Source organism: Acinetobacter sp. GRABPA_MV_2 (assembly GCF_056725885.1).
The window spans coordinates 1-57,671 of record NZ_JBWZNA010000004.1; the positions used below are offsets into that span (position 1 = coordinate 1).

Consider the following 57,671-nt stretch of genomic DNA (forward strand, 5'->3'; position numbering starts at 1 on the left):
TGGAAGTTGAATAATTCCTAAACCTGCAATAGCCGCTGCAATATAGGCTTCCGTATTATTTACGCTTAAAGCACTATCCATCATCACAGCTCCATCTTGATATAAGAATACGCCCTGTTTTTCTCCTACTGCTCCCGCATAGTTAATGAGTTTGTGTTGAGATAGATCTTCTAATTGTTCAGGAATACCATACTGTTCTAAATAATCAGCACTTGCACAGTTCACCATAATCAAGTTACCAACGAACTTCGCAATTAAACTACTATTATCTAGCTGCCCCACCCGAACAACACAATCGATTCCTTTCTCGATTAAGTCAGTAATGTCATCAGAGCTATGAAGTTGTAAATGGATATCTGGATAGCGACTATAAAAATCGGGAAGTTCAGGGATAATCACTTGATGTACGATTCGGCTGGGCATTGAAATTTTTAGCGTGCCACGATAATGCTGTTTTTGTGCCTGTATAAGCTGTTCGAGCTGTTCATAATCAAATAATAGATTTTGACACTCGGGTAATATTCGTTGGCCATCTTGGGTAAGACTGACTTTACGCGTAGTTCGATGAAATAAGCGTACCCCATAGTGAGTTTCTAGCTGTTGAATTGCGCTCGTTACTGTCGAGCGAGGTAAATCAAGCTGATTTGCCACTTCACTAAAGCTTTGTCGCTTAGCGACTTTTGTAAAAATAAAAAATTGCTGCAACCGATCCATTTAATTGTTCGTATTTTTTGAATAGTTAAACCAAACTAGCATAATTGATCAAAAATTACCGCCAATCTAGACTAAAAACACATTAAAACAAGTCAGCATAGGAACAACCATCATGGCAACTCATACTCTTAAAGATAAAGTTGTATTGATTACAGGCGGCGCAAAAAACTTAGGTGGACTGATTAGCCGTAAATTTGCAGAACAAGGCGCAAAACTCGCAATTCACTACAATAGCGCTGAAACTCAAGCAGATGCTGAACAGACGCTCGCAGATGTAAGAGCATTCGGTGTAGATGCCGTTTTAATTCAGGCAGACCTAACGGATATTGATAATATCGAAAAGCTCTTCTTAGACACTAAGCAGCATTTTGGCGGAATTGATATTGCGATCAATACAGTTGGAAAGGTTTTAAAGAAATCTTTTTTAGATACCACAGAACAAGAGTTTGATAGCATGAGCGATATCAACTCAAAAATTGCCTATTTCTTTATTCAATCGGCGGGTCGTCATTTAAATGATGGTGGAAAGATTTGTTCAATCGTGACTTCTCTTCTTGCAGCCTACACTGGACTCTATTCAACCTATGAAGGTTTAAAAGCACCTGTTGAGCATTACACACGTGCTGCATCAAAAGAATTTGGTGATCGCCAGATTTCCGTGACTGCGGTTGCACCTGGCCCAATGGATACACCTTTCTTTTATGGTCAGGAATCTGCCGAAGCAGTCGCTTATCATAAATCGGCTTCAGCTTTAGGTGGACTCACCAAAATTGAAGATATCGAACCTTTAGTTCGCTTTCTGGTAACCGAAGGTTGGTGGATTACAGGTCAAACAATTTTTGCAAATGGCGGTTATACCACTCGCTAAAATAAAAAAAGCCGCATCTGATGACGCGGCTTTTAGTTTGTTTAATTATAAAAACTCTTCAAGCACTGAGTTTAAGAAAATATGGCCTTGCTCCGTACAGGCTAAACGGGAAACATCATCTACCAGTAGTTTTCTAGCTCGTAGAGAAGTGAGTACTTCATTTAAGTGATCTAGGCTTAAACCTGTACGCTGCTCATATAACTCAGCTTTTACACCATCATTTAGACGTAAAGTATTCATCATAAACTCAAAAGGTAACTCTTCTGCCTCAATCTTTTTCATTTGCAAATGTTCGGCTGGAACCTTAGCCAAATAGTCTTTCGGTAAGCGAGTTTTTTGGAAACGGTACACACCATCTGGTTGTGTAACTTTGCCATGTGCCCCTGCACCAATCGCAAGGTAATCACCAAATTCCCAATAATTTAAATTATGCGCTGAAGGCTGCTCTTTACGCCAAGCCGACACTTCATAATTTATAAAACTATTGGCTTTTAGATAAGCCTCTCCCTGCTCTTGAATATCTTCTAGCACTTCATCTTGAGGTAAAACGGGTTGAGTACGGAAGAATACGGTGTTTGGCTCAATAGTCAGTTGATACCAACTGATATGTGTCGCGCCATGCTCTACAGCAACCTTTAAATCATACAGCGCTTGTTCTAGCGTTTGCTCAGGTAGGCCATGCATTAAATCGACATTAACACGCTTAAAGCCTGCTTGTCGTGCCTGCTCAATTGCATCCATAGCATTGTTGGCTGAATGAATACGCCCAAGCTTTTGCAAGTGCTCTGTATTAAAAGTCTGCACACCAATCGATAAACGGTTAATACCTGCTTCTAAATAGCCTGCAAACGGATCATGTTCTAGTGTTCCGGGATTTGCCTCTAGGGTGATTTCACAGCCATCTTCAAATTTGAGTAATGACTTAAGCTGTTCAAACAGCCACGCATAGCCTTTGGCAGAAATAAGTGAAGGCGTTCCACCACCAATAAATACGCTGTGAATTGAACGTCCCTGAGCCATCTCAACTTGAGTTTCAAAGTCGGCCACCAATGCTTTTAAATAGGTTTGCTCGAGTTCTGCCGAAAGCGCTCCATCTGGTACGGCATGCGAGTTAAAGTCACAATATGGACATTTACGCACGCACCAAGGCATATGAATATATAAAGATAAAGGAACAGAAGCAGGGTTTAATACGGCCAAGGAGCAGGTCCAATTTACACAATATTTCTATTTTAACATGACTGCATCAATGGGCTTATGAAAACATACCTTAATTGCTTTAGACTGTTTTTAAACATACTTAAATATTGATAAAAATGATGAAATTCTCTAGTCAACTTTTCCTGATCTTACCTCTAGCTATGGGAATCGGTGTTGCCATGGCTTTTCAGACTGCAATCAATGCTCAACTGCGCGAGCAACTACACTCACCCTTGCAGGCAGCTTTATTATCATTTTTCATAGGTACTATTGTTTTAGCCGTTATGGTTTTCTTTCAAAGTGCCGAGAAGCCCACTTTAAGTGAAATAACAAATATTCCATGGCTTCTTTGGACAGGAGGATTCCTTGGGGTTTATGCAATTAGCATGAGCATTTATACTGCACCTAAACTTGGTTTTTTAACCTTTACAGGGCTAGTCGTTTTTGGGCAATTGCTCATTTCAATGTTGCTTGATCATTTTGGTTGGTTGGGTACAGAAAAGACACCTGTTACATGGCAACGGTTCCTTGGTGGCGTGATCATCTTTGTCGGTGTGTTACTCACTTTGCAACGTTAGCTTCATTTTTATATTTAAAAAGAGTACCTTTTGTGTCGAATGTCACATCTTTTCGGTCTGAATTAAAACAACTCTTCCACTTAATGCTACCGATTTTAATTACCCAGTTTGCTCAAGCGGGATTTGGGTTAATTGACACTATTATGGCTGGGCATTTATCTGCAACCGATTTAGCAGCAATTGCGGTAGGTGTGGGCTTATGGATCCCAGTCATGCTCCTGTTCAGTGGCATTATGATTGCAACTACACCTTTGGTCGCTGAAGCAAAGGGCGCAAGAAATACAGAACAAATTCCTGTCATTGTCCGTCAATCCTTATGGGTCGCCATCATTTTAGGCGTAATGGCTATGCTCATTTTGCAGCTTATGCCGTTTTTCTTGCATGTGTTTGGCGTACCAGAGAGCCTACAGCCTAAAGCAAGTTTGTTCTTACATGCGATTGGTTTAGGTATGCCAGCTGTGACCATGTACGCAGCCCTACGCGGTTATTCTGAGGCTTTAGGCCATCCACGTCCTGTAACGGTCATTAGCTTACTGGCATTAGTGGTTTTAATCCCTTTAAACATGATCTTTATGTATGGCTTAGGACCAATTCCTGCCTTGGGTAGCGCAGGCTGTGGCTTTGCAACCTCCATTTTACAGTGGCTCATGCTAATTACATTAGCTGGCTATATTTACAAAGCTTCGGCTTATCGAAACACGTCTATTTTTAGCAGATTCGATAAAATTAATCTGACTTGGGTAAAAAGAATTTTACAGCTTGGCCTACCCATCGGTTTAGCCGTGTTCTTTGAAGTCAGTATTTTTAGTACAGGTGCATTGGTGCTTAGTCCACTGGGTGAAGTGTTTATTGCAGCACATCAAGTCGCAATTTCAGTCACCTCAGTGCTGTTTATGATCCCGCTTTCACTCGCGATTGCCTTAACTATTCGTGTGGGAACCTATTATGGTGAAAAGAACTGGGCTTCGATGTACCAAGTCCAAAAAATTGGTCTGAGCACAGCAATATTTTTTGCCTTATTGACCATGTCTTTTATTGCTCTAGGTCGTGAACAAATTGTCTCGGTTTATACTCAAGATATAGATGTAGTTCCTGTTGCCATGTATTTACTCTGGTTTGCAATGGGTTATCAGCTGATGGATGCATTGCAAGTGAGTGCCGCAGGCTGTTTAAGAGGGATGCAAGATACGCAAGCACCGATGTGGATTACGCTTATGGCATATTGGGTGATCGCGTTCCCTATCGGGCTTTATTTAGCACGTTATACCCATTGGGGCGTGGCTGGTGTGTGGCTAGGTTTGATTATTGGTTTAAGCATTGCTTGTGTTTTATTACTCTCACGGCTTTATTTAAATACCAAACGTTTAAGCCAGACCTAATAAAAAAGCCGATGAAACATCGGCTTTTTTATTTTATGCAGACTTGGCTCGCGGGCTTGCCCCAATTTGCCAGACAAAAGGTAAATCGGTACGGTTTACCTCCCAATCTCCAATCACTTTTTCTTTGTAAATAAGCGGATTATGTGAAGAAACCGTTCGTGCATTACGCCAGAAACGGTCGAGTTGTTTGACCTGACTACTTGCTGACGCGCCCAAAGCATTAAATAATTGGCTGGTTAAATCGAGTACCAAATTAGAAATCACCACCTGCCCTTGCGCCGATTCGAGCTCAGCATCTACATTAAACTGATGTTCTTTCACCTCTAACTCACTAAAGTGACTTTCATAAGCCTTTTGTAATGCTTCGGCTGTTTTAATCGTAATTGCTAGACTTCCATAGGCTTGAGCAGAGGCTTTACCCACCACCTGTAAAACTTGTGGGTCGTGACGAACAAGGTCACCATTACCATGACTAAAAATACGCTTTCGCTCACGTATCTCCTGACTAAAAGTTTCTACTGCCGCATGTGCAATACCCGTTAAAGTTGCAAGGTGTACTACTTGATAGAAAGCAGTTTGATATTTAAAACGCTGGTCAAATGGAATAAGATGCGAAGCCGGCAAATGCACCTGATGTACTTTTAAAGTACCACTGCCCGTTGTCTTTTGACCAAAGCCATCCCAATCATCAATCACACTTACCCCAGCTTCATGGCGATAAATAGCAGCGATCACATGACGGTCATTCACTTCATCGTAAGCAAATAAATCGATCCAGTCTGCAAAGATACTTCCCGTTGAATAGTATTTTTCACCATTCACTACCAAGTTACCCGAAGCATCTTTGGTTACTCGTGTAACGACATCACCGATTTGCACATTTCCAACTTCGGTCCATGCATTACCAACTAAATCACCCTGTACAAAACGCTGAAACCAAACCTCCTGCGAATGCTCTTTATGCGCAACTAAACGGTCTTCAACAAAAGCAAAGTGCCCACGCAACGCTTGCACAATATTCGAGTCCGCTTGCGCCAGTTCTGCTAAAAGCTGGAAAAGTTGTGGCAATGACACCCCATCTCCACCATATTTAACAGGTACACGTACCGCACCTAATTTGAGTTCTTTTAACCACTGAATCGGTTCAAAAGGCAAAATTCGTTCTTTTTCTCGCCGAATTGCACCTTGGGCAATTTTTTCAAAAACTGGGCGAAATCTACTTGCTACCTTTTCATAATCGGCGCCTACCGATAGCTCTTCTAATTCAATTTGGGTAATTGTCATCTTTATTCTCCTAATCTTATTTTTTATTCACTTTAGCTCCATGCATGACGAGGTGGATGGATGCCATTGAGGTAGTAATTACCGACAATGTGATATTTCCAACGCACTGGATCATGCAAGGTGTGAGTGCGAGCATTACGCCAATGACGGTCCAGATTAAGCTCAGACAAGGTTGACCGTGTTCCAGACAACTCAAAAAGCTTATTCGCTGCTAAAATCGCAACTTCTGTAGTGAGTACTTTTGCTTCAGCAACCAGTAATGTGGCTTGGTTTACATGCTCTTCGGTCGTATCGGCAATTGCTTGATCGATCGCATCTCCTGCTAAATCTAATACCGCTTCTGCCGCACGCAGTTTTATTTTTAAATCACCAATGTTTGCAATCGTATAGGGATCATCACTCGCTTTTTCTAAACCTGAATCGACCCATGCACGGCTATGATTTTTGACATAGTGGATTGTTTCTTCAATTGCACCACGTGCAATACCAGCATCAACAGCAGCTTGAATAAATTGTGAAATTGCACCTGCTGGAGTAGGACGTTCAAAAGCCTGATAAATCGGAATTAGATATTCTTCACGTACTGGAACTTGATTAAGTTCAACGGTTCCACTGGCCGTGGTTCGTTGCCCAAAACCAGACCAGTCATTAATAATATTAACCCCTGAAGTTTCCCGAGGAACTAGCGCTGCGTAAGGCTGTCCCTGTTCATTTACAGCGACAATTGGAACCCAATGCGCAAGCAATGCACCAGTTGCAAAAAACTTCTTGCCATTAATTTCATAACCGTGCTCGGTCTTTCGTAATGTGGTAGTGAGGTCAGCCACCGTTTTGCTATGCTTTTCTGAAAAGGCATTGCCAAAACGAATCCCCCTTAACACTAAGTTAAAGAAAAACTGTTGTTGTTCTGGGCCTGCATCAAGGCGTAAATGTTCAATAAAAGCTAAATGGTTTTGAGGAAGCTGTGCAAGAGATGGATCAACACTCGCAATTGTTTTGATGACCTCAGCCAAGGTTCGATATTTAACTTGGGCACCACCAAATTGCTTGGGAACCGTAATAGCCCATAAGCCACTTTGTGAAAACTGTTGAATTTCATTTAGAGGTAAACGGCGCTCTCTGTCTCGCTCCGATGCTTCTTGTGCAAACTCTTGAGCAAGTTGTTTGGCAAGCTCAATTGCTTCTTCATCAGAACGAATAATATGTGCATCTTTTGACTGCTCAAACACAGATAAAGGAACCGCCTGAGACCGCCCATGGGCCGAACTTAAACTTGTCATAACTTTTGTTATCTCTATTTTTATTTAACCTGTCATTCACATTACCACCAAAAAAACAGGCACTTTATAGATATTAAAGCTTTGTTTATGAAATGGATTTTCACAAGCTTTTCATATTTTTTACTATAAAAATAACATTTTGTTTTTCGAAAATTTTCTTACATGAGATAAACAATTTCATATAGGCTTTTTAAGCTTTGTCACCTATGATCAAAACTAGGCAATATTATGTTGTAGTCAATGAGGTATCGAAGATATGGCAAAGAATGCAAGTTCACCCGGCAAACGATTTATGAAACTTGCAGGAATGACCGCGAGCATTGCAACGAAAACCGTTTCTAACTCGATTCGAAACTTGACCGCAGACGAAGAACAAAAGCTGGCTTCAAAAACCAAGCTATTTCAGGATATTGGTTTGCAAATTGCCGACACCTTAGGCGAAATGAAAGGTGCCGTCATGAAAGTCGGCCAAATTGCATCACAATATAAAGATATTTTTCCACCCGAGGTTGCTAAAGCAATTTCTAAGTTACAACGCCAAGCTCCACCTATGCCCTTTGCTGCTATTCAGCAACAAGTTGAACGTGAGCTTGGTAAACCGCTGAATGTTGCCTTTAAATCTTTTGATCAAGAACCTTTTGCAGCCGCTTCAATTGGCCAAGTTCACAAAGCTGTCCTGCCAAGTGGTGAACAAGTTGTTGTTAAGGTGCAATATCCAGGTGTTGATGAAGCCTGTGAAAGTGACTTAAAACAAGTACGTTTGGCACTTCGTTTAATGGGTGTACTTAAAATTGATAAAAAGCTACAAGATCAGCTTTTTACAGAAATTCAGGATAGTCTTTCAGCAGAACTTAACTATGAAATCGAGGCTCAAAACCTTGAAGTTTTTAAAATCTTTCATAGCCAGTTAGATGACAAAATTATCATCCCTACTGTTTATAAAGATTATTCTTCAAGACGTATTTTAACCTTGAGCCTTGAACAAGGTGACAGCATTGAAACAGCCAGCGCTTGGCCTATCGAAATTCGAAATACGATTGGACGTCGTTTGATTCGTGCTTTAGGTCAGGAAATGTTCTTTCTAAAACGTTTTCACTGCGACCCTCACCCAGGTAACTTTGCTTTACGCCAAGATGGTAGTGTCATTATTTATGACTATGGCAGTGTTAAAACGCTTTCTAATGAAATCGTGCAGCACTTTAAACGCTTAGTAAATGCAGCTCGCCATGAAAATATCGATTTGATCGAAACAGAATTATTTGAACTACATTCACTTGCTGAAAAAGGCAAATTCCCGAGTGATCTATATAAACTCTGGATTGAAGTATTATTACGCCCGCTTACCACCACTTATGATTTTGCAGAGAATTCATCACATCATGATGGCATGTTACTCGTGAAAAAATCTTTGAAGTATTGGGATGTCTTTAAACCATCACCAGATACTTTAATGGTCAACAGAACCATTTCAGGACATTACTGGAACCTAATTCACTTAAAAGTTCATGACAATCTAAACGATCTATTTGAAGAGCTTGTACCGCCTTCTAACTAACTTAATTTACTGATCAATCTAGCCTTTTAGAGGTTACATTGACTTTATAAACGTTATGTTATAACATTTCTTTAATCAAAAATAATTTAGGACAATCTCTCATGCGTAAAGATATTCATCCTGCTTATCAACAAGTGTTATTTCATGACACCAATGCAGACGTGTACTTCTTAATTGGTAGTACTCTTCAGTCTAAACAAACCAAAGAATATCAAGGGAAAGTTTATCCTTATGTGACTCTTGATATTTCAAGTGCCTCACACCCTTTCTACACAGGTGAAGTACGTCAAGCAAGTAACGAAGGCCGTGTAGCAAGCTTCAATAAACGCTTCGCTCGCTTTAATCGTAAGAGTTAATCTTACGTTAAGATTCGACCAATACACTTAAATCATTGGAAGCCTAAGACTATCTCCTCCACTTAGGCTTCTTTTTTTATGTATGTTTTTCGGTCTTTTCTAAACTGTGTATAAAAGAAAACTTATCCACAAGTTGTCTAAAAACTCTTCTGCTTTTTTTCAATAACTCCTCAATTTTTATAATTGCCAAGCTTTCAAAGCATGTATTCAATGCTATGCTTAAGCCCCATTTGATAGGAAGTTTAAGATTATGGCACAAGAGTTACTTGCCCAATTACAAGCAGGCACAGCAAAATTTTCAGACGTTTTAGCTCATATTGAAGCACGTTACCAACATACTCCAACGGCTTTTCAAAATGGTGCACAGCATAACGCTGCTACTGAAAATCAAAGCAGTGCAAAAGTTTTCTCTTTTGCCAAGTTACAAGGTTTAGACCAAGCACAAACTTTAAGTTTATTTGCAGAACACTACGCATCTGTATTGGCTACACCAGAAGGAACTGATCATCAAAATATTCGTCAGTTTATGCAAAATGGTTGGGATGGTGTGAAGTTTGAAGGTCAGGCTTTAACTGAAAAATAATAGATTTAAATAAGTAATAGAAACGTCTTAAATTAGAAGATTGTCACAACAGAGTTTTTTCAGTGACGTTCTATATCTAGATTAGCCTTCGGCTCGACCTACTTTTCTTTTGGGAAAAGTAGGCAAAACCATTTTCATCAACAGAACCTGTTATCTGTTTGCACTTATCCCATATCTTGCAAAAACAATATATAGCTGATTTCAGTCAGGCTGTTGATGACTTTAACGCGTATCAAATCCCAAAATAAATCAGAAGTTTTTAATTCATCATTTACTATCGTGACAAGCGGCATGGATGCCGCAGTTTTGCTGTGCTACATGGATGTAGCATCAGCGAAACAAAAGATTTTTGCTTACTTTTGATCTTTCAAAAGTAAGGTATGCCTACACAAATGGTATGAGAGAACATCGTAAAACGGAGGCCGTGCAATATATTTCGGTGCTTACACACCTGAATAATCAGTTACCCGCCAGCCAATGATAAGCCGCCAACCCCAAACACGTAAAAATTAACGATCCAATTAAATGGATGGAAATCCCCAACATCGCCATTCCCAACTTACCACTTTGTAATAAAGTGACGATCTCAATCGAGAACGTTGAAAAGGTAGTTAAAGCACCACAAAAACCAGTAATAACAAAAAGCTTATAGTTAGGGCTTAAATCACTTTGAGCAAAGTAGGCAATCGCAAAACCAATAATAAAACCACCGACCAAATTAACAGTGACAGTACCGAGTGGAATTTGCGGGTAAATCGGGTTAAGTTTTAAACCTAAAAACCAACGCAACCATGCCCCTAGAACTGAGCCGAAAGCAATTGAAAGTAGAGAGTAATACATAGGACCACCCCTTTAGATAGACGCTAAAAGAGCAAAAAATAATGAATGGAAATATGACACAGCGTACTCCAAAAATAAGCAAAGTACGCAATAACCTACGTACCCAGCGATATAAATACATGAGGGTAACGTAGGCATCATTAGCCAATACGGCGGTTTTTCAAGGGAGGAATGCCATCTCCCTATTTTAAGTATATTAGATCATCTTGAATTTGATTTAAACATACTTTTTAAAATCATGGGCGTTCAGCAAATTGTGGTAAATCATCCTGAATACATTCCCATTCCGCCTTAGACGCAGCAAAAATATGCATTGTTGGCTTTTGGTCTAGTGGTGTATCAAGTGTCCCAATTCTTAAGCGATATAATTCAGGCTGCGCATCCCGAGAACTAATCAAAGGTGAACCACATTCGCTACAAAACCAACGGTACACCCCGTTCACAGCAAATTTTTTGACAAGGTCTTCACCTTGGGTAATTTTAAAATCTGTACTTTTAACAGGAGCATTAGTGGCAAATGCTGTTCCATTGGATTTTCTGCAGCGTTGACAATGGCATTGAATAATATCTCCGATATCGCCTTTAATCTCATAGCGAATACCCTGACATAAACAACTTCCTTGATAAACTTGTGATGCTTGAGACATGTTCTCGTAAATCCTATTATTATTGATCGCTCAAAAATAACACTTTTCACATATCAAACATAGCACCAAATTATCCTGTTATTATTTCTCTAATAATGAATGCACGCCTTCACCAGCCGCGCGCCCTGTAGCAAAGCATGCTGTCAGCAAATACCCGCCTGTAGGAGCATCCCAATCCAGCATTTCGCCACAGCAAAACACACCTGAGGTTTGTTTAAGCTCTAAGCTTTCAGTTAATGCTTTTTGCTTAATACCGCCAGCACAGCTAATCGCTTCTTCGATGGGTCTAAAACCCTCTAACTTGATTTGAAGTGTTTTAATTTGCTGAGCCATAGCCTCTGGTTGGTTCCATAGTGCTTTATCAACCACTTCTCGAATTAAGTTAATTTTAGCTGTGTCTAAGCCTGCTTTACGCCAGATATTAGTGAGCGATTGTTTTTTGCTAACCTGTAATTTTTTAACTAACTGCGTAAGCTCTACATCAGGCAATAAATCTAAAAACAAATTTAAGCTTTGCCCTTGTTTTTGCTGTTCTCGTAAAGCACGTCCTAGTTTATAAATGACACCACTTTCTAAACCATAGTGAGTAATCACAATATCACCATGTGTAATCTGGCTAGGTTCAACCCACGCATTGATACGCTTTAAAGGTTCACCAAAACAGCCTTCCATAAAAGCTGACCAAGTGTGCAACACCCCTGCATTACTTGCTTGAAAAGGTTCAATACTGGATTGATCCATCCATTGCTGCCATGCACCATCACTACCTAATTGTGACCACGACACAGCTCCACAAGCCAATACAACCGCATCGTATTGCTGGGTAAAAGTTTCAGTGCTTTGATTATTTTGGTTTTCTAAAGTCACCGTTGTATCTTCTAAATTAATACAACGATGTCGATAAAAGAATTTAACTTGCTGTTCTGCCAAACGTTTTATCCAAGCACGTAATAGAGGTGCTGCTTTCATTTCGACAGGGAAAATACGCCCTGAAGTACCAACGTAAGACTCAATTCCCAGACTTTTCATCCAATTTTGAATCCAGCCCGCATCCCATTTTTCAACCCATGGTTTGAGCCATTCTGCATGATCATAGCGCTCAATAAACTGTGCTAAAGGTTCGGCATGCGAGATATTTAACCCAGTTTTACCAGCCATCAGAAACTTACGCGCCGCTGAAGGCTTTTGCTCGTATACATCAATCTGATAAGCATACTGGCTCAGTACCTCAGCTGCCATTAAACCAGCCGGCCCCGCACCAATAATGGCAACCCGCTTATTCGCCATGTACTTGACCTTGTAATGGGGCAAACTCATCAAAACGTGTGCTGTAACCTTCAGGTTTAGTAATCACAAGCTGTTGGCAAAGTTCTCCACGTTCTAAATACTTAATTTCAAAATGAGTACGTGCAGATGTTTGAGCAATTTTTTCTTTTTGGTAAGGCAGCTTCCAGACATTAATTAATTGTTGTTCAGCTTCTTCAATATATTCAGGAATATTACTTGCCAAAGTAATGGTTCCACCTGTTTGCAGGCGAGAAATTAAGAACTCAAAAAATGGCATATTCAACCAGCGCTGTGCTGGATTATGGGGTTCTGGGTTTGGATAGAGAATAAAGAAATGTTCAACTTGAGCAGGATATAATGCATGTACCACCCAAGGCAAAGCATCTGCATGTACAGGGATTAAATTATCTCTTGGTTCCAGACCATGCTGTTTTTGCATTGCCAAGAATTTTTCTCGGGTTCGTTCAATTGCATACAATGTGTGCTGCGGCTGTTGCCCGCTAAAAAGCAAAGCATGTTTACCCTTGCCCGCTCCAATTTCTACACAAATTGGGGTATTTTCAATTGGGGTAAAATCGCGAGGCGCTTGCATACGTTGTGCTTGAAATTGACGAATCTGCATAATCACATCAAACTAAATAAAAATCGGCATAAGTCTAACAAGTCACCTGACTTTTGCCTAATCTATTTCTCTTCACTTTGAGGATATCGCTTTATGCCACGTACATTCCCCTGCCCACGTTGTGGTGAACCAAGTGTTTGGGAAGGTAATGAATTTCGTCCGTTTTGTTCAGAGCGCTGTAAATTAATCGATTTAGGCGCTTGGGCGAATGATGAATATAAACTGCCTACCCAAGATGCGCCTCAGCATGACAAGGGTAGTCAAAATGAAGATGATTACGAGGATTAACCCGCTTTACCTGCAACAAAAGGGTTAAATTGTTTTTCATAGCCAATGGTACTCATCGGACCATGTCCAGAAATAAACTGAGTATCATCTGGCAGACTAAAACATTCACGTTTAATCGATTCAATCAACTGATCGTGATTACCACGCGGGAAATCTGTTCTGCCAATTGAGCCTTTAAACAAGACATCACCTGTCCACAGCAATCCATGATTTTTATTATAAAAAATGACATGTCCTGGCGTATGGCCGGGAGCAAAACGAACCTCAAACTCATCTTCGCCAAGTTTTAGCACTTCGCCACCTTCAAGCCATTGATCGACTTTTACAGGCTGTGGAATTGGAAAACCATAACGTGCTGAAACTTCCTGAATCATATCTAGCCAAAACTGATCTTCTTTATGTGGCCCAATAACTGGAACGTTCCATTCTTTGGCAAGCTCACCCACCGCTCCTGCATGATCTAAATGCCCATGAGTGAGCCAAAGAGCCTTCACCTTTAAACCCAACGCTTCAACTTCATTTTTTAAAACAGCAGCATCACCACCAGCATCAATCAAAACTGCTTCTTTTGTTTCACTGTCCCAAACAAGAGAGCAATTTTGGGCAAATGCAGTAACTGGAACAATTTTGACTTGCAACATAAGAACCTCTGGCTAAAACACAATTAACGGTGGGCTAAGGTATAGGTAAGGGCATCAAGATTAGCCTGAACTAATCCTGCAAGCAAATCAATATGAGCTTGATCGCTATTTAAAGCAGGAATGTAAGCATAGCTACCACCGCCCGCCTCTTGAAATAACTCAGCGTTTTGAATAGCTAACTCTTCAAGAGTTTCCAAGCAATCAGCAGAAAAAGCTGGGCTTAATACCTGTACTGACTTAACGCCTTGCTTCGCCCAATCTTGTAAAAGCTGGTCTGTATAAGGTTTAACCCATTCTTGTTTTCCAAAACGTGACTGGAAGCTAATTGCCCATTCATCATCTTTTAAATGTAAAGCTTCAGCGACTAACTTTGCTGTAATACGACAACGATCTGCATAAGGGTCGCCTTTATCTGCATACGGCTGTGGAATACCGTGAAAAGACATCAATAGTTTTTCAGGTTTACCATGCTGCTCTTGGTAGGCTAAAACACTTTCTGCCAATGCCTGAATAAACATTGGATGTTGATAATAATCTTTAATAATGGTTAGACCCGGCAAGTTTCGCTGAGCTGGAATCCACTTGGCAAATGCATCATATAACGGCGCTGTAGACGTTGCGGAATATTGAGGAAATAATGGCAATAAAATGACATGCTCTTGCGGGTTAGTCGCCAATTTTTCTAAAACTGTATCAATACCGGGATTACCATAGGTCATCGCTGGTATCACGGTTAAATCAAACTGATTATTTTCTCGCTGCAAATAAGCCTGAATACGTTGAGTTTGCTCAAACACAATTTCACGCATTGGTGAATCTGTTGACCATACCGAAGCATAGGCATGTGCTACCCTCTTCGGTCGAAAAGGTAACACAAACAGATTTAAAATAATCCACCAAATAAATTTCGGTATTTCAATCACGCGTGAATCAGATAAAAACTGCTTTAAAAAACGGCGTACCGCCGGAACAGTGGCTTCATCCGGTGTGCCTAAATTCGCTAAAATGACTGTGACTTTCGGTTTTTGTTCAAACGACATGTGTAAATGCCTTTCAATTCATCTTATGTCACTAATGTAACAGCTTTTATTGTCGTATATAAATTGAATCGCCCTAAGCTTTTAATCGAATACCCCGATGATTCCATTTATAACTAAGCAATATTTTTTGAGCTTTAGTCGTCAACTTCCATAAGCTATATGATTTTTCAGTTTGGGTTGGAACAATCCAGCCCTGTGACTGCATTTGTTTTTTAATCCGAAATAGCGCTTTATGGTTAATCTGAGCGCAGGCAACAGCATGAGCGCGAGGTAACTCCTGACGAGCATCTTCTAGACCAGCCTGATTTAAATATTCATTTAAGCATATCCCAAAATTCTCTTCTGGCATTGCTGTTTCAAAACGCTTTGCCAATATGCTTAACAACTGCGACCAAGTCATTTGTCTTTGTCGTTTAAGCTCTTTAAAGTTGCCATCTTGAAAAGCTTGAATCTGATATTCAAATGCAAAAATATCTTGTGGAGCAACCTCTTTTTCCTGCGGTGATGATTCTGCTAACTGCTGTTCTAACTGGGAAATTTTACTTCTTAATAGTCTAATTTCATCTTCTAACTGATGAGCTTGATGAGCAGGAATCCAGCCTTGGCCCATATGTTGCTCAATCATTAAAGGCATATTTAAACGGACAGCCAACTCTAGTTCACGTGGAGTTTTAAAGTAAAAAATATGATTCACATCAAGTAATAACTTTTTTCTAAATGCGAAAAATTTATCTTTCAACTGTGGATGTGTTTCTTGTAAATGTATTTCACGGTTTTCGGGCTGCTCATGCATGAACACAATAATGGGTTTAGCCTGACTTAATGCATATTCATATTCTAAAGATAAATAACTCACACCAGAAATTGACTGCTCTCCATACTGACTGCCTAGCAGCAAAACGACATAATCACATTCATCAATCTGTCGACGTGCAAGTGTAGTTGTTAGGGGGGTTCGATGTTCTAATCCCCAAGCAAAAAAACCCATACTGACTAAAGTTTGAGAGAGAACTATACGTTCAGGTTGCATATCTCGACCTGACGTTGAAATAAAGATCTGATAGCGTGTATCGAGCATAACAATACCCTTATCGCCCCATAATCTTAATATGGCCTAAATAAGCCAAGATTATGAACCGCCCCAAATAAAAAAATAAATATAAAAAACGCTTTCTTGTGAATGCCTACAATAGAACTCAACTCAGATTATGTAATGTCCAAGTTAACTCGTGTGGAATCATATGTTGTAAAACAGGTTGCAGTGCCTCGGCATTATTCCCACTAACGTAGCATTCAATGCGTGCAACATTCTGACCTATTTGGTCACATAATAACTCATTTTTTATTAAAATACGGGCTGTTTGTCGGGCAACTGCCAATCCAGAATCAACTAGTGTGAATTGGTTAGCAAAAAGATGATGAATTGCTTGATTTAAGAAAGGATAATGCGTGCAACCGAGCACTAAATAGTCGGCACCTTGCTCAGCAGCTGGCTGTAAAACTTCTTTTAATGCCTTTAAACATGCCTCACCCATTTGCTGACCTGCTTCTACACAAGGAACAAGTTCAAGGCTGGTTAAAGTCATCACTTTAACACCTGCTGGAACAGCAAACTTCTCGACCACATCCTTAATGAGTTGTCCTCGAAAAGTAGCAGGTGTTGCCAAGACAGCAACCACTTTAGAACGTGTCTGTAATACGGCAGGTTTTAATGCTGGAACCAATCCAACAATTGGAAAGTGTTCACCATAATGCTCACGTAAATGATCGAGACTAAATGCTGAGGCAGTATTACATGCGACGACTGCAATTTTACAACCTTGACGATATAGCCAATCAACAGCACGTGCAGTCAGTTCTCTAATTTCTTCATCAGAACGTGGACCATAAGGCACGTAGGCAGTATCGGCATAATACACAATACGTTCATTAGGCAAATATTTGGCAATTTCTGCTGCAACTGACATTCCTCCAATTCCTGAATCAAAAATACCAATTGGGGCATCTGCTGATGCTTTAGGCATAGGTTCTAGTTCAGAAAATAAAGGTTGTATGGCTGTCATAGCTGTACTGAAGTGTCAGAAAATTTCACTCCCTAAAGCTTAAACCTCAAGTGCCTAATTGCAAGAGCAAATTACCACTTTTTAGCTCTAAAATAGTTTCACCTTTGTCATTTTCAATCAGTGTTCCATAGTTCACCAAATGATAGAAAGCCTGACGTTGAATCAGCGCGTTAATTCCAAAACGGACATGCACATAAGGGCGTAATTCCCTCGCATATTCACGCATAAAAATTGGATGTTCTGCATCAACCAAAATCACATCTTGATTGGTCGTTGTCAGCTGTAAAAACTGCTCACCTGAAATTTCGACCTGATCTACCTGATTGACTAATAAAGGTTCATCTTCAACTTCGATTTCAATTTGTTCTACAGGGGTTTTCAGGTAGAATTTGCCTTCTTCTTTCCATAGGACTTTGGTAAACAGATCCAATAGAGCTTGGCGCTTAATTAATTGACCTTCGTGCCACCATTCTCCATTGGATTTCACCGTCAAATCCATTTTGCCGCAATGCTTTGGATGCCACTGCTCTAAAGGTGGAATTGACCTTTTGTGACTTTGCTGTACATCTTTTAAGTATTGTGCAATGTTCATTAAGTTTTTATCATCAGATAACGGTATTTTTCCCATATCCGATGGTGAATTATTTTGATTTACCATAGTTTATGCCTTGCTGACGAAAAAATGTTACGACTCAGCCAATTGGCTAGATCATGGTTTAAAACTATACTAGCCCAAACGATAAAAGGCACAATAGCATATTTGCGCCTATGGATTAAAACACTCACGGCAGCACCGAATTTTCTAAATATGACGGTTGCCACCTTTAAGTATTGAGGAGTCCTACATGGAACACATCGAACGTGAATCGATGGAGTTTGACGTTGTCATCGTAGGTGCAGGACCTGCAGGTCTATCTGCTGCGATTAAGATCCGTCAATTAGCGATTGAAAAAAACTTACCCGATCTTTCTGTTTGTGTAGTTGAAAAAGGCTCTGAAGTAGGTGCGCATATCTTGTCTGGTGCTGTGCTTGAGCCACGTGCCATCAATGAACTTTTCCCGAACTGGAAAGAAGAAGGCGCGCCTCTTAATGTCCCTGTAACTGAAGACAAAACTTTCTTCTTACTTTCAGACACCACTTCTAAAGAAGTACCTCACTGGATGGTTCCTAAAACCATGCATAACGATGGTAACTATGTGATCTCTTTAGGTAATGTGGTTCGTTGGTTAGGTCAAAAAGCTGAAGAGTTAGAAGTTTCTATCTTCCCTGGCTTTGCTGCATCTGAAGTGCTTTATCATGAAGATGGTACTGTAAAAGGTATTCAAACAGGCGACATGGGTATTGGTAAAGATGGCGAACCAACGCATAACTTTACTCCAGGCTATGAACTTCACGCTAAATACACCCTCTTTGCTGAAGGTTGCCGTGGTCACTTAGGTAAACGCCTAATTGCTAAATACAATCTTGATAAAGATGCTGATCCACAGCACTACGGTATCGGGATTAAAGAACTTTGGGAAATTGATCCAGCAAAACATAAACCGGGTCTAGTCATGCACGGTGCAGGTTGGCCTTTAGCAGAAACTGCTTCTTCAGGTGGCTGGTGGTTATATCACGCTGAAAACAACCAAGTTACGTTGGGCATGATCGTGGACTTGTCTTATGAAAATCCACACATGTATCCATTTATGGAAATGCAGCGCTGGAAAACTCACCCACTGATTAAACAGTATTTAGAAGGTGGTAAACGTATTTCTTACGGCGCACGTGCTGTAGTGAAAGGCGGTTTCAACTCATTGCCTAAATTGACTTTCCCGGGTGGTTGCTTGATTGGTGATGATGCAGGTTTCTTAAACTTTGCAAAAATCAAAGGCTCACACACTGCCATGAAATCTGGCATGTTATGTGGTGAAGCTGTATTTGAAGCGATTGCTGCGGGTGTAGAAAAAGGCGGTGATCTTGCCATTGCACGCGTTACTGAAGGCGAAGATTTATTTGTTAAAGAATTGACTTCATACACTGACAAATTTAACAACAGCTGGTTAAAAGAAGAGCTTTATAACTCTCGTAACTTTGGCCCAGCAATGCATAAATTTGGTCAATGGATGGGTGGTGCATTTAACTTTATCGACCAGAATGTCTTTAAAGTGCCATTCACTTTACATGACTTGAAGCAAGACTTTGCTGCATTGAAAACTGTTGATGCAACAAGCTTTAAACCAAACTATCCAAAACCAGATGGCAAGCTTACATTTGACCGTTTATCTTCAGTATTTATCTCAAACACTGTACATGAAGAAAACCAGCCAGCTCACTTGAAGCTTACTGACCCTTCAATTCCAGTGAATGTGAACTTACCAAAATGGGATGAGCCTGCACAGCGCTATTGCCCTGCTGGTGTTTATGAAATCATGGAAAATGATGATGGTTCTAAACGCTTCCAGATTAACGCAGCGAACTGTGTTCACTGTAAGACCTGTGATATTAAAGACCCATCTCAAAACATCACATGGGTAACGCCTGAAGGCGGCGGTGGTCCAAACTATCCTAACATGTAATAAAAAAGCCCCGATTATTCGGGGCTTTTTTATTAGTATCCACTTATTGAAAAGGCGGTATTTTTGCTACGTTTAAATTAAAATTCTTTTTATAGAAAATAAATGTACCTAATAAAAATAAGCCAAGAAAACCAAAGTTTCGTGCTAAATCGAAGTACCAAACTGACTTCCCAAACAATAAATCAACAACTAACATAAGCCCCATAAAACCTGTATGTAAAATCAGACTCATCTTTATCTTTGGTTCAGGAGCAAAATATGTATTTCTATAACCGAGTAGAATAGAACCTAAAATAATAAGAATAGATATAATAATGATAGCGACAGTTTCAGATAACCAAGAGATCTCTAAATGTAATAACCCAGCAATTGAGAAAAACCAAAGAAAAATAAATAAACTTCGTTTCACAAAATAATCATTCATTTTCATACGTCATTTATATACTTAATTATATACTTAATTTTATAAATTATATAACGATTCTTATTTGTAAAAAATTATCATTTCAAATTAAAATTGAATTATTCATGGCTTCTAATCGTCGTTATTAGAAGCCTTATTATTCTATTAACCTTTCTTCACTAAGTAATGAAATTCTTTATGACCATTTTCATCTAAGCGTTCTTCTTGTAACAACAACTCATGGCCTAAATGCATACAAAATTTAGGAATATCCCAAGAGGTCGAATTATCTGTTGCAAAGACTTCAACCACATCGCCTGACTTAGATTTTCGGATGGCTTGATGCAACATCATGACAGGTTCCGGACAACGTAAACCACGCGTATTGAGTTGTACAGTAGGTGAAATGGGTTGCTCTGACATAACAAACTCGAACAAATAGAATTTTCACATTTTAGCATAAACAAATTACTGAGCTGTTAACTGTAACTGGCTTTTACATAACAATATACGTTTTGTCTTTTAGCTTGTTTTATAGATGCATAAGCATCTTTTCTTCGGTATGATCTGTGTATTCATTTGATACATTGAGTCTTTAGGAAAGATCATGCAAGAGGAACCAAGTCCGTCGTGGGGAATGCGAGGCTTACGAAAATGGTTAGGTACAGCACCAGAAACCCGTGATGAATTATTAAAATTAGTCCAAAATTCACGCCGCTTTTTAGAACCAGATACTGTTGCTATGCTTGAAGGCGTTCTTGACCTTCCAGCTACAAAAATTCGTGAAGTCATGACGCCACGAACAGCAATGATCAGTTTACAAGAAGATGATCAATTACTTGATATTCTTGATGTACTGGTCGAGTCTGCTCACTCACGCTTTCCAGTCTTCTCTGCCGATCAACCTGACAATGTTGTCGGGATTTTGCTCGCAAAAGATTTGTTGCCGTTTCTAACTGAACCGAATACCAAAGTCGATATTCGAGTACTCATGCGCCAACCGTTATTTGTTCCTGAAAGTGCACGTTCCGATCAGGTACTGCGCATGTTAAAACATACTCAGACTCACATTGCGATTGTGATTGATGAATATGGTTCAACAGCAGGTCTTGTTACGCTTGAAGATATTCTTGAAGAGATCGTTGGCGAAATTGAAGATGAGCACGACACTGTCGATGAAGATGCTCAGTACATTGTTCCTGACAAGGACCATACGGTAGCAAATGCATGGATGGTGCAAGCACTTACACCAATCGAACATTTCAATACTGTTTTAGATGCTGATTTTTCTGACGATGAAGTAGAAACTGTCGGCGGTTTATTGCTTCAAGAGATTGGTCTAGTAAGTGATTTACAAGGTCAAACTGTTGAGCTTGGAAATTGGTTATTTACAATCGTTGAAGCAGATGCCCGCACTATTCATCTGATTCGAGCTGTACGTCAATGAGAGCATACTTTGAAAAGCTGTTAGATTCTTCGCAACAACAAAAACAGCTTCCTTTAATTTTTCCTTTACTCATTGCTTTATTTTCAGGTGCCGTATTCAGTTTTTCACTGGCACCTTATTATTGGTGGTGGTTGGCAATTTTATCTCCAGCCCTACTCTATGCAACATTACATAAGCGCTCAGCTAAACAAGCCTTTGCTATTGGTTGGAGCTATGGCTTTGGCTTATGGTTTGTAGGCGCTTTTTGGCTCTATACTTCCATCCATGTATATGGCGATACCAATGCTTTTCTAAGCGTATGTATGATTGCTGTTATGGCCCTTGTGATGGGTTTATTTACAGCATTTCAAACATGGGTTTACCGACGATTCTTCCCTGAAACACCACTTACTTTTGCCCCGCTCTGGATTGTTTTCGAATGGGCAAAAACTTGGGTATTTACAGGTTTCCCATGGTTGTTTGTAGGTTACGCTTTTACTGAACGTTTACTCGATGGTTATGCACCGCTATTTGGTATTTATGCAATTTCCTTCGTTGTCATTGTATTAGCATGTGCTTTAGTCGAAGTTCTTCGTAAACGTATTTTCTGGGTTATCCCTTCTGCCCTGTTAGTTCTGGGTGCATGGGGAGCATCATATATACAGTTTGTAAAACCGAAAGCTGCTAAACCACTTAGCGTTTCGCTCATTCAAGGTAACATTCCACAAGATTTAAAATGGCTGACTGAATACCAAGTTAGAACATTAGAAATTTATGCTGGTTTGACACAATCTGAATGGGGCCGTGACCTGATAGTATGGCCTGAATCTTCAATTCCGCTTTTCCAAACCGATATCGAACCGTTTTTGGATGCAATGGATGCACAAGCTAAAAAGAACCATACTGCATGGGTAACCGGCATTCCTTACTGGGATGTTGCAAAATCACATCAAGTCGGCAGTCCGCTTTATTACAACAGTATTATGGCTTCGGGGAGCGATTCAAGCGGTCTCTATAAAAAACAGCGTCTTGTTCCTTTTGGCGAATATATCCCGCTTGCTGGGTTACTTTCTTGGGTATTACCCGCTATGCAAAATGATGTGAGCATGAGCGGTTTTACACGTGGTGAGAGCGACCAGAAACCACTCTTAATTAAAGGGCATGCGCTTGCTGCTGCAATTTGTTATGAAGTGGCTTATCCAAACCTGACAAGACGTAATGCAGAAGACAGCGACTTTTTAGTCACTTTATCTAATGATGCTTGGTTTACGGGTACTGCTGGGCCTTGGCAACATTTACAAATGGTGCAGATGCGCGCGAAAGAAAATGGCCGCTGGTTTATTCGTGCAACCAACACAGGTGTAACAGCGTTTATTGATCAAAATGGTCATATCACTGAACAAGCACCAATCGATAAAGAGTTCGTCTTGAGAGGTGATTTACCTGCTATGCAAGGCCAAACTCTTTATAACCGTTTAGGCGATTATCCAATTTTAGGATTTGCGGTCTTATTGCTGATTTTAGGTTGGGTTTACCGTCCACGTAAAGTTGACGTTTCTTTTAAATCCCGCCGCTAATTTACAATAACTTTGTACCCAGAGGCACTTCAAACTCTGGGATACAAAGTGCTACATCACCATCTGCATTATGAAATCCTGTCACCAAACATTCTGACTGAATAGGACCAATTTGTTTTTTGGGAAAATTCACTACAGCAACAACTAACTTACCAATCAAATCTTGTGGCTGATAAAGCTTTGTAATCTGTGCACTTGATTTACGTACACCCAATTCCTCACCAAAATCCACATGCAAAATATAAGCAGGTTTACGCGCTTTTTCAAAAACATCGGCTTGAATAATTTTACCAACGCGAAGCTCTACTTTTAAAAAATCATTCCACTCGATTTGTTCCATTTCATATTTCCCATGTTCTTAAATTACTGATTTGAAGCATATAATATGTACAAATGAAGAAACACCCTGTTTTTAAGTCCAGTTAAAAAATAAAACGTAGATGTTTAGTCTACGTTTTATCTAAAAATTTGTTTTTAAAATATTATTAAAAAGCGATTGATAATTGCAAAGATAAATAAGCAACTAAACTCGATAAAAAGACCATAGGTACATAACGGTAAGCTTTAAAAAGAAATTGCTCATATTTAGTTGATATTTGTTTAGCTTGCCAGACGCTCGCTTTTAATGCTGTAAAGAAGCTCACCATTAACCATGCGCTCACAATACTTAATGCGAAGAAACCAATCATAATTTGGCTACTTCCCTCTGTACTCAGCCATAACTTTAATGAAACTTCAGCAATCGGCAACAAACCCAAAATCAATAGGACAGACTTGAGCATTACCCAATGAAACTGCGTCATTTCATCTAATATGAGAAATGCTTTCATTTAATCTCTCCTTTTAATTGAATAAAGTGCTTTTTAATTATTATGCAAAGGTTTTATTTAAATATATAGCTTATTTTTCTCTACATTTTAACTTTCTTGTAACTATTAAATATGGGAATAATTCTTATTATAAATCTCAAACATCCACATTAACTTTAGTTTATATTTTTCAGTTAGTTATTATATTTTACTGATTGAGAGAGATTATCAATTCGTATTTATCATTTTATCTTTTAACTGAATTGATAATCTCCATTACATTTTAATTAAGGTTGATAATAAATATCTGCATCATTACCTTCACCGCCTTCTTTGCCATCTGCTCCAAATGAGTACAAGTCAAAAGCTCGACCATCTGCCCCAGGAATGACGTATTGAATATCGTTTTTCCAACTATCTTTAGGATAACCACCTTTTACATAGCCACCCGGCATCCAGTTTTTCGCCGTAGCTGGCTGGTTAACCAAAGCATCTAGCCCACCTTCTTGCATGGTTGGGAAATGGCCATTATCAAGCTTGTACTGATCTAAAGCACCCGCCACACCCTTTAATGCAATTTGAGTCGTATCAATTTTGGCTTTTTCACTACGCCCCATGACATTTGGTACGATTAAAGCTGCTAACACACCTAAAATTACAATCACAACCATGACTTCAATGAGAGTAAAGCCTGAGGCACGTTTCATTCGAGCACCGCTCGAACGTGCCGCAAGTCCGAAAGCTAGGCTTGAGGTTTTTTGAGCATCCTTAACGTGCTCTTTTTGTTTCATGACCATCTTCATCATTATCTCTAATATCAAAGTTATTAAATCATATTGTTCATATTTACGATTGGCAGCATAACCGCGATTACAATAACCAGTACAATGCTTGCCATTAAAACCAGCATAAGCGGTTCAAGTAATGCCAGTAAGGTTGAAATAAATGTCGTCACCTCACGGTCTTGCATGGTCGATGCTCGTTCTAACATCCTGTCGAGCTCGCCTGATGCCTCTCCACTTCGAATCATTTGTACCATCATTGGTGGGAAATAACCACTGCGTTCCAGTTGCGTACCTAAGTTACCCCCCTCTGTCACTCGCTCAGCTGCTTGTGCAATTGAATCGCGGATGACCCAGTTGTTGGTCACAGCAGCACCAATTTTTAAGGCGTCGACCAAAGGGACACCTGAACGGGTCAAAATAGATAAGGTACTGGCAAATCGTGCAGCATTAATACCACGGGACAGTTTACCGAATAATGGCAATTTGAGTGTTAATCGATCAAAAGCATAATGTCCAGCAGTGGTTTTTAAAAACCGTACGAATGCAACAACACCCACCACTGCAAAAAAAATAATAAATACCCACGCGTGGCGAATAAAATCACTCGCTTTCATTAAAGCGACTGTAATCCACGGTAAAGCATCTTTATTTTGATCAAAAGTTTTTACAATCTCTGGCACAACATAAGTCATTAAACCCATCACAATACCAAAAGACATCAGCATTAAAATGATTGGATAAATCATGGCACCCTGAACTTTCTTTTGCATGGCAAAGCGGTTTTCGGTGTAATCCGAAAGCTGATCTAAAATGAGATCTAAATGTCCCGAGCGCTCGCCAGCAGCCACCGTTGCAATATAAAGGTCAGGGAAACGTCCAGACTGCTGCATACCTTGTGCAAGTGAATGCCCTTCTAAAACTCGAGAACGCACAGATAATAAAAGATTTTGCACATGTGTTTTTTCACTTTGCCTACTCACGGCACGCAAAGCTTCTTCAAGTGGAATAGCAGCAGCAACTAAAACCGAAAGTTGTCTGGTCATGAGCGCCAAATCATAAGCACTGAATTTTTTTTGGAATAATCCCTGACTCTGATGTTTATCTTTTTGTTCAACAGGGTCAACGCTAATTGGTGTCCATGCTTTATCACGTAATTGTTGGCGAATCTGGCGCGCTGAGTCTCCCTCAAGCACCCCTTTTTGCTGCTTCCCTGAAGCATCAATGGCAGTAAATTGATATGCAGGCATGGTAATGTTCTAATTTTCCAAAAATAATAGTCGCTGCTGTTGCATCTATGCTACGCAATCATTCATATTCGTTCTATAGCCTGTGTAGAATACCCAAGTCCTCTTCACGACGCTATGCCGTTTTTTTAAAATTGACGAAATGAGCCTCTATGACCATAACGCCAAAGCCTGATTCAGTTGTTTATCGTGTGCGTGTAGCCGTACCTGTACATCTGTACGACACTTTTGACTATACACTCACCCAAGCACAATATGAACGGGCTCACGTAGGCTCACGCGTTGCTATTTCATTTGGACGCCAAAATCTGATTGGTATCATTACTGAAAAAGTTGATCCAAGTGAATCATTTACAGGCACCTTTCAGCTTAAAGCCATTTCTGACCTTTTAGATGAAGAACCAATTTTAGATGAACAAGTTTTAAGTTTATTGACATGGTCAGCTCAGTATTACCAATTTCCAATTGGTGAGGTCATGCAAACTGCCCTACCTGCATTATTGCGTCAAGGCAAACCAATGGATGTTTTGTTCCATCTTTGGAAAATCACACCATGTGATAATGTTGAAGCACTTCTTAAACGCTCTGTTAAACAACAAGATGCGTATCAAATTTTAAAGTTACACCCTGCCGGAACTACAGAGAATATTCTTAATTTAAGTGGTGTAGAAACGGCTACGCTTAAAGCACTTCAAAAGAAGGGACTAGTTGACTGTACGCTTGAACCGCACGACTTTAGCCCATCACCTGTTCAATTGGCACAAATGCCACTTACACTCAATGAAGACCAAAAGAAAGCAACTCAGCACGTCGTAAACGCACAGCATCAATACCAAGCTTTTTTGTTAGATGGTTTAACAGGAAGTGGTAAAACTGAAGTTTATTTGCACATCATGCATGAAGTGCTAAAGCAAGGTAAGCAAGTATTAGTCTTAGTTCCTGAAATTGGTTTAACCCCTCAAACCATTTCGCGCTTTAAGTCTCGTTTTAACTGTGATATTGCTCTATTGCACTCAGGCTTAAATGACTCCAAACGCTTACAAGCATGGCAACAGGCTCAGACTGGCAAAGCATCTATTATTTTAGGAACCCGCTCAGCCATCTATACGCCACTGCCACGTTTGGGCTTAATCATTTTAGATGAAGAACATGACCTCTCTTATAAACAGCAAGAAGGTTTCCGTTACCATGCACGTGATGTCGCACTGTACCGAGGTCACTTACAAAACTGTCCTGTTCTTTTAGGTTCAGCAACACCGAGCATCGATAGTTATTATTTGGTCGAAACTGGTAAATTAACTTCACTGCAACTTAACCAACGTGCAGGCCATGCGCTTTTGCCTAAAATGCATTTGATTGACCTTAAAATTGTCAAAAAGCAACATGGAATTAGCCAACCTCTTATTGAGCAAATTAAGCATACGTTAGCGAGAAAAGAACAGGTTTTAATCTTTTTAAACCGTCGTGGCTATGCACCTGTATTGGTTTGTGAAAGCTGTGGGTGGCAAGCAAATTGTCCACATTGTGATGCGCATTTTACGTTGCACACTCAGCCTTATTCTTATTTACACTGCCACCACTGCGGTACTGTTCATCGCTTGCCCGATCACTGCCCTGAATGCCAGCAAAAAAGCCTAAAAACCCTAGGTGCTGGAACAGCTAAGGTTGAAGAGCACTTACAAGAACTATTTCCAGACTATGATGTGATTCGGGTTGACCGTGACAGCACCAGTCGTGTCGGTAGCTGGCAAAAAATCTATGATCGGATTCATCAAAACAAACCAACAATTTTGCTTGGTACTCAAATGTTGGCAAAAGGTCACCATTTCCCACACGTGACTTTGGTTGCTATTTTAGATATTGATGCTGGGTTACTTAGTGTCGACATTCGTGCGCCAGAACGTACTGCACAGTTAATTGTACAAGTCGCGGGTCGTGCAGGCCGTGGTGAACATAAAGGCCATGTTTATTTACAAACCCTAAGACCAGATCACCCTTTACTGACCACGCTCATCGAAAAAGATTATCGGGCGGTTGCCAAACAGACTCTTGCGGAACGTAAAGTTGCTTTGCTGCCACCTTACCGTTATGCAGTACTGATACGTGCGGAATCCAAAGATCGTGACTATACCTTGCAATTTTTAAATGAAGCGGCAGAACATTTACGCCAAATTGCGGGTGAAATTATTGATATTTGGGGGCCAATTCCAGCCCCTATGGAGCGTAAAGCTGGACGCTACCGCGCCCACATGGTGATTTTATCTGCTGACCGTGCTCGCCTCCATTTTTACTTAAGACAATGGTGGTCACAATTGGTTCATGCACCTCGGCAACATCAACTTCGACTCTCAATTGATGTTGATCCGCAAGAATTTAATTAGATGGCTTGAATATCATGGTGTGAAGAAGCCTTTTTGGCTTTACACTTAAAAGAGACTAATACATTCGAGGCAATGAATGTCATTCTTACTGCAAGCAACAATTTTTCTTGGAGCTTCTCTGATTTTAGTCCCTCTTGGCAAACGCCTAGGGATAGCAACAGTTTTAGGCTATTTATTTACAGGAATACTTCTAGGTCCTAGTGTTTTAAATATTGCACATGACCCTGAAGCGATTATGGAACTTGCCGAATTTGGCGTTATCTTATTAATGTTCCTGATTGGTTTAGAGTTGCGCCCCCAACGTTTGTGGGAAATGCGTGACTCTATTTTTGTAATGGGAAGTCTGCAAGTCCTCATTAGTGGGACCATTCTTATGCTGATCGTACTGTTACTCTTTCAACAGCAGCTTTCTGTGAGCTTTGTCATTGGTTTTGCCCTTGCGCTGTCTTCCACCGCTTTTGTATTACAACTTCTGACCGAAAAGCAGCAACTCAATACGACTTATGGTCAGCAGTCTTTTTCCATTTTACTTTTCCAAGATATAGCGGCTATTCCTTTACTTGCCATTATTCCATTATTGGCAGGAACAGAATCAACCCATCATGGGGTAGCTTATTTTGCGGCTATCATTGCAACCTTTACTGGTCTATTTCTGTTTAGTCGCTATGTGATGCGTCCATTCTTCCGCTTTGTTGCCAAAAGTGGAGCGACTGAACTTATTACAGCAGTAGGATTATTTATTATTCTTGCTGTTGTCTTGCTTATGGACACTTTAGGAATTAGCACCACATTAGGTGCATTCCTCACAGGTGTATTATTAGCAGATTCAGAATTTCGCCACGAAGTTGAAGCGAGTATTGCACCATTTAAAGGTTTATTGCTTGGCTTATTCTTTATGACCGTTGGCATGACCACACAGCTGTCATTGCTCATTGAAATGCCTTTGCTTATTATTGGTGGTGCAGTCAGTTTATTACTCATCAAAACGCTGATATTGACCGCTATTGCCCGCTATAAAAAATACAGTTGGAATAACAGCTTGCTTTTAGGTACTTGCTTGGCACAAGGCGGAGAATTTGCTTTTGTAATTTTGAGTCTTGCAAAAAGTGAGAAGGTTTTAACTCAAGCTATATTAGAACCCGTGACTCTAATCGTAACGTTGTCGATGGTACTTACTCCAGTAATTTACTGGATTATGGCAACTCAGATCATTCCTCTGTTTAATAAAGAACGTCCACCTGAGTATGACGAAATTCCTCAGCAGGATAATCCGATTATCATTGCCGGTTTTGGTCGATTTGGACAAATTATCGCGCGTATTGCCCGCCTACAACATTTAGGCTTTACTGCAATCGACAACAATCTTCATCAAGTGGACTTTGTTCGCCGATACGGCGGTAAGCTCTATTATGGCGATGTGACCCAGCCCGATTTACTGCGTTCTGCTGGTATTGAAAAAGCCAAAGTATTTATTTTAGCAATCGATGATGTTGAAGACTCTATGAATGTCGCACGTCATCTTAGATTAAATTATCCAAACTTAAAGCTGTTGGCTCGTGCTCGCGACCGTCACCATGTCCATCTTTTAAGAGATTTAGGTGTTGAATACATTTGGCGTGAAACGTATCTATCTTCATTAGGTATGGCTTACCGCGCTTTGCGAGAACTCGGTATCTCTGATGAACAAGCCTATAACAATATCGAAATCTTTCGGGATTATGATGAGAAATTGCTCATACAGCAGCAAAGTATTTATACAGACGAACAGAAGGTTTTTGAAACACATCGTAATGCCTTAGCCGAGCTTGAACATTTGTTTGAAAGTGATGCGCAGCAACAGGCTACATCAAAACATGATGTTAATTTAAAGCGTCATTTACAGCCAAATCGCATCGACATTACAAGAGATCATCTAGAATAACTTGAGATTTCAGAAAATGGCTATATTAAGGACTTATTCACATTGCCTAAATAATTGGACAATGGGCACAAAGCTGCCCCCTGTCCGGCTTGCGGCTTCGCTGCATTTCCTAAGCTTGATTAAAACGAAATAGTTATACTCTGCTTAGGGCCCTGGAGAATATTATGTCTGATTTACGCCAACGCTTTTATATAGAGAACTTTCCAGTACGTGGAGAAGTAGTTCATCTTGAAGAAGCCCTACAAACCATCTTAGCTCAACGTGACTATATGCCTGCTGTTAAAATTCTGCTAGGTGAAATGTTGAGTGCGACTGCATTACTTGCAAGTACACTAAAAATCAAAGGCCGTATCAGCTTGCAAATCCAGGCTAGCGGCACCTTCAAATGGGCGATGGCTGAATGTAATCATTTAGGAGAGGTTCGTGCTTTAGCGGACTATGAAACTGATCCCCGCTTTGTTGAAGCAACAGACAGCAGCACAGTTCTTGGTGCCCTAGTTAATCCTGTTTTATTTATTAATATTGAACCGGAATTTGGCGAACGTTATCAAGGGATCGTGCCGCTTGATCAAGTAAATTTAGCAGGCTGCTTGATGCAGTATTACGATTTATCTGCACAAATTCCAACTCGTATTGTGTTGGCAAGTACAGATAAGCGTTCTGGCGGTTTACTGATTCAACTCTTACCACGTCATGATGAAGAAGAGCAAAACTTGGTCGATGAAGATTTATGGCCACGTTTGACAATGTTGACCGAAACATTAAAAGCTGAAGAGCTTACCAATTTAGATGCAAATGAAATCTTGTATCGTTTATATAACGAAGAAGAAGTTCGGTTACCAGAAATTGAAGCATTAAAATTTGGCTGTACATGTTCAAAAGAACGCTGTGCAAATGCCCTGATTCAAATTGGTGTAGACGCTGTTCATGAAACCCTAGAACATCAGAACCCGATTCGTATGGACTGTCAGTTCTGTAATACGCAATATACCTTTACCGCTGAAGAGGCTTTAGCGTTATTTGGTGAACATTTAAGTTAATCTTTTAACTTTATAAAAAGGCGGTTATACCGCCTTTTTTATTTACCTGTATTTTTTGATGATAATTTTCAACATGTTAATTCAAATAGGATAATATAAGGCTACTTTATAGCCTAATAAATAAGATGCCTAAATACCATGAATTATTTTGATTATTTTCTCTTTATTTTTAGCGTAGTTATCATGATTGCGACCCCTGGCCCTGTCATGATTTTAGTTGCAAGCGCTGGACTTAAAGGGGGCTATAAAAAAGCACTGGAAACCATTTTTGGTACAAACCTAGCATCCCTTGTTTTAATTTTTATTTCAGTACTGGTTTTAAAAGGAGTACTGAGTGTTAATGATAGTTACCTCAATATCATTCGTATTTTAGGCTGCCTATATATTGGCTATCTGGGGTTGAGTATTCTTAAAGAAGTGATTCAGGCACCTCACCCAGAAGCGATACAAACAGTTTCAGCACAAAATGGTGGCTTTAAAAAAGGTTTTCTTGTCGGTATTTCAAACCCAAAAGATATTATCTTTTTCTCGGCTTTCTTTCCGCAATTTGTCTCTATTACCCCTCAGTTAAATTTAAGTTTAACCCTACTTACGCTGACATGGATTGTTTTAGACTTCCTCACCCTATCTTTGGTTTATATCTTTTTCCGCCGCCTTTCTAACAGTCATTTATATCCAAAAATATTAGGCCTCTGCGGTTTATTACTTTTACTGATTGCTCTTTACGGCTTGTATCAAAGTTTTATCTAACTTATTAGAGGTATAGTCTAATTTTGCTATACCTCCTTACGTTCCGCTGGATTTCGTAATAGAACAACTCTTATACAATCTAGCTTATTGAAAACTCTAAAAATCGTTTCATAATGAAATAAACAACACCATCGTGATAAAACATTATGGCAAAAAATTATTATGAAGAATTAGGGGTTACACGCAAAGCCTCTGCTGATGAAATTAAAAAAGCTTATCGAAAATTAGCCCGTAAATATCATCCCGACATCAGCAAAGAAAAAGATGCAGAAGAAAAAATGCAGGCCATTAATGTTGCCTACGACACATTAAGCAATGCAGAAAAAAAAGCCGAATATGACCAAATGTTAGATCATCCTCAAGGTTTTAATAACTTTGGTCAGGGTGCTGCACAAGGTGGTTTTGATGGAGCACAGTTTTATCGCCAAGGTTTTACAGGTGGTGAACAAGCAGACTTTAGTGGTTTTGAAGATTTATTTGGTCGCTTTGGTGCAGGCTTTGGCGGTGGGCAACAACAATATCAAAGACAACAACGTAGTTATCGCGGTGAAGATCAACATGCCAGCATAGAGGTTGATCTTGATATTGCCTATCATGGTTCAACACAGCAAATTACTTTGCAAATTCCAACCATAAACGCTTATGGCGAACCTGAAGTTCAACGCAAAACCTTGCAGGTGAAAATACCAAAAGGCATGAAAGAAGGTCAACAAATTCGCTTAAGTGGACAAGGCCAAAGCGGGATTAATGGCGGTGCCAACGGCGATCTTTATATTGAAATCCAGTATAAAGATACAGACCGTGTTCATGTTGAAGGCAGTGACGTATATCTGACCGTAGATGTAGCTCCTTGGGAAGCGGCACTAGGTCAAGGTATTGAAGTAAAAACTCCAGCAGGATCCTTACATGTCAATTTACCTAAAAATGCCAAACAAGGACAACAGCTACGCTTAAAAGACAAAGGGATACCAAATAAAACGCCAGGCCATCTTTATTTAATTTTAAATATTGTATTCCCCCCAGCAAATTCTGAAAAAGAAAAAGAAGCGTATCAGCAACTGGCAGAAGCCTTTGCTTCATTCGAACCTCGTTCATCTCATTAGGGAGCAAGATCATGACAACCATTCACTATCGAGAAATTGTATATGACGGCCATACCTTTAGTGCAGAGGTCGTTGATGAACAATCGACATTTGATTTACAACAATTTGCCCAAGCTTGCGGCCAAAGTCCTGACTGGATTCTTCAGCTCATTGAATATGATATTTTATCAGTCGAGAACACACCTGAGGCACACCAGTTTATGGGTGAAGATGTCGCACGTGCACGTAAAGCGTATCGTCTACAACGTGACTTTGACGCAAGTTTGGCAGCAGTTGCTGTAATGTTAGATTTGATTGATGAAGTGCAACAACTTAGAAAACAGTTGAAGCATTTTCATTAGATTAGATAGTGACGACGGAGTCCTACGGGCACTCACTATCTATTTCATCAGCCAATTACGTTACTTTTGTTTTGGCAAAAGTAACCAAAACCATTGTCATCCACAAAACCTGTTCACTTCTTTCATTTAAAATATTACTTTGCAAAAACAATAATTTCTAAATTATGGGCAGGTTGTGGATGACGCTTAGCTCAAGCAAATTTGGAAAAAATTCAATAAAAATTGAAGAATTATTTCAACCGAGTAATCTTTTCCACTTCCTTCAAAGTCTGCTTAATCGGTTCATATTCCAGAAACCAAAACAAATTCATTCGATCTTGGCGATGCTGTTGAGCCAGTAAATCAATCACACTTTTTTCACCGCGCCCCACCAAATGTTGTCGATAAAAATAGTACAGTAACAAAACAGTACTTAGCAGCATGACTCCGAGCATAATCCAGAAACCTACCGGTGATTTAAGCCCTGGAATAAACTCAAAGTTCATTCCATAAATACCGGTTAAAAGCGTAAGCGGTGCAAATACAGCAGTAATAATGGCAAGAATACGCATATTCTCATTGGTCTGGTTGGCAATTGCTGAGAAGTGCAAATCAATCGCCGACTGAATGGCGCTACGTAAACGTAAAGTATGTTTTTGAATACGTTCGACATGACTCATTAAATCATTCAAACGAACTAATAAAAGATCTTGAGAACTATGCGTCTTCTCACCAATAACATGATGATAGTTTTCTACAATTTCATCACGAAACTCTTGTAAGGTTTCGATTTGTTCTTCGCATAGATTTTCGACCTGCTGAAAGGCCATATTTTCATGAAACAGTTGATGCCACTGCTTAAAACGCCGATTCCCTTGTAATAGCTGTTGTTGCCAATGCTCAACCCTTCTAGTTAAAGGTGAACGAATATCAAGGTAGCCATCCACCATACTATTCAGCAGACGTAAACATAAATCTACAGGCGAATTAGGCAGCTTACGGGTTTTGTTTTGTTCTTCCAAAGTTTTACATAAAATATTTTCGAGACGTTGAATATAGTTTTCAATCGACTTATTGCCTTGCTCACGAACACTAATCAGAACTTTAGGGGTAAAAATAAAGCTAATCGGCGTGGTTGCTAGACCAAATACACTCTCATGGGATTCCCCATTTTTAATTTCATCATCAGGTGTAACGAGCTTTCTAAAAATAAGCAGGTCGTATTCTTCAAGCGTATCAAATGCACAAGGATGCTCAATATTCGCAATATCCCGCATATGAAATTCATTGATAACCACGTCTGAAAGCTGTTGAATCGTTTGTTGCCATTCTTCGTTATGGTTCACCACATCCGTTCTGACACTATCAATCCAGAAAAACTCCAGAATGTGTTCATTATGCTGCTCACGGCTTAAAAAGACATAGCCGTCAGCGTGATGGCGATAAAAGTAATAAACCTGCATACCACAATGATCTGTTTTTGTATTACTTGCATCATGCCATAAAAAAAGTCCGCATCAAGCGGACTTTTTCATGTCACCAGAACAATTATGCTTGTTCAATGTCTTTCATAGTCAATTTAATACGACCACGATTATCAACATCAGCAACTTGTACTTTCACTTCCTGACCTTCTTTAAGAACATCAGTTACGTTCGCGATACGTTCATTTGAAATTTGCGAAATGTGAAGAAGGCCATCAGTACCCGGCATGATGTTTACAAACGCACCGAATTCTACAATACGGATTACTTTACCGTCATAAATCTTACCTGGTTCAACTTCAGCAGTAATTGCTTGAATCTTAGCAATTGCAGCTTTAGCAGCAGCTTTAGTTTCACCAAATACGCGAACTGTACCATTGTCTTCGATATCAATTGCAGCTTTAGTTTCTTCAGTAATTTGACGGATAGTTGCGCCGCCTTTACCAATAACATCACGGATCTTGTCTGGGTTGATGTTAATCACTTCAAACGTCGGTGCATGAGCACTGATTTCAGCACGCGCACGTGAAATGACTTTATTCATTTCGTTTAGGATGTGCATACGACCAGCAAATGCTTGGTTTAATGCAACTTCCATAATTTCTTCAGTAATACCTTCAATCTTGATGTCCATTTGAAGTGCAGTAATACCGTTTGCAGAACCTGCTACTTTAAAGTCCATATCACCTAAGTGATCTTCATCACCCAAGATGTCAGAAAGTACTGCGAAACGCTCGCCTTCTTTCACCAAGCCCATTGCGATACCCGCAACTGGTGCTTTAAGCGGAACACCTGCATCCATAAGTGATAATGAAGCACCACATACAGAAGCCATTGAAGATGAACCGTTTGATTCAGTAATGTCAGATACAATACGAATTACATACGGGAAGCGGTCAGCCGCAGGAAGAACTGCTTGAACACCACGACGTGCTAAACGACCGTGACCAATTTCACGACGCTTAGGACCAGATTCACGGCCTGTTTCACCTACAGAGTATGCAGGGAAGTTGTAGTGCAACATGAAGTTGTCAGTCTTAGTACCAGCAAGGGTATCAACCATTAACGCATCACGAGTATTACCCAAAGTTGTTGTTACCAACGCTTGAGTTTCACCACGTGTAAATAATGCAGAACCGTGTGCACGATCTAATACGCCAACTTGAACGTCGATAGCACGAACAGTTTTAGTATCACGACCATCAATACGTGGCTTACCTGACAAGATGTTGTCACGTACTGTACGGTATTTAAGGTCTTCGAATAATTCGTTTACTTCATCAGCAATACCAGTTTCGTCATTTTCTGGAACAAACTGAGCTAAAGCTTCTGCATAAAGTGCATCAAGTGCTGCATAACGGTCTTGTTTAACTGCAATTGTATATGCTTCTGAGATTTTCGCTTCGAAAGCTGCTTTTAATTGCTCAAGAAGAGTTTCGTTTTTAGCTGGAGCAACCCAAGTTGATTCAACAGCGCCAGCAGCAGCCGCAAATTCTTTAATTGCTTGAATTGCAATTTGCATTTCGTCATGACCGAAAAGCACAGCACCAAGCATTTGGTCTTCTGAAAGTTCTTTCGCTTCAGATTCAACCATCAGTACAGCAGATTCTGTACCTGCAACCACAAGGTCAAGGTCACTTTCTTTCAACTGTTCAAAGTTCGGGTTAAGAACATATTCACCGTTGATTAAACCAACACGTGCTGCACCGATTGGGCCACGGAAAGGAGTACCAGCAATAGACAATGCTGCTGATGTACCAAGCATTGCTGCAATGTCAGCATCCATAGTTTTGTCAGAAGAAACAACAGTTGCTGTTACTTGAATTTCGTTGAAGTAACCTTCTGGGAACAACGGACGAATTGGACGGTCAATAAGACGTGAAATTAAAGTTTCAGCTTCAGAAGCACGACCTTCACGCTTACCGTAACCACCAGGGATACGACCAGCTGCATATTGTTTTTCTTGATAGTTAACTGTTAACGGGAAGAAGTCTTGGCCCGCTTTTGCTTTAGGTTGAGCAACAACTGCAACTAAAACAGTTACGCCACCCATAGTGATTAAAACTGTGTTTGCTTGACGTGCAACGCGACCCGTTTCTAAAACGACTTGATGTTGACCGAATTGGAATTCTTTACGAACGATATTAAACATTGACATGTATTGTATTTTCCTAATTTTATTCTAGTGAGACCCCTAAGGTTTGGCATTCAGACTACACCGATTGGTAGATAAATGACAAAGCTTAGAAGCCATCACACTAGATCAATTATTTAAAATAAGTTAAACGCAAAGAAGGAGCGCACAAGCGCCCCTTCTAAAAATCACTTAACCTAGCATTAAGTGAAACTCTCTTTTCAGCGATAAAGCATTGCGACATGCGAAATAGCGAAAACAAAGTGAAAATCGAATTAACGACGTAAACCTAAAGCACCGATCAAAGCAGTGTAACGACCGTGGTCTTTACCATTTAAGTAGTCGAGCAATTTACGACGTTGGTTAACCATACGGATCAAACCACGACGGCTGTGGTGGTCGTGTTTGTGAGCTTTGAAGTGACCTTGTAAATCATTGATTTGAGCAGTCAATAAAGCTACTTGTACTTCTGGTGAACCAGTGTCATTTTCAGCGCGAGCAAATTTAGCAATGATCTCTGCGCGGTCTGCATTAGTTAAAGCCATTCGATTTCTCCGAGATGCTTAAAAAAGTAAACGATATTAATCAGTTGAGGCAACTGACTGCCGTGCATCACTACAGCAAGTCGCCTATTTTAAGGTATCTATAGGTGGATTGCAAAATAGTTTTCAGTAACTTGTCATTTTAGACACTGACATCAAGACCTTAACCCTTCACACTAGCCTCGAATAAAAAGAAAGAAGCGCGAGGGACGTGTGAAAATTTTTTCAACTAACACTTGTCCAGTACCGGACAATATTGAGCAAGTCATTCGACAAAAAGATGAAGTTGCTGCTGAACAGGGTGGAATGAGCGATCACCAGATTCAAAAAATCTGGAAAAGTATAGAAGCACTATATAAAACCGGAAACTATCCACTCATTACCTTTTGTTTACGCAGGCAAGATAAAATTTTGCTGAATAGAAGTATTGGATATGCCCAAGGGAACTCTCCGGCAGGACTTCAAGAAAATGCTCTGATTGCAACACCAGATACACCTGTTTGCCTATTTTCAGCATCAAAGATGATTACAGCCATGTTGATTCATCTATTAGATGAAAAGGGTGAAATCAATTTACTTGATCCCGTGAGCTATTATGTTCCTGAATATGGGGTCAATGGTAAGCGCCGTGCAACGATCTTTCATTTATTAGCACATCGTGGCGGCATTCCCTATATTGATGGCGATGTCACACCAGAATTGTTATTTGATAAAGACGAAATTTTAAAACGTTTATATGCTGCCCGACCTGTGTCTCCTGCTGGCAATCACCTTGCCTATCATGCTGTTACGGCAGGTTATATTTTAGGAGAAGTCATTGAACGGGTGACTGGGCAGGATTTACGTGAATTTGTACATCAAACTATCGAAAAACCGATGGGAATGCCCTATTTCAACTATGGCTTAAAACCAGAGTACCGTTCAGAAGTCGCCTTAAACTGTGCAACAGGTCTGCACCCTCGCCTTGGTACCGATCACTACCTGAATCATGTGTTAGGTGGCGGTTTACAACTTGCAGTTGATGTGACGAACGATAGTCGTTTTATGGACACCATTTGTCCAGCTGGAAACATCTATACCAGTGCAGAACAAGCCGGCCGCTTCTTTGAAATGCTTTTAAGTGGAGGAAGCTACGGCGGTCAGCAAATCTTTAGTGAGAAAACAATTTTCAGAGCAACACTACCAACCACAGGCGTTAACATTGACCGGACTTTATTAATTCCAATGCGCTATGCTTTAGGGCCAATGTTAGGCAGTAACCCGGTAGGCCTTTTTGGTCCAATGACAGGACAAGCATTTGGCCATTTAGGGTTCTCCAATATCTTATGCTGGGCCGATCCAGAAAGAGATATTAGTGTTTCCCTATTAACGACAGGTAAATCTGTAGTAGGTACTCACCTACCTGCTTTAGCTAAAGTACTCTATCAAATCTCCAGCCAGTGCCCACGAATTCCTAGAGATCAACGTCGTTCTTTATTCGGCAGCGACTCTCATGAAACCAACTTAGTTTAAAAGCAAATAAAAAACCCAAGCATTTCTGCTTGGGTTTTTTGCGCTGTAGTTTTTGTTTATCGTGTTATTACTGTTTTTATTATCGTTGGTGAGATGCTAGTCACATCCTTCTTGTTGTTTTAACTCACTTCCAATGTTTTCGTTTCTATTTCCTTATGTGACGTATTGTGACACATCCAATTATGAAGAAAAGTAGTATTTTTCTTATCATCATGTAAGTAAAAACGTACAGGTCTGTATAATATTTGGTGTTTAGTCATTTTCAACATTTAACGTACAGTTCTGTATAACATATAACTTAACAATTCACAGGAAAAATGCTTATTTAAGAATCATATTACAGATAAATATATTGATATTATTGATATATTTTTCTCAACCGAAATATACTAGAGATAGGCTTAAAATTGATCTTTTCTGGTAGTTTTTTAGGAGCATTAGAAAATCAAAATATAAAAAAGCCCTGTAGTCTCTCCCAAAACTACAAGGCTTAGCGGCTGTAAGTTTCCTCTTTATACACCTACTTCATTGTAAGTTCGCAGTCTCTCGACTTAAGTTATTATTATTGTGCGATTTTGCCCGACATTCCGTGCCAAGCTCGTTGTGCGTTTATAATCTCAAAAACACGGGGTGTACTCTAGCAGCAAATATCTCGAATCTATGTAAGCTTTTTCTTACAAGGGTGAAAATATTAAGTTTGGCTTAACGAACTAACCGATTAACTTTTTGAACTAAACCGCTTTTTCGTGTAGTACGAACTGTAAATGCTTGTAATAAAGCCTCTTGATGCACCAAAAGACTGACTACTTTCTTAGCGCGTGTAATGGCTGTATAGATTAACTCTTGGCTTAATAAGTTCTTGGCAGCCTGATCTAAAACGACAGCAGTATGAGTAAATTCAGACCCTTGCGATTTATGAATCGTTAAGGCAAATGCGCTCTGAATACTTTTAGGCAATCGATTTGCAGCGACCCATTTGTTCAAACTTGGAAAATATACTTCAAATTGTTGTGGCTGAGTTCTGTGCTCAAAGCACAAACCAATATCCCCATTTGAAATACCGAGCTGATAATCGTTATAAGTCATCATTACAGGACGACCCACGTACCATCCTCCGAGAGTCACTATTGAAAGTTGCTGCTGCAACCAACGCTGCGCATATTGGTTTAACTGCTGCAACCCAAACGGGCCATGACGAACTGCGGTTAAAATCCGGTAGTCATCAAATGCTTTTACTACGTTTTGGACCTGTTCAATCGAGCGTTCTTCTTTTAAATAATTTTTTAGGCTTTTTACATATCCTTGGAAACCGAGCATGAGCTTCTGATAATAAATTTCGACTTCTGCGTGATTTCCTTCTGGTAAATACTCAAGCTGAACCACATCTGGCATGTCACTTTGTAAAACTATAGGCTTTAATTCTGACACCTGAACAATATCAACTTCAAACCGCTGTAAAACTTCTACATGGTCTTGTTGATGAGTTTGCGCCTGAATAAATTTAGCAACTTGCCCAATCAGTGCCCCTTCAGCAAAACGACGACTGGTTTGTAATTGTACTCGGTTATCAGCCAATGCCTGTATTTGCTGTAAATCAGCAAGAACTGCCCCGACATCGACGGAAGCGAGCTGATTTGCATCTCCTAATAAAATAATTCGACAAGACTCAGGCACAGCTTCAAATAAAAGAGTAGCCAGGTTTAAATCCAGCATAGAAGCCTCATCCACGACAATCACGTCATAAGGCAAAGGCTGTTTTTGATTAAACCGTGGTGTCTGACTATGTCCCATCCCTAACAAACGGTGAATCGTTTGTGTTCCCTGATTTCTTAGCTCTTCACTCACTAATCCGGACTCAAGTAATTTAGGATCGTTAAATGAGTTCTGTAAGGCTTCTTGCATTCGCTGTGCTGCTTTACCTGTTGGAGCAGCCATTGCCACACGAATATGTGGAATTGCTTGGCTAAGTACAGCAATGATACGCGCAAGTGTATAAGTCTTACCTGTACCTGGCCCACCCGTAATAATACTCAAGCCCTGCCGAGCAACCATCTTTAAAGCTGCCTGTTGATGAGGATCGGTAAGCAGGTCTAAATAGTCATCACAAGAAACAGGTTGAATTAATTGTTGCTTTAATCGACAAATTTGTTCTGCAAGTCGTTGCTCTAGGTGCCAATATCGGTATAATGCCAACCCCTGCTCATCGTAGACGCATGGCGCAACTTTTGAAGTTGCTTGATCGGCAGATATAGCAAGCTGACCAAGTGCTGCAATTTGCTCTGAACTGATATCAATACAACTATCGCCTTGTAAGCTCGCTTCAATAAGCTGTTGCAAGTAAGAAGTGGCTTCTGGTACTTGCGATTGTTCAGTAAATGGAACCTGATTTAAGAAGTTACTCCACGTTGTTAACCAGCTTAAATCGGCTTGTTCAGGGCTGTTTAGATTGTCCACACACTTATCCACCTAGTTTTCCACACGCTTGTCCACATGGTTATAGACAGGCTTATCCACATGTCAAGTATTTGTTAATCTTCAAATTACGCTTTTTATCAGCATTTTTCATGCTATTTTATCCTCAGCAAAATATCCCAAAATGGCATCAAGACGAAGGATAAACTCGACACTAGGTTCCCAGTAATAATACCCCTGCTCCGCTTCACCATTCATACCACGTAAGTAAAGATAAGTTGCCCCACCCAAATGTTGCTCAATCTGGTAATCCTGCATTTTGACTTGCAAATAGCGGTGTAACGCAACGAGATATAAACCTGCTTGTAGCCAGTAACTTGCCAAAGACATACTTTGAGCAATGCTATCGCTACGATAGTCTGTAAGATCATCACCTAAGTAATTACTTTTATAATCGGCAATGTGGTAACGCTGCCCATCAAAATAAACCAAATCGATAGAACCATTTAGGTAACGTGCTGAACGAGCCTCAAGTAACTCCGGCATATTCAATCCATACTCAGCGAAGAGTTGCTGAATACGAGTCATCGCTAGAACCCGATCTGACAATGCCAAATAAAAAGGAAACTCTGACAAATACTGCTCTTGTTGAAGCTGATTGAGCCGGAAACCTTGATCAAGCGGTGTTCGCAAAATATCTTTCAACCACTCTGCAACTGACTGGTAAAGCAGATTTTCTGCATCTTCCTCTTCTGGGAAACTCTCGTTATATTTATTAAGTAAATCTTGCCAAAGGCTACTATAGTCATTTTTAAAACGACGACGTATTTCTATAACCCATTCATCTGAACATTGAAAGTCGATATGTTCAAATATTTCATGCAAGAAATTACCGGCAAGCGTTCCTCGAGGGAAGTTACTCTTTATCCAGTCAATCGGCTGAGCACTGCTTGCTTCAGCAGTGTTGACCAAGTCCAACTCATCTTCTGCTAATACAGCGTCATTGCTCTGACTCGCCAATAAATCTGTGCCAGCTTTATGTTTTAAATGCTGTGCCAAGTAACTGAAACTAGTTTTACCTCTCGAATAAAAACGTTGTTCCGGAAACCGTTGTGCTTGTATTTCAATAATACTTGTTTGTTTGGCTAAGTGAATTGCCTGTGGAATCTGCTCCAAAACCATTTCATCCGTACAGCAACGGTGTTGAAAAGGCTCAGTCCTATTTTTCCAAAATGCGAGACCTGATACTGACTTGCCATCAAGATCTTGTAGAACAGCATAGACGCGGTGGCTTGCTCGCGTTAAAGCAACATACCAAAGACGATTCTGTTCAGCGAGCGCTCGGTCTTCATGTTGCTTAAGTTCTATTTCATTCAAATAAGTCTTGTCAGCAATCGCAACGACACGTTGAGTCAAAGTCTGGTTTGAGTCCGGTTTGACAATGTCTTGGGTCGAAAAATTGAGTGTTTTATTATTTTCTCGAAAGGGCTTGTCTGCACCTAGTAAAAATACAATCTTAAATTCCAGCCCTTTTGACTGGTGAATGGTCATGAGCTGAACACCAGCTTCACTCGACAATTTACGTTCTAGCTCCCAATCACGATCAAGAGGAGAACGCAACTGTTTGAGATACCAGTGATAGAGGTTTTGCACACCTGAATATTTCTCACTGTGCTGACTCAAAATTTCAGTTAAATGACGCAAGTTCACCACAACCCGTTCATTGTCTTTACTTTGAGCAGCAACTAAATTTTGCCATATATCAAACTGGATGAGACATTGTTGCCATGCCACTAAAAAGCCTTGAGCGGACCACAACTCTCTAATTGTGTCAAAACCAGTCATAAACTGGCTTAACCCTTCAGCTGTCTGCTCAAGTTGCAAGAGTTGTTTTAAATCCATGGCAAATAGACGGCTAATTAAAGCTCGCTTCACTTTTGCCTCCTCGTAAGGATGAAGTATGGCGGTCAACAAAGCACCCACATCTTGAGCAATCGAGCAATCGAAAACACTTCGTTTTGATGGCCTGTTAACTCGTATTCCTAAACGCTCTAGCTCAAATTGAACTTTATCCAGCCCATCATGATTACGAGACAATACCGCAATATCGTCTTCATTTAAGGTTTGAGTCTGAGCATCTTTTTGAAAATATAGTTGTCCGGCATGTGACTGGTTAAGTAGATCTCGAATCTTCCATGCAACTTGCTGAGCCTCTGTTTCTTTATCTTTGAGCATTAACCAGCGCAAAGGGTAAGGATTATGATTGTTCTGCTCAATCAGTACAGGATGAGGTCGAGTACCCGCTCGAATTGGGTCATATTGAACCTCTTCACCAAAGTCGATTTGCCTTTGAAATAAGGCGTCGACCACTTCAACCAGATCTGCAACGGAACGATGGTTATGAATTAACTTATATTCGCGGCCATGTTTGGCTTGAATATCTTTATAGGCATTTAAAAAGGTGAGCATATCCCCACCACGGAAACCGTAAATTGCCTGTTTACGGTCACCTACCATAATCATGCAGCCTTTGTGGTAGCGCTCTGGATGGCGCCAAATGCTCGCCAGCATGTCGTCTTGATCTTGGTTGGTATCCTGAAATTCATCGACCAAAATTAAGGGATAACGCGCCTGCACAAACACAGCGAAACGCTGTCCCTGTTCACCTTTTAAAGCTTCAGAAAGTGTTCGAATTTGCTGAGAAAAAGTAGTTTCACCTTTATTTTGTAAAACTTGTGGTAAACGTTTTTTAACCTCAACACATAAATAGGCTTTTAAAAAAATATGAAGCTGGTCGAACTGCTCGGCGTAGTTTTTCAGCACACCAAATAGCTGTTGAATCTGTTGAATACAAGGATGTTGATAGAAACCATCTGAAATTTCAGCAGGACATTTTTTGAAAACTTTTTGATCGACAAGTTGACCTAAAAACTTAAAAACAAGCTCACGTTGTGCAGTCAAAGACCCATCAAAAACCAAAATGCTGTCGCTTTGCGTTAGAACTTGCAAAAGCTGCGGTAAACACTCGCTAAATAATTTGTTAAACGCCCCATTACGAAATACCGTCCCGCTCACATGCTTATAGTGTTCGCCATCAAGCAAGTAATACGGCTCTAAAAGACTTAAGTCAATTTCTGTTGCCAACTGTTTGAGCTGAGCAAGTTGTTCAAATTGAATGGTTGGTTTTTCGGGAAGTTTAAAATGAGCGGAACTAAAGTTAAGTGAGTCTTCGACCAGTTTGACAAAACTATCGACACTTTTTAACTCTCCTGCCAGATATAAAGCATCAATTACGGTTTGAGGTTGAGACTGTATCCATTCACGCAAAACATCATGAATCAGTTGTCGACTATAGGTTTTTGCATCATCAGTGATTTGAGCGTGTTCAATTTTGCCACTCTCAAAGGCAAACTCACGTAATAGTTTTTGGCTAAAGCTATCGAGTGTTCCGACAAATAACTCGTCTAACTGATCGATGACCAGTTTTAAACGTTCACACGCATAGGCAATACGCGTCGCAAAGCTTTTTAAAATATGTTGGAGTAATAAGTCAGGCTCTTGTTCGGCCTGCGTAATTAATTCGTGTTCTGTAAAACTGCGCTTGGTCTCTAAGTAACGATACGTTTCGACCAAACGGGCGCGAATACGGCTTTTTAACTCAGCAGCGGCAGCACGGGTAAACGTGGTTGCAATGACTTGTCGAGGCAAGTACTTTTCAAGAAAGATACGGACCATCAAACTTGATAAGGTATAGGTTTTTCCTGTACCTGCCGAAGCTTCAATTAAGTGTAAGCCACTAAATTCAATATCAATAATAGGTTGATAAGACACCTGTACTCTTGAGTTCATGTCTTACTCCGAATGTTGAAATTGAAAAACTGGATGATACAGATCATACGCAAACTCATCACAAGCATGTTGAAGCAAAGCTTGCGCATCTTGTTCTTGTAAAATAAAACTCCAGTCTCGATGCAACTTGCAAGCTTCATTTTGAGTCATATCCATTGTGGTAAATGACCCTGTTTCATTCCAGTATTTTAACAGCTCAGTGTAGCTCTTCTCATCCAGTTTTGCTTTTTCTGCCTGATTTGTTGTTTCCCACTGATATGCTTTGGCTTTTTCTAGCGGCTTTAATAATAAGGCTGCTGGTAGAACCAAAGGTTGTTGCTGTGCATGGCGCCAGATTTTAAACCATGGCTGTAAATATTGCCGAGCCTGTTCAGAACTCACTCCACTACAAATCACGGTTTGATCGCTAAAAACCACAATACGGCGCTTTTCAGCTCCTGCACTACCCTCATTCAAATAAGCTAACCAGAGCAGATATTCTAACCAAACTTTAGCACGTCTTTTTGCGCGAGCACTTGAAGGTTCCATACTGACCCAGTCCCGAGTTTCAGACTTCGGAACGGTAATATTCATATGAAGCTGTTTAGCAATTCGCCAAATACGCTGAGTTGTTTGTGTCACTGCCGGTGCATAATGGTGAAGTCGTTCAAGTAAACATTCTTGCTCAAAAACACCTTGTTGCCATGCGCTATATTTGACTTTACCTACAGGCAACTGATCAATTAATACTTCAGGTTGTGCTTGCTGTTCAGATTGTTGTAAAAAATGTCGGATCGCATAGCGTCCTAAACCATCTAATAATAAAGGTTCATTTTGGTCGAGCACTCCGACACTTCCTAAGTTTTCTACCCCTAAAGTTTTTAAATAGAGGCGTGCAGGGAATGTTACATCCTGTATCCACTGTTGGCTCTCTAAAACCAACATGTCCGGTGCTTGTAGCGGATAGGTTGTGTTCGCCCAAGGTTGACGGTTTCCTGAAACTTGCTGAATTTGTGAAGCGACCTTAAACCAATGATCTTGATAGCGAATAACACTTTTTTCTACAGTAAAACCTTTCGGATCGAAGGGCTGTAAGTCATGTAAGTGATAGAGTTGTTTTAATTGTGATGGAATCTCAATTCCTTCAATAACTACATTTTCAGGTACACCATCTTCAGCTTTCACAATCAAGGCAAGGTGTTCACGGAACTCTTGAAGAATACTGGAAGGTTCTCGCACCTCACCATCATTCACATCAAAACCGTTATAAAACAGCCATAAATTGTCTTGTGCTAATAATAAAGCATCTAAAAAAGCACCTTGATCATCTTCAAGTCGAGAGCGGTCACCTAACTGTTGGCGCAGTGCATCCATTAAATCAAATGGAACATGGGTATCGCGGTTTGGAAATTGCCCTGCATCAAGATTTAGCATGACCATTAAACGATAAGGTAACGGTCGAATGTGTCCAATTTGGGCAAAAGTAATTTGCCCAGTCGGCTCAGCTTGCGCACTTTGACTTTCTAATGTCCGTTGAATTTCTTCAATAATATAAGGTAGTGGCAAGGTGATTTTGCGCAAAGTTCCTGTGTCTGTCTCGGCGTAATAGCTTGCGAGCGTCAACATTCGCTCTTGTTTTTTAACAATTTCACGCACAGCTTTTAGGGCAGCAACACCAACCTGCTCAAATTCAACAATATCTTTGCCTAGTACCTGAAGCCAATATTCAACGGTATAGACTTTTCCTTGTTCATGCAGAGTCAGCCAATCACGGCGCTCGTTCAAATCCTGATAAATCTGAATGAGTGTACCAATCAGCTCGAAATCGCTCGGTTGAACTTTGGCATAACTCAACACCTGATTAAACGTCGCATGTACAGGCACGGCAATGCCAAGAGCCAGTCGCTCTAAGGCAAATTTAAAGCTATATCGGTAATCATCATCACCGTCACACAAACTGCGCTTGAGATGCTCTGCATCAAGCCCTCGTTTAAAGCCTGCATCGGCAAGCAAATTTAAAATTCGCTCAACCTGAACATATTCAAGTTCATAACGTTGTTGAGTCGCATGCAAACTTAACCAATCAGCAAAATCATCAAAACTAAAACGCCCCTGCATCAGTTGAATACGCCCAATCACGGCACGCCAAGCATTCAGTGCATCAAGTGATGCAACACCTGCAATCTTTACTGGCAAATGCACACCCTGCTCAGTGGCAGTAGCAGGAAATACACTTCGAATTAAAGGCTCTATGTCGGCCAAATTAGGAACTAAAACTAAAATATCGTTTGGTCGGCGCGGCTGTTCATGTGGTTTAGACAACCAACCAATCAATTGCTCTTTTAAAACTTCAAGCTGACGTAAAGTTGAATGACAAACATGAATCTGAATCGAGTCATCGTCTGGAGCGAGTTCATATTGCTTAGCTTGAGGTTCCACTAAATGCAAAATATCTGACTGAACTTTACCGAGCAGACTTTCAGGAAAATCATCCACAAAAGCATCAACCCACTTACCTTCTTCACCCGTAGATAAATTCGACAATAGCGAAAAGTGGTCGCGGGCTTGTTTACCCAATCGGGTTAAAAGCGGATGTCTGGACTCACGCGCTTCAGCATTAAAGTTGAGTGTAAATTTATTAAAGAAATCACTAATTTCAGCATCAGTAGCCTTTGGATTTTTCGCAATAAAACGCTCTTTTACCCCTAAGTCATAACGCTGTTTCCAGAGTGGATCGACACTATCGGCCCAATATTCTTGTGAAGGGTTATAGTGCAAAATCAGTACATCAACGTATTGTCCTAAACGGCGCAAGAACTGTAACTGGCTTGGCGGCAAATCTAATAACGTAAAGATCACCACCTGATTAGGTAATCTTGTAATAGCACGCTTACTGCGGTCTGGATGATCTAACTCTTGCCAAAACAATGCATCAATTTGCTGCATCTGCAAAAAGTCATCATGAAAATGTTGTTGCCATAACCAACGCTGCCAACGTTCTAGCTCCTCAGTTTGATGTAATGCAAAAGCAGTCACTTCTTCATCTTTTTGCACAATATATTTTTCAATATCGAGTGCTCGGCCCTGCCCCCAAGCAGACAACCAGTTTTCCGGACAGGTACAACTATTTTCACAACCACGCTGACACTGCCCACGATAAATCATATAGTTACTAAATAGATCGGCAACCTGCTCAGCGACCCAGTACAGCATTTTTTGTTTTTTTAATTGTTTGTCTATGCCTTGTTCGAGTCGATCTGCGCTGTCATAAATACGCTGGACAATAGAATGTAAAGGATGCGACGAATCTATACTTATCGTGTCAGGTTGAATGAATTCGTGCAAAGCTTGATGCACCCGCCATTTAAAAATTAAACGTGGGATGTTCGCTTTACGAACCTGTTCTTTATGCGCAGTTAAAACTTGCTGGTAGGCGTACCACTGGAAGCCGCGTACCCGTTGGTGAAACTGGTAATTAGCACTCATGCCTTGCTGTTCTGCAAGTTTTTGTATCAGCCACTGCTCGACCGCAGGACTTGGAACAATAAAATGCTGGGTTTTCAAAACCTGTAATGGATGCGTTGAAGCTTGAGATGTAGACGTCAATACACCTTGCAACAACACATCAATACGTTGACTTTGAATAACATGAATCCCCATTTATTTCATATCCTGCTTGCATAATTTATGCACAAAATCATAAACATTCATTACTATACAACTGAATCTGACTATGTCACGTTGGTTTAAACACAGCATAATTTAACTTTGGGGTCACTTACACTTGGTTTAAATGACGCCATCAAGAAACTTATACAGGTAGACATTATGAAAATTGACAAGATTCCTGACTATATTGATCCTAGCCTAAATCTGGAACAAATTCGCGATGAGTGTCATGATCTCATCAAAAAAAGAGCTTACGTCTCAGCAGGAGCGGCAATTGTACCGATTCCTTTTTTTGACGTGGCAGTCGATTTGGGAATTTTGTCGTACCTTATTCCAGATATCAATTCCCGTTTTGGCTTAGCACCTGAACACGTGAGTGTCTACGACCCGAAAACTAAAACAATTCATTGGGATGAACTACGTAAACGCGGTTTTGAATTTTCAGGCTTTGTAGTAGCGCGTACTACAGTTAAAAAAACATTTAATGGCTTTCTTGGCAAAATCGTAACGAAACAGGTGACTAAATTTATACCACTAGGTGGGCAAATTGTAGCAGCAAGTTTGGGCTATTTCATGATGAAAAAAATAGCAGAAACTCATCTGAATGACAGTTATAACCTTGCAAAACGTATTCAGCAAAAAAGCCGTAGCACTATTGTAAATTAATGTTTGCCTTGTAGCTGAGAGCTTAATCTGCTCTCAGTTGTTTTAAAATGGCCTTCAACACTTCTAAACGTGCAGTATATTTATCATCGGTTGCGACAATATACCAAGGTGCATATTCAGTACTAGTTCGCTCAAACATATCTGCGGCCGCTTTTAAATAATCGTCCCACTTATCACGATTACGCCAATCCTCTGCGGTAATTTTAAAGCGTTTATGCGGTGTTTCTTCTCTGGCCTTAAAACGCTGCTCTTGCTCATCTTTACTAATCGCCAGCCAAATTTTTACTACAATCGTTTGACTATCAAATAAATCTTTTTCAAAGCGGTTTATTTCATCATAGGCACGCTGCCATTCTAAAGGTGAAGCAAAACCTTCGACACGTTCAACGAGTACACGTCCATACCATGTCCGATCAAAAATCGTGATTTTTTCGGCCTCATTAATGCGGTTCCAAAAGCGCCATAAGTAAGGATGACGTGCTTCAAAACGTTCAGGTGCTCCAATACAGTGAATATCATATTCACGCGGGTCTAGGTTTTTAACGATTCGCTTAATGGCCCCACCTTTACCAGCTGCATCCATGCCTTCAAAAGCAATGACGACATTGCGTTGATCAAAACGCATGGCATCGGCAATTTTTTTACTCAGTTTATCGAGTTCTTTTTTATATTCTGCTTTTTCAAGTGGTTCGTTAGAAGGGTTTAATAAACTCTCTGGAATTTTAGCTTGCTGCCATTTTCCTTTAACTTCGGTTTCATGCTCTGGAAGTTGACGCATGTGTTGTAAAAGGTATTGCGCAAAAAACTGATCACGCTGCTTTTCATCTTCGCCATCAATAATGTACCAATCGTCGGTAAAACGGCGGCGTAACTTTTGCAAAGTGTCATATTGTTTTTTATTACGCCAGTCTAGGCCATGCAGCTTATGCCAGTGCTGTTCAGATGGATCTATCTTGTCTAAACGTTTTTGCAGTGATTTCCATGACAGATCGAACCAGACTTTGACCACATCGACATAGTTGTTTTTTAAATCTTGCTCAAATGCCCGCATATTTTCAACGTAAGCATCAAAGCGTGCTTCATCCAAAGGTTCAGACACGTGCGTTGCCGTGACGAGCAAATCGCTATACCAGTTGCCAAACATCACCACAATTTGCCCTTCAGTCGGAATGAACTCCGAGTAAGATTGCCAAAATGCTTCTGTATCTGTCAGCACACGCGGCGCGTCTGCTTTGACTCGTAAATATCGTGGATCTAGCCATTCACGAAGTTGCTTAACAGCCTCGCCTTTTCCAGCCAGTTCAATACCACTCATTAATATCAGTGTGCTTTTAGCATTCGGCTTCCCTCGACTTTCTTTTAGAGCATATTGTGCTTCAATCAAATCGACTGAAAGCTGTTCTTCATCACGAATCTCAAATTTTGGTTGTTGTTCACTCATAGTCCACGGCTCTAATCTTTTATTGTTTAATTTCGATGATCTTTAACTTATGCGCTTAAATGATGAATTGCTATACAAATTATGTCATTGCGACAAAATTCTGTTTAAAAATTGACGCATGAATCATTTTTTTTACATCTACTCGCCATAGTACAAGGTTACAATGCCTTTTATGATTTTTTGCAAATAGCCCAATATTAGAGCCTTAAATGTCTAAACTCGCTGCTTTTGATGATCTTTTACAACAATATAAAACATTTAATTATCACGATAATCCAGTACTTGCTCAGCGTTTGCAAGATGTACAAACATGGTTAAAAGAGCGGATGAAAGATACCCATCATGACTTTTTTAATCTGCCAGCGCACAAGCTTATGTCAGAGTACTTTTTAAATCGTTTATATGGTGGCCCAGAATTTGATGCTCTTGCAGCTCAAATCGAACGCTTATTGAAATATGCGCATAAAGCAGAAAAAGTCTTACCTGAGAATGCAATTAAAACAGGTACTAAATCAGTAAGTTTGGCTGTACTTGCAACCCAACTTGATGAGCAAGTAGCAATGCAACTTCTTGAGGACTATCCCGCAGATACAGTACTCACTGATGAAATTATGCGTTTAACCTTAATCAAGCTTGATCAGGCCGAAGCTCGTTATCAACAACTTGCTCTTCTTGACGATTTAGGTGCAGCACTCGATAAATACATGCGTTCATTTATGATGTTTACTGCTTTTAAAATGTGTAAAGGTATTGCCCAAAAATATCACTTCGAATTGATGTATGATTTCATTCAAGATGGTTTTAGTGCGATGAAACCGTTAAAATCAGCCGAGACCTTTATTAAGACTTTTACTGAAAAAGAACGCCAGATTATTGAAAATGTACATTCAGGGCATCCGAATCCGTTTAGAGTGTGATAAGGTCGGCACATAGAAAAACTCAACCTCGCGAAGTTGAGATTTTATTCATTATATTTGCATGATGATGCCTGTAAAAATAGACAAAATCTGTCATCATGCAGAACTTATTCCGTTTCACTTGAGTTTGAGTCTAGGAGAGACAATATGTCTAACGAAAACCAAAAGCCAACATCTCCAACTGAGCAGGCACAAAGTTCAGACAAAGTTAGCCCATTCCTAAGCTCACCTTTACCTCAAGGTACTCCTCAAGGGCAACAACAAACTTTACAGCAAACCTTAACAGACACACCTGTGAATGGCTCTGTACCTAAATACAATTTACCTCGTGGTGCTGGTAATACTGGCAACGTTGGTGAAACAACACATTTCGGTTACTCAACAGTTAGAACTGAAGATAAAGCACAAAAAGTTGCAGAAGTTTTCCACTCAGTTGCAAGCAAATATGACTTGATGAATGACTTGATGTCATTTGGTATTCACCGTTTGTGGAAGCGTTTTGCAATTAACATGTCTGGTGTCCGCCGTGGTCAACACGTGTTAGACATTGCTGGCGGTACAGGCGACTTAGCAAAAGTGTTTAGCCGTGAAGTTGGTCCGCAAGGTCATGTTGTACTTTCAGACATTAACGAATCTATGCTCAATGTTGGCCGTGACCGTCTAATTGATGCAGGCTGTACCAATGTTGACTTCGTTCTTGCCAATGCTGAAACATTAGAACCTTTTGCAGACAACAGCTTTGACCTTGTAACCATTAGCTTTGGTTTACGTAACGTGACAGATAAAGATGCAGCACTTGCTTCTATGTTCCGTGTATTAAAACCAGGTGGCCGTTTACTGATTCTTGAATTTTCTAAACCTGTATTTGAGCCATTCTCAAAACTTTATGACCTCTATTCATTCACCGCTTTACCGATTATGGGTAAATTGGTTGCGAATGACTCAGAAAGCTATAAATATTTGGCTGAATCAATCCGTATGCACCCAGACCAACGCACCTTAAAAGGTATGATGGAAAATGCTGGCTTCCAGAACTGTGACTATCACAACCTTACTGCCGGTATCGTTGCCGTTCACCGTGGCTTCAAACTGTAAGGGATAACGATATGTGGTCGATTCTGGCACTCGGTGCAGTCGAACGTATCATTCATCATCTGATCGATCTGGATGCGGTTACTCGCATTCAGCTTAATCAGTTACAGGGCAAAATGTTGCGTGTTGTGATTGATAGTCCGCAGCTTTCTGTCGATGTGTTCTTTGACCAAGAAAAAGTACGTCTTGAACCTACCGTAACAGGTCATAGTGAAAAGCCTTCTATTTTTGAACAGCGTCCTTTTGATGCCCAATTCAAAATTTCTGAAGCAACTGCAACTTTGCATGTTAAAGATGTCGTTGAACTGATTAAATTATTGGTCAGCGATCCAGACCAGATTGGGAATATCCCGCTCCAAGGTGATTATCACCTATTACAGGATATTCAAAAAATTATACAGCAAGCTGAACCTGATTTAGCTGCGCATTTATCAAGATGGGTGGGTCCTCAACTCGCTCATGAAATTGGCAAGATTCAACTTGCACCAAAACATTTAAAACGCTCGGTACAAAGCCATCTGTTTTTTGCTGAAGATGCCTTAAAAGAAGATAGCGGCCTATTTGCCCCTCGCTGGGAAATGGACGACTTAACTCAAGCAACTCGCAAGCTTAATCAAGACATTGACCGTCTTGAAGCAAGATTGCAGCAACTCAATGCACAACTACAACCCTCTCAAGACTAGGTAAGACTTTATATGATTCCGCACGTTTCACGTTTACTCGAACTTTGGCGTATTGCAGCGCACTATAGACTCGATACGTTGTTCCCTGCGGATGAATTACCAGTTAAAGCTCAGCATGCATTAAATATTATTAAAATGCATCCAGCTGCATGGTCGAGTCGTGAACGTAAAAATCCTTTAAAGCTTAAAGAAGCTTTAGAAGATATGGGACCACTTGCAATCAAGCTTGGTCAATTACTGTCTACTCGCCGTGACCTAATTCCACCTGAGGTACTCGCTCAACTGGTTTTACTTCAAGATCAAGTAAAACCTTTTGATAGCAATGTTGCCAAACAACGTATTCAAGATTCTTTAAAAGCAGACGTAAATACTCTATTTGCCCGCTTTGATGACCAACCATTAGCTGCTGCTTCAATTGCACAAGTACATACAGCGGCACTGCATGATGGCCGTGAAGTTGTTGTTAAAGTTACTCGTCCGGACATTCGTAGCCAGATTTTACAAGACTTTGAAATTCTGGCATGGCTAGGAAATACGTTAGAAAGCCGCCTTGAAGCTGCTCGTGCATTGCATCTCACCGAAATTATTCAAGACTACCGCCAGATCATTTTAAATGAACTGGACTTGAGTATTGAGGCTGATAACACCCGTCGTATGCGCCATTACTTCACTGGCTCAACCATGATGTATGTACCAGAAGTCTACATGGACACCAAAGATGTCATGGTGGCTGAGCGTATTACTGGTGTCCCTATTTCAGATACGGCAACCTTTGACCGTCTAGGCATGGACCGTGCACAACTTGCAGAAAAAGGGTTAACTATTTTCTTTACGCAAGTATTCCGCGATAACTTTTTCCATGCCGACATGCACCCTGGCAATGTCTTTGTAGAAACCATTAACCCAAGCAATCCACGCTTTATTGCGCTGGACTGTGCGATTATGGGTGAGCTTTCTAAGCACGACCAGATGACAGTTGCCCGTATGTTGCTTGCTGTCATGAACAGCAACTTTATGCAGCTTATTCAAATTGTGCATCAAGCTGGCTGGATTCCACCGGGCACTGACCAAGATGCTTTAGCACGTGAAATGCGCCGTACTGTTGGGCCAATGGTATCTAAACCAATGGACCAGCTTGATTTTGCGGGTATCTTAATTCAAGTGATGGACATTGCTCGTCGCTTCCATCTTGAGATTCCGCCACAGCTCATGCTGCTACTCAAAACTTTAGTGCATGTAGAAGGCCTAGGGACTGACCTTTACCCGCAGCTCGACATCTGGAAATTGGCAAAACCAATTTTGACGGAATGGGTCAAATCCAACATGAACCCAGTCAAAAATGTAAAAGAACTCGGCCAGCAATTACCTGACCTGCTTTTAGGCGCTCAAGATTTCCCAAGCTTAATTATTGATAGCTTAAATGGTTTAAAAAATCAGTCAGCTTGGCAAGACCGCCAGTTACGCGAAATTCAGCAACTTCGTTTGCAAATGGAACATCAGCAACGCCGTAGTTGGATGTTCGGCAGTACTATGCTGATTTTGCTGACTATTGCAATTATTAGCCCTTGGTTTGTTTCGATTATTCTAATTGTGCTGAGTAGCTTATTAGCGCTTTGGCGTATATTGAAATAAGTTCAAAATCCCTTGCCAATGCAAGGGATTTTTTTATGGAAAAAATTTAATTTTCAAAAAATTTATAGATCAGCTATTCGTTCATTGCTAAATTGAAGCTATAAATGCTTCAAAAGAACAAACAATGAAAACACCTCATTTTGCCATTATCGGTGCAGGTACAGCAGGTTTAGCCACTGCTATTTTGCTTGCCCGCCAAGGCAATAACGTTACTATTTTTGAACAAGTTGATGAGTTATCTCCGGTAGGTGCCGGTTTACTGCTACAACCTGCGGGCTTAGCTGTATTTGAACAATTAGGTGTGCTCGATAAAGCTCTAACATTAGGTGCAAGAGTCACAGGCTTAGAGGGCCAACTTCCAAATAAGCGCCTTTTAGTTAATAGTCATTATCACGAAGCATCAGCAAACCTCTATGGTCTAGGTATACACCGAGCCACTTTGTGTCATGTACTCACTCAAAAGCTTAGCGAGTATTCAAGCCAGATTACTTGGTGTATGAACCATTCTGTTGAAAGTTTTGAAGAACATAATGATGAAGTTCGGATATTCGGCAGTCATCAAAACCAAAAGTTTGATGCTTGCTTTGATAGCCTACTCATTGCCAACGGTGCACGTAGCCAGTTACGCCCTAAAGCATGGGTAAAGGTTGACAAAGCTTATCCTTGGGGTGCGGCATGGAGTATCGTACCTGAGTGCCAAGTTCTCGATTCTGAAATTCTGCATCAATTTTATGATCGCTCGAAAATTATGATGGGAATTCTTCCTACAGGAGCGATTCCAACTGAACCTCAACAGCGCCTTTCAAGTGTTTTTTGGAGTCTACCTACACCACAACTACAAAGCTTTTTACAAGATGAGCAGGCTAAACAAGCTTGGTTAAAGCAAGTCTCAGAACGTTGGCCCAAAGTTGCAGAATGGCTGAAAGAAATTTTGTATAACAGTCAAACTCAGCCTAAATGGCTATCTGCAAACTACCGCGATGTCGTCCTGACTCAATTTGGTCAGGGTCGAGTTGGAGTAATTGGAGATGCAGCTCATGCGATGAGTCCACAGTTAGGTCAAGGTGCAAATATGGCATTATTGGATGCTTGGGCTTTCTCTCAATCATTGCAACATGCTCAAAAGAACCAGAATATTGATTGGTCCCTGCTCTGGCAGAACTACCACCAGCTTCGCCGTTCATCCACCCAGTTTTATCAATTTCTTAGTCGCTTATTAACACCCCTTTATCAATCTGATCATTGGTGGGCTGGAGGTTTAAGAGATTTAGTTTTTCCGTGGATGTATCAAATCCCTTATTTTCGAAAAGAGATGGCAATTACAATTTCAGGCTTAAAAACAGGGCCATTCCAACAACTGGACTATGATCAGGTTGCTCAATTACCTAAAGAAAACAGTGTATTTCATTTAGAAAGCGAATCTCTGTCTGACTATTAACCCAACCAAATAATAGTGAGTAACACATGAAAATTAGCCATCTTGATCATCTTGTTTTAACCGTCTCAAATATTGAAACCACCTGTCATTTCTATCAAACCGTATTAGGATTTGAGGTCATCACTTTTAAAGGTAATAGAAAGGCTCTAAAGTTTGGAAATCAAAAAATAAATTTACACCAGCAAGGTAACGAGTTTGAACCTAAGGCATTACAGCCGACTCCCGGATCTGCCGATTTGTGTTTTATTTCTGACACTCCCATTTCAGAAGTAGTTGCGCACCTTAATCAATTAAATATTCAAATTGAAGAAGGTCCGATTGAACGTACTGGTGCAATGCATCCTATTCTTTCAGTTTATATTCGTGATCCAGATCAAAATTTGATTGAGATTTCAAATATTCTAATGACTCAGCCATCTGAATAAGGCACTCATGAGTAAAAAGTACAAGCTACTCATTACGCTGACAAAGACAAAAAGGACAAAGAATTTTTCCGCAAAGCGACGTTGATGCCGTACACTATACAAGCTATTTTTAGCATCTAATTGAAATCAATTTATAGTTCATATTTCTTTGGTGATTCCTCATGAATAACATGCAATGGCTCGATGAAGTAAAATTTAACGAACAAGGTCTTATCCCTGCCATTGCTCAACATCATCAAACCGGACGTATTTTG

At 40.2% G+C, this 57,671-nt stretch carries 52 protein-coding genes and 1 riboswitch (1 of these 53 running past the window's edge); of the genes, 25 read left to right on the forward strand and 27 right to left on the reverse strand.

What is annotated here, in order from left to right:
* On the reverse strand, nucleotides 1-714 hold a 714-nt coding region (locus tag ACXM0J_RS04865; RefSeq protein WP_479750300.1), incomplete at its 3' end, for a LysR family transcriptional regulator.
* A 112-nt stretch (nucleotides 715-826) separates the two neighbouring features.
* On the opposite strand from ACXM0J_RS04865, the gene ACXM0J_RS04870 reads away from it, so the two are divergent.
* Nucleotides 827-1,582: an SDR family oxidoreductase gene (locus ACXM0J_RS04870; protein ID WP_068527678.1), complete on the forward strand. Its 756-nt coding sequence runs from the start codon at nucleotides 827-829 to the stop codon at nucleotides 1,580-1,582.
* A 45-nt stretch (nucleotides 1,583-1,627) separates the two neighbouring features.
* Here ACXM0J_RS04870 and hemW read toward each other — a convergent pair whose 3' ends face one another.
* Nucleotides 1,628-2,782, reverse strand: coding sequence for a radical SAM family heme chaperone HemW (gene hemW / locus ACXM0J_RS04875; RefSeq protein WP_086264310.1), 1,155 nt, complete (start codon nucleotides 2,780-2,782; stop codon nucleotides 1,628-1,630).
* A 116-nt stretch (nucleotides 2,783-2,898) separates the two neighbouring features.
* On the opposite strand from hemW, the gene ACXM0J_RS04880 reads away from it, so the two are divergent.
* The gene (locus tag ACXM0J_RS04880; RefSeq protein ID WP_213034363.1) at nucleotides 2,899-3,360 is read left to right on the forward strand and encodes a DMT family transporter; all 462 of its coding nucleotides are present in this window, start codon (nucleotides 2,899-2,901) and stop codon (nucleotides 3,358-3,360) included.
* Nucleotides 3,361-3,392: 32 nt separating this feature from the next.
* On the forward strand, nucleotides 3,393-4,739 hold the full coding sequence (gene abeM, locus ACXM0J_RS04885; RefSeq protein ID WP_060465223.1) for a multidrug efflux MATE transporter AbeM: 1,347 nt from the start codon (nucleotides 3,393-3,395) through the stop codon (nucleotides 4,737-4,739).
* A gap of 33 nt (nucleotides 4,740-4,772) precedes the next feature.
* Here abeM and ACXM0J_RS04890 read toward each other — a convergent pair whose 3' ends face one another.
* Nucleotides 4,773-6,023 (reverse strand): acyl-CoA dehydrogenase family protein, encoded by a 1,251-nt coding sequence (locus ACXM0J_RS04890; RefSeq protein ID WP_086264311.1) that lies wholly within the window; start codon nucleotides 6,021-6,023, stop codon nucleotides 4,773-4,775.
* Nucleotides 6,024-6,055: 32 nt separating this feature from the next.
* Nucleotides 6,056-7,303 carry an SfnB family sulfur acquisition oxidoreductase gene (locus tag ACXM0J_RS04895; protein WP_086264312.1) on the reverse strand — a complete coding sequence of 416 codons (1,248 nt, stop codon included), beginning with the start codon at nucleotides 7,301-7,303 and terminating at the stop codon, nucleotides 6,056-6,058.
* 256 nt (nucleotides 7,304-7,559) lie between these two features.
* On the opposite strand from ACXM0J_RS04895, the gene ACXM0J_RS04900 reads away from it, so the two are divergent.
* The 3 genes from ACXM0J_RS04900 to ACXM0J_RS04910 all read left to right on the forward strand — a co-directional run bounded on the left by ACXM0J_RS04900 (nucleotide 7,560) and on the right by ACXM0J_RS04910 (nucleotide 9,797).
* A complete protein-coding gene (locus ACXM0J_RS04900; protein WP_086264313.1) occupies nucleotides 7,560-8,858 on the forward strand; it encodes an ABC1 kinase family protein in 1,299 nt (432 codons plus the stop codon).
* A gap of 101 nt (nucleotides 8,859-8,959) precedes the next feature.
* The gene (locus tag ACXM0J_RS04905) at nucleotides 8,960-9,214 is read left to right on the forward strand and encodes a type B 50S ribosomal protein L31 (protein ID WP_002114896.1); all 255 of its coding nucleotides are present in this window, start codon (nucleotides 8,960-8,962) and stop codon (nucleotides 9,212-9,214) included.
* A gap of 250 nt (nucleotides 9,215-9,464) precedes the next feature.
* A complete protein-coding gene (locus ACXM0J_RS04910; protein WP_086264314.1) occupies nucleotides 9,465-9,797 on the forward strand; it encodes a HopJ type III effector protein in 333 nt (110 codons plus the stop codon).
* Between the two features lie 164 nt (nucleotides 9,798-9,961).
* On the opposite strand, the gene ACXM0J_RS04915 is transcribed toward ACXM0J_RS04910, so the two are convergent.
* The 5 genes from ACXM0J_RS04915 to ACXM0J_RS04935 form a co-directional block, all read right to left on the reverse strand.
* Nucleotides 9,962-10,090 carry a hypothetical protein gene (locus ACXM0J_RS04915; protein ID WP_014208263.1) on the reverse strand — a complete coding sequence of 43 codons (129 nt, stop codon included), beginning with the start codon at nucleotides 10,088-10,090 and terminating at the stop codon, nucleotides 9,962-9,964.
* A 166-nt stretch (nucleotides 10,091-10,256) separates the two neighbouring features.
* Entirely contained in the window at nucleotides 10,257-10,637 is a 381-nt protein-coding gene (gene crcB / locus ACXM0J_RS04920) for a fluoride efflux transporter CrcB (RefSeq protein WP_086264316.1), read from the reverse strand.
* Between the two features lie 124 nt (nucleotides 10,638-10,761).
* A riboswitch (Fluoride riboswitch) is annotated at nucleotides 10,762-10,828 on the reverse strand.
* Between the two features lie 45 nt (nucleotides 10,829-10,873).
* Nucleotides 10,874-11,284: a GFA family protein gene (locus ACXM0J_RS04925; protein WP_068930417.1), complete on the reverse strand. Its 411-nt coding sequence runs from the start codon at nucleotides 11,282-11,284 to the stop codon at nucleotides 10,874-10,876.
* Between the two features lie 81 nt (nucleotides 11,285-11,365).
* A complete protein-coding gene (locus ACXM0J_RS04930) occupies nucleotides 11,366-12,571 on the reverse strand; it encodes a TIGR03862 family flavoprotein (RefSeq protein ID WP_086264317.1) in 1,206 nt (401 codons plus the stop codon).
* Nucleotides 12,561-13,199, reverse strand: coding sequence for a class I SAM-dependent methyltransferase (locus ACXM0J_RS04935; RefSeq protein WP_080749938.1), 639 nt, complete (start codon nucleotides 13,197-13,199; stop codon nucleotides 12,561-12,563). The genes ACXM0J_RS04930 and ACXM0J_RS04935 overlap by 11 nt, the downstream gene beginning before the upstream one ends.
* Nucleotides 13,200-13,286: 87 nt before the next feature.
* On the opposite strand from ACXM0J_RS04935, the gene ACXM0J_RS04940 reads away from it, so the two are divergent.
* Entirely contained in the window at nucleotides 13,287-13,481 is a 195-nt protein-coding gene (locus ACXM0J_RS04940; protein ID WP_016144208.1) for a DNA gyrase inhibitor YacG, read from the forward strand.
* Here ACXM0J_RS04940 and ACXM0J_RS04945 read toward each other — a convergent pair.
* The 5 genes from ACXM0J_RS04945 to ACXM0J_RS04965 all read right to left on the reverse strand — a co-directional run bounded on the left by ACXM0J_RS04945 (nucleotide 13,478) and on the right by ACXM0J_RS04965 (nucleotide 17,883).
* Complete coding sequence (locus tag ACXM0J_RS04945; RefSeq protein WP_086264318.1) at nucleotides 13,478-14,122, reverse strand: MBL fold metallo-hydrolase; 645 nt, start codon at nucleotides 14,120-14,122, stop codon at nucleotides 13,478-13,480. The two genes, ACXM0J_RS04940 and ACXM0J_RS04945, sit on opposite strands and share 4 nt — an antisense overlap.
* A 23-nt stretch (nucleotides 14,123-14,145) precedes the next feature.
* Nucleotides 14,146-15,162: a ferrochelatase gene (hemH, locus tag ACXM0J_RS04950; RefSeq protein ID WP_086264319.1), complete on the reverse strand. Its 1,017-nt coding sequence runs from the start codon at nucleotides 15,160-15,162 to the stop codon at nucleotides 14,146-14,148.
* Nucleotides 15,163-15,235: 73 nt separating this feature from the next.
* Nucleotides 15,236-16,240 carry a DUF4062 domain-containing protein gene (locus ACXM0J_RS04955; RefSeq protein ID WP_086264320.1) on the reverse strand — a complete coding sequence of 335 codons (1,005 nt, stop codon included), beginning with the start codon at nucleotides 16,238-16,240 and terminating at the stop codon, nucleotides 15,236-15,238.
* A 118-nt stretch (nucleotides 16,241-16,358) separates the two neighbouring features.
* Nucleotides 16,359-17,225 carry a glutamate racemase gene (murI, locus tag ACXM0J_RS04960; protein WP_086264321.1) on the reverse strand — a complete coding sequence of 289 codons (867 nt, stop codon included), beginning with the start codon at nucleotides 17,223-17,225 and terminating at the stop codon, nucleotides 16,359-16,361.
* Nucleotides 17,226-17,271: 46 nt separating this feature from the next.
* Nucleotides 17,272-17,883: a DUF1285 domain-containing protein gene (locus ACXM0J_RS04965; RefSeq protein WP_086264322.1), complete on the reverse strand. Its 612-nt coding sequence runs from the start codon at nucleotides 17,881-17,883 to the stop codon at nucleotides 17,272-17,274.
* A 187-nt stretch (nucleotides 17,884-18,070) separates the two neighbouring features.
* Here ACXM0J_RS04965 and ACXM0J_RS04970 point away from each other — a divergent pair, with 187 nt between their 5' ends.
* Nucleotides 18,071-19,783 carry an electron transfer flavoprotein-ubiquinone oxidoreductase gene (locus ACXM0J_RS04970; RefSeq protein ID WP_005065953.1) on the forward strand — a complete coding sequence of 571 codons (1,713 nt, stop codon included), beginning with the start codon at nucleotides 18,071-18,073 and terminating at the stop codon, nucleotides 19,781-19,783.
* 43 nt (nucleotides 19,784-19,826) lie between these two features.
* Here the strand turns inward: ACXM0J_RS04970 and ACXM0J_RS04975 are convergent, their stop codons facing one another.
* Together ACXM0J_RS04975 and tusA are read right to left on the reverse strand one after the other, a co-directional pair.
* Entirely contained in the window at nucleotides 19,827-20,207 is a 381-nt protein-coding gene (locus ACXM0J_RS04975; protein ID WP_199992537.1) for a hypothetical protein, read from the reverse strand.
* Nucleotides 20,208-20,351: 144 nt separating this feature from the next.
* Nucleotides 20,352-20,609: a sulfurtransferase TusA gene (gene tusA, locus ACXM0J_RS04980; protein ID WP_002053527.1), complete on the reverse strand. Its 258-nt coding sequence runs from the start codon at nucleotides 20,607-20,609 to the stop codon at nucleotides 20,352-20,354.
* A 184-nt stretch (nucleotides 20,610-20,793) separates the two neighbouring features.
* On the opposite strand from tusA, the gene ACXM0J_RS04985 reads away from it, so the two are divergent.
* Nucleotides 20,794-21,633, forward strand: a complete 840-nt coding sequence (locus ACXM0J_RS04985; protein WP_086264323.1) for an HlyC/CorC family transporter — start codon at nucleotides 20,794-20,796, stop codon at nucleotides 21,631-21,633.
* Nucleotides 21,630-23,189: an apolipoprotein N-acyltransferase gene (lnt, locus tag ACXM0J_RS04990; RefSeq protein WP_086264324.1), complete on the forward strand. Its 1,560-nt coding sequence runs from the start codon at nucleotides 21,630-21,632 to the stop codon at nucleotides 23,187-23,189. The genes ACXM0J_RS04985 and lnt overlap by 4 nt, the downstream gene beginning before the upstream one ends.
* 1 nt (nucleotide 23,190) lies before the next feature.
* On the opposite strand, the gene ACXM0J_RS04995 is transcribed toward lnt, so the two are convergent.
* The 4 genes from ACXM0J_RS04995 to gspF form a co-directional block, all read right to left on the reverse strand.
* On the reverse strand, nucleotides 23,191-23,529 hold the full coding sequence (locus ACXM0J_RS04995; RefSeq protein ID WP_017481974.1) for a tRNA-binding protein: 339 nt from the start codon (nucleotides 23,527-23,529) through the stop codon (nucleotides 23,191-23,193).
* 145 nt (nucleotides 23,530-23,674) lie between these two features.
* On the reverse strand, nucleotides 23,675-24,019 hold the full coding sequence (locus tag ACXM0J_RS05000) for a hypothetical protein (protein WP_017481973.1): 345 nt from the start codon (nucleotides 24,017-24,019) through the stop codon (nucleotides 23,675-23,677).
* A 266-nt stretch (nucleotides 24,020-24,285) separates the two neighbouring features.
* Nucleotides 24,286-24,801: a type II secretion system major pseudopilin GspG gene (gene gspG, locus ACXM0J_RS05005; protein ID WP_086264325.1), complete on the reverse strand. Its 516-nt coding sequence runs from the start codon at nucleotides 24,799-24,801 to the stop codon at nucleotides 24,286-24,288.
* A 23-nt stretch (nucleotides 24,802-24,824) separates the two neighbouring features.
* Nucleotides 24,825-26,030 carry a type II secretion system inner membrane protein GspF gene (gene gspF / locus ACXM0J_RS05010; protein WP_017481971.1) on the reverse strand — a complete coding sequence of 402 codons (1,206 nt, stop codon included), beginning with the start codon at nucleotides 26,028-26,030 and terminating at the stop codon, nucleotides 24,825-24,827.
* Nucleotides 26,031-26,179: 149 nt separating this feature from the next.
* Between gspF and ACXM0J_RS05015 the strand changes: the two genes are divergently transcribed.
* From ACXM0J_RS05015 to ACXM0J_RS05040, 6 genes are all read left to right on the forward strand, one after another.
* Nucleotides 26,180-28,408 carry a primosomal protein N' gene (locus ACXM0J_RS05015; RefSeq protein ID WP_086264326.1) on the forward strand — a complete coding sequence of 743 codons (2,229 nt, stop codon included), beginning with the start codon at nucleotides 26,180-26,182 and terminating at the stop codon, nucleotides 28,406-28,408.
* A 76-nt stretch (nucleotides 28,409-28,484) separates the two neighbouring features.
* Complete coding sequence (locus ACXM0J_RS05020) at nucleotides 28,485-30,329, forward strand: monovalent cation:proton antiporter-2 (CPA2) family protein (RefSeq protein ID WP_086264327.1); 1,845 nt, start codon at nucleotides 28,485-28,487, stop codon at nucleotides 30,327-30,329.
* A 164-nt stretch (nucleotides 30,330-30,493) separates the two neighbouring features.
* Nucleotides 30,494-31,369 (forward strand): Hsp33 family molecular chaperone HslO, encoded by an 876-nt coding sequence (gene hslO, locus ACXM0J_RS05025; RefSeq protein ID WP_005079292.1) that lies wholly within the window; start codon nucleotides 30,494-30,496, stop codon nucleotides 31,367-31,369.
* A gap of 138 nt (nucleotides 31,370-31,507) precedes the next feature.
* Complete coding sequence (locus ACXM0J_RS05030; protein ID WP_005079293.1) at nucleotides 31,508-32,119, forward strand: LysE family translocator; 612 nt, start codon at nucleotides 31,508-31,510, stop codon at nucleotides 32,117-32,119.
* 146 nt (nucleotides 32,120-32,265) lie between these two features.
* On the forward strand, nucleotides 32,266-33,222 hold the full coding sequence (locus tag ACXM0J_RS05035) for a DnaJ C-terminal domain-containing protein (RefSeq protein WP_063098020.1): 957 nt from the start codon (nucleotides 32,266-32,268) through the stop codon (nucleotides 33,220-33,222).
* An 11-nt stretch (nucleotides 33,223-33,233) separates the two neighbouring features.
* Nucleotides 33,234-33,563 carry a chaperone modulator CbpM gene (locus ACXM0J_RS05040; protein ID WP_002114963.1) on the forward strand — a complete coding sequence of 110 codons (330 nt, stop codon included), beginning with the start codon at nucleotides 33,234-33,236 and terminating at the stop codon, nucleotides 33,561-33,563.
* A 230-nt stretch (nucleotides 33,564-33,793) separates the two neighbouring features.
* Here the strand turns inward: ACXM0J_RS05040 and ACXM0J_RS05045 are convergent, their stop codons facing one another.
* From ACXM0J_RS05045 to rpsO, 3 genes are all read right to left on the reverse strand, one after another.
* Nucleotides 33,794-35,005 carry a magnesium transporter CorA family protein gene (locus tag ACXM0J_RS05045; RefSeq protein WP_086264328.1) on the reverse strand — a complete coding sequence of 404 codons (1,212 nt, stop codon included), beginning with the start codon at nucleotides 35,003-35,005 and terminating at the stop codon, nucleotides 33,794-33,796.
* Between the two features lie 85 nt (nucleotides 35,006-35,090).
* A complete protein-coding gene (pnp, locus tag ACXM0J_RS05050; RefSeq protein ID WP_171071986.1) occupies nucleotides 35,091-37,178 on the reverse strand; it encodes a polyribonucleotide nucleotidyltransferase in 2,088 nt (695 codons plus the stop codon).
* A gap of 257 nt (nucleotides 37,179-37,435) precedes the next feature.
* Nucleotides 37,436-37,705, reverse strand: a complete 270-nt coding sequence (gene rpsO, locus ACXM0J_RS05055) for a 30S ribosomal protein S15 (RefSeq protein ID WP_002114951.1) — start codon at nucleotides 37,703-37,705, stop codon at nucleotides 37,436-37,438.
* A gap of 210 nt (nucleotides 37,706-37,915) precedes the next feature.
* On the opposite strand from rpsO, the gene ACXM0J_RS05060 reads away from it, so the two are divergent.
* Nucleotides 37,916-39,214, forward strand: a complete 1,299-nt coding sequence (locus ACXM0J_RS05060) for a serine hydrolase domain-containing protein (RefSeq protein ID WP_262470007.1) — start codon at nucleotides 37,916-37,918, stop codon at nucleotides 39,212-39,214.
* 702 nt (nucleotides 39,215-39,916) lie between these two features.
* On the opposite strand, the gene recD is transcribed toward ACXM0J_RS05060, so the two are convergent.
* From recD to ACXM0J_RS05075, 3 genes are all read right to left on the reverse strand, one after another.
* Complete coding sequence (recD, locus tag ACXM0J_RS05065) at nucleotides 39,917-41,668, reverse strand: exodeoxyribonuclease V subunit alpha (protein WP_086264330.1); 1,752 nt, start codon at nucleotides 41,666-41,668, stop codon at nucleotides 39,917-39,919.
* A gap of 108 nt (nucleotides 41,669-41,776) precedes the next feature.
* The gene (locus ACXM0J_RS05070) at nucleotides 41,777-45,475 is read right to left on the reverse strand and encodes a UvrD-helicase domain-containing protein (RefSeq protein ID WP_213034364.1); all 3,699 of its coding nucleotides are present in this window, start codon (nucleotides 45,473-45,475) and stop codon (nucleotides 41,777-41,779) included.
* A gap of 3 nt (nucleotides 45,476-45,478) precedes the next feature.
* Nucleotides 45,479-49,114: an exodeoxyribonuclease V subunit gamma gene (locus ACXM0J_RS05075; RefSeq protein WP_086264331.1), complete on the reverse strand. Its 3,636-nt coding sequence runs from the start codon at nucleotides 49,112-49,114 to the stop codon at nucleotides 45,479-45,481.
* A gap of 168 nt (nucleotides 49,115-49,282) precedes the next feature.
* Between ACXM0J_RS05075 and ACXM0J_RS05080 the strand changes: the two genes are divergently transcribed.
* Nucleotides 49,283-49,789 carry a hypothetical protein gene (locus ACXM0J_RS05080; protein ID WP_005079307.1) on the forward strand — a complete coding sequence of 169 codons (507 nt, stop codon included), beginning with the start codon at nucleotides 49,283-49,285 and terminating at the stop codon, nucleotides 49,787-49,789.
* Between the two features lie 22 nt (nucleotides 49,790-49,811).
* Here the strand turns inward: ACXM0J_RS05080 and pap are convergent, their stop codons facing one another.
* On the reverse strand, nucleotides 49,812-51,230 hold the full coding sequence (gene pap / locus ACXM0J_RS05085) for a polyphosphate:AMP phosphotransferase (protein WP_005079309.1): 1,419 nt from the start codon (nucleotides 51,228-51,230) through the stop codon (nucleotides 49,812-49,814).
* A gap of 209 nt (nucleotides 51,231-51,439) precedes the next feature.
* Here pap and ACXM0J_RS05090 point away from each other — a divergent pair, with 209 nt between their 5' ends.
* The 7 genes from ACXM0J_RS05090 to hisIE all read left to right on the forward strand — a co-directional run.
* Entirely contained in the window at nucleotides 51,440-52,147 is a 708-nt protein-coding gene (locus tag ACXM0J_RS05090) for a DUF8198 family protein (protein WP_005079311.1), read from the forward strand.
* A 147-nt stretch (nucleotides 52,148-52,294) separates the two neighbouring features.
* Nucleotides 52,295-53,242: a bifunctional demethylmenaquinone methyltransferase/2-methoxy-6-polyprenyl-1,4-benzoquinol methylase UbiE gene (gene ubiE, locus ACXM0J_RS05095; protein ID WP_002114829.1), complete on the forward strand. Its 948-nt coding sequence runs from the start codon at nucleotides 52,295-52,297 to the stop codon at nucleotides 53,240-53,242.
* 11 nt (nucleotides 53,243-53,253) lie between these two features.
* Nucleotides 53,254-53,922 carry a ubiquinone biosynthesis accessory factor UbiJ gene (locus ACXM0J_RS05100; RefSeq protein WP_139841451.1) on the forward strand — a complete coding sequence of 223 codons (669 nt, stop codon included), beginning with the start codon at nucleotides 53,254-53,256 and terminating at the stop codon, nucleotides 53,920-53,922.
* Nucleotides 53,923-53,934: 12 nt separating this feature from the next.
* The gene (locus ACXM0J_RS05105) at nucleotides 53,935-55,554 is read left to right on the forward strand and encodes an ABC1 kinase family protein (protein WP_005079317.1); all 1,620 of its coding nucleotides are present in this window, start codon (nucleotides 53,935-53,937) and stop codon (nucleotides 55,552-55,554) included.
* Nucleotides 55,555-55,678: 124 nt separating this feature from the next.
* Nucleotides 55,679-56,992 (forward strand): FAD-dependent oxidoreductase, encoded by a 1,314-nt coding sequence (locus ACXM0J_RS05110; RefSeq protein WP_086264332.1) that lies wholly within the window; start codon nucleotides 55,679-55,681, stop codon nucleotides 56,990-56,992.
* A gap of 26 nt (nucleotides 56,993-57,018) precedes the next feature.
* Nucleotides 57,019-57,417 carry a VOC family protein gene (locus ACXM0J_RS05115; RefSeq protein WP_086264333.1) on the forward strand — a complete coding sequence of 133 codons (399 nt, stop codon included), beginning with the start codon at nucleotides 57,019-57,021 and terminating at the stop codon, nucleotides 57,415-57,417.
* Between the two features lie 161 nt (nucleotides 57,418-57,578).
* A protein-coding gene (gene hisIE / locus ACXM0J_RS05120) for a bifunctional phosphoribosyl-AMP cyclohydrolase/phosphoribosyl-ATP diphosphatase HisIE (RefSeq protein WP_086264334.1) crosses the window boundary here: on the forward strand, nucleotides 57,579-57,671 show its 5' portion. It continues 681 nt past the right edge of the window; 93 of the gene's 774 nt are visible here — the first part of the coding sequence; the start codon lies at nucleotides 57,579-57,581; its stop codon lies beyond the right edge, outside the window.

Coding starts and splice junctions, on each gene's coding strand:
- ACXM0J_RS05000 (WP_017481973.1), bottom strand. CDS start 24,019: ATGAAAGCATTTCTCATATTAGATGAAATGACGCAGTTTCATTGGGTA.
- crcB (WP_086264316.1), bottom strand. CDS start 10,637: ATGTATTACTCTCTACTTTCAATTGCTTTCGGCTCAGTTCTAGGGGCA.
- ACXM0J_RS05020 (WP_086264327.1), top strand. CDS start 28,485: ATGTCATTCTTACTGCAAGCAACAATTTTTCTTGGAGCTTCTCTGATT.
- rpsO (WP_002114951.1), bottom strand. CDS start 37,705: ATGGCTTTAACTAATGCAGACCGCGCAGAGATCATTGCTAAATTTGCT.
- ACXM0J_RS05075 (WP_086264331.1), bottom strand. CDS start 49,114: ATGGGGATTCATGTTATTCAAAGTCAACGTATTGATGTGTTGTTGCAA.
- ACXM0J_RS04965 (WP_086264322.1), bottom strand. CDS start 17,883: ATGGTAAATCAAAATAATTCACCATCGGATATGGGAAAAATACCGTTA.
- ACXM0J_RS04945 (WP_086264318.1), bottom strand. CDS start 14,122: ATGTTGCAAGTCAAAATTGTTCCAGTTACTGCATTTGCCCAAAATTGC.
- ACXM0J_RS05115 (WP_086264333.1), top strand. CDS start 57,019: ATGAAAATTAGCCATCTTGATCATCTTGTTTTAACCGTCTCAAATATT.
- ACXM0J_RS05100 (WP_139841451.1), top strand. CDS start 53,254: ATGTGGTCGATTCTGGCACTCGGTGCAGTCGAACGTATCATTCATCAT.
- tusA (WP_002053527.1), bottom strand. CDS start 20,609: ATGTCAGAGCAACCCATTTCACCTACTGTACAACTCAATACGCGTGGT.
- ACXM0J_RS05110 (WP_086264332.1), top strand. CDS start 55,679: ATGAAAACACCTCATTTTGCCATTATCGGTGCAGGTACAGCAGGTTTA.
- ACXM0J_RS05080 (WP_005079307.1), top strand. CDS start 49,283: ATGAAAATTGACAAGATTCCTGACTATATTGATCCTAGCCTAAATCTG.
- ACXM0J_RS04995 (WP_017481974.1), bottom strand. CDS start 23,529: ATGGAACAAATCGAGTGGAATGATTTTTTAAAAGTAGAGCTTCGCGTT.
- ACXM0J_RS04975 (WP_199992537.1), bottom strand. CDS start 20,207: ATGAATGATTATTTTGTGAAACGAAGTTTATTTATTTTTCTTTGGTTT.
- ubiE (WP_002114829.1), top strand. CDS start 52,295: ATGTCTAACGAAAACCAAAAGCCAACATCTCCAACTGAGCAGGCACAA.
- ACXM0J_RS04910 (WP_086264314.1), top strand. CDS start 9,465: ATGGCACAAGAGTTACTTGCCCAATTACAAGCAGGCACAGCAAAATTT.
- ACXM0J_RS04905 (WP_002114896.1), top strand. CDS start 8,960: ATGCGTAAAGATATTCATCCTGCTTATCAACAAGTGTTATTTCATGAC.
- ACXM0J_RS04890 (WP_086264311.1), bottom strand. CDS start 6,023: ATGACAATTACCCAAATTGAATTAGAAGAGCTATCGGTAGGCGCCGAT.
- ACXM0J_RS05035 (WP_063098020.1), top strand. CDS start 32,266: ATGGCAAAAAATTATTATGAAGAATTAGGGGTTACACGCAAAGCCTCT.
- ACXM0J_RS05040 (WP_002114963.1), top strand. CDS start 33,234: ATGACAACCATTCACTATCGAGAAATTGTATATGACGGCCATACCTTT.
- hemH (WP_086264319.1), bottom strand. CDS start 15,162: ATGTCGTTTGAACAAAAACCGAAAGTCACAGTCATTTTAGCGAATTTA.
- ACXM0J_RS04900 (WP_086264313.1), top strand. CDS start 7,560: ATGGCAAAGAATGCAAGTTCACCCGGCAAACGATTTATGAAACTTGCA.
- ACXM0J_RS04880 (WP_213034363.1), top strand. CDS start 2,899: ATGATGAAATTCTCTAGTCAACTTTTCCTGATCTTACCTCTAGCTATG.
- ACXM0J_RS05070 (WP_213034364.1), bottom strand. CDS start 45,475: ATGAACTCAAGAGTACAGGTGTCTTATCAACCTATTATTGATATTGAA.
- pap (WP_005079309.1), bottom strand. CDS start 51,230: ATGAGTGAACAACAACCAAAATTTGAGATTCGTGATGAAGAACAGCTT.
- lnt (WP_086264324.1), top strand. CDS start 21,630: ATGAGAGCATACTTTGAAAAGCTGTTAGATTCTTCGCAACAACAAAAA.
- ACXM0J_RS05090 (WP_005079311.1), top strand. CDS start 51,440: ATGTCTAAACTCGCTGCTTTTGATGATCTTTTACAACAATATAAAACA.
- pnp (WP_171071986.1), bottom strand. CDS start 37,178: ATGTTTAATATCGTTCGTAAAGAATTCCAATTCGGTCAACATCAAGTC.
- ACXM0J_RS04870 (WP_068527678.1), top strand. CDS start 827: ATGGCAACTCATACTCTTAAAGATAAAGTTGTATTGATTACAGGCGGC.
- ACXM0J_RS04970 (WP_005065953.1), top strand. CDS start 18,071: ATGGAACACATCGAACGTGAATCGATGGAGTTTGACGTTGTCATCGTA.
- ACXM0J_RS04940 (WP_016144208.1), top strand. CDS start 13,287: ATGCCACGTACATTCCCCTGCCCACGTTGTGGTGAACCAAGTGTTTGG.
- ACXM0J_RS05105 (WP_005079317.1), top strand. CDS start 53,935: ATGATTCCGCACGTTTCACGTTTACTCGAACTTTGGCGTATTGCAGCG.
- gspG (WP_086264325.1), bottom strand. CDS start 24,801: ATGAAGATGGTCATGAAACAAAAAGAGCACGTTAAGGATGCTCAAAAA.
- gspF (WP_017481971.1), bottom strand. CDS start 26,030: ATGCCTGCATATCAATTTACTGCCATTGATGCTTCAGGGAAGCAGCAA.
- ACXM0J_RS04895 (WP_086264312.1), bottom strand. CDS start 7,303: ATGACAAGTTTAAGTTCGGCCCATGGGCGGTCTCAGGCGGTTCCTTTA.
- ACXM0J_RS05030 (WP_005079293.1), top strand. CDS start 31,508: ATGAATTATTTTGATTATTTTCTCTTTATTTTTAGCGTAGTTATCATG.
- ACXM0J_RS05015 (WP_086264326.1), top strand. CDS start 26,180: ATGACCATAACGCCAAAGCCTGATTCAGTTGTTTATCGTGTGCGTGTA.
- ACXM0J_RS04930 (WP_086264317.1), bottom strand. CDS start 12,571: ATGGCGAATAAGCGGGTTGCCATTATTGGTGCGGGGCCGGCTGGTTTA.
- hslO (WP_005079292.1), top strand. CDS start 30,494: ATGTCTGATTTACGCCAACGCTTTTATATAGAGAACTTTCCAGTACGT.
- murI (WP_086264321.1), bottom strand. CDS start 17,225: ATGACAGCCATACAACCTTTATTTTCTGAACTAGAACCTATGCCTAAA.
- ACXM0J_RS04955 (WP_086264320.1), bottom strand. CDS start 16,240: ATGCTCGATACACGCTATCAGATCTTTATTTCAACGTCAGGTCGAGAT.
- ACXM0J_RS04915 (WP_014208263.1), bottom strand. CDS start 10,090: ATGCCGCTTGTCACGATAGTAAATGATGAATTAAAAACTTCTGATTTA.
- ACXM0J_RS04985 (WP_086264323.1), top strand. CDS start 20,794: ATGCAAGAGGAACCAAGTCCGTCGTGGGGAATGCGAGGCTTACGAAAA.
- ACXM0J_RS05045 (WP_086264328.1), bottom strand. CDS start 35,005: ATGCAGGTTTATTACTTTTATCGCCATCACGCTGACGGCTATGTCTTT.
- ACXM0J_RS04925 (WP_068930417.1), bottom strand. CDS start 11,284: ATGTCTCAAGCATCACAAGTTTATCAAGGAAGTTGTTTATGTCAGGGT.